Annotated in this window: 57 protein-coding genes and 1 tRNA gene (2 of these 58 running past the window's edge); 21 read left to right on the plus strand and 37 right to left on the minus strand. The window is 67.9% G+C overall.

Features of this window, described 5'->3' with window-relative positions:
• The 5 genes from ACFXP5_RS04020 to ACFXP5_RS04040 all read right to left on the minus strand — a co-directional run.
• Positions 1–329 carry the 5' portion of a hypothetical protein gene (locus tag ACFXP5_RS04020; RefSeq protein WP_394543595.1) on the minus strand. Its footprint begins 151 nt before the window's first position, so only the first 329 of its 480 coding nucleotides appear in the window; its start codon is at positions 327–329; its stop codon lies off the left edge, out of view.
• Positions 326–1,588, minus strand: coding sequence for a WXG100 family type VII secretion target (locus ACFXP5_RS04025; RefSeq protein WP_394543596.1), 1,263 nt, complete (start codon positions 1,586–1,588; stop codon positions 326–328). Before ACFXP5_RS04025 ends, ACFXP5_RS04020 begins: the two co-directional genes overlap by 4 nt.
• Complete coding sequence (locus ACFXP5_RS04030; protein ID WP_394543597.1) at positions 1,588–1,866, minus strand: hypothetical protein; 279 nt, start codon at positions 1,864–1,866, stop codon at positions 1,588–1,590. The genes ACFXP5_RS04025 and ACFXP5_RS04030 overlap by 1 nt, the downstream gene beginning before the upstream one ends.
• A gap of 174 nt (positions 1,867–2,040) precedes the next feature.
• Positions 2,041–2,361 carry a hypothetical protein gene (locus ACFXP5_RS04035; RefSeq protein WP_394543598.1) on the minus strand — a complete coding sequence of 107 codons (321 nt, stop codon included), beginning with the start codon at positions 2,359–2,361 and terminating at the stop codon, positions 2,041–2,043.
• A 73-nt stretch (positions 2,362–2,434) separates the two neighbouring features.
• Positions 2,435–3,673, minus strand: coding sequence for a tyrosine-type recombinase/integrase (locus tag ACFXP5_RS04040; RefSeq protein WP_394543599.1), 1,239 nt, complete (start codon positions 3,671–3,673; stop codon positions 2,435–2,437).
• A 297-nt stretch (positions 3,674–3,970) separates the two neighbouring features.
• Between ACFXP5_RS04040 and ACFXP5_RS04045 the strand changes: the two genes are divergently transcribed.
• The 3 genes from ACFXP5_RS04045 to ACFXP5_RS04055 all read left to right on the plus strand — a co-directional run bounded on the left by ACFXP5_RS04045 (position 3,971) and on the right by ACFXP5_RS04055 (position 7,166).
• Positions 3,971–4,714 carry a DUF4145 domain-containing protein gene (locus ACFXP5_RS04045; RefSeq protein ID WP_394543600.1) on the plus strand — a complete coding sequence of 248 codons (744 nt, stop codon included), beginning with the start codon at positions 3,971–3,973 and terminating at the stop codon, positions 4,712–4,714.
• A 251-nt stretch (positions 4,715–4,965) separates the two neighbouring features.
• Positions 4,966–6,348, plus strand: coding sequence for a hypothetical protein (locus ACFXP5_RS04050; protein ID WP_394543601.1), 1,383 nt, complete (start codon positions 4,966–4,968; stop codon positions 6,346–6,348).
• A gap of 167 nt (positions 6,349–6,515) precedes the next feature.
• Positions 6,516–7,166, plus strand: coding sequence for a hypothetical protein (locus ACFXP5_RS04055; protein WP_394543602.1), 651 nt, complete (start codon positions 6,516–6,518; stop codon positions 7,164–7,166).
• A 364-nt stretch (positions 7,167–7,530) separates the two neighbouring features.
• Here the strand turns inward: ACFXP5_RS04055 and ACFXP5_RS04060 are convergent, their stop codons facing one another.
• The 15 genes from ACFXP5_RS04060 to murI form a co-directional block, all read right to left on the minus strand.
• Positions 7,531–7,977, minus strand: a complete 447-nt coding sequence (locus ACFXP5_RS04060) for a recombinase family protein (protein ID WP_394544175.1) — start codon at positions 7,975–7,977, stop codon at positions 7,531–7,533.
• 1,395 nt (positions 7,978–9,372) lie between these two features.
• Complete coding sequence (locus ACFXP5_RS04065) at positions 9,373–9,951, minus strand: recombinase family protein (protein WP_394543603.1); 579 nt, start codon at positions 9,949–9,951, stop codon at positions 9,373–9,375.
• Positions 9,952–10,102: 151 nt separating this feature from the next.
• Positions 10,103–10,372 (minus strand): helix-turn-helix domain-containing protein, encoded by a 270-nt coding sequence (locus ACFXP5_RS04070; protein WP_394543604.1) that lies wholly within the window; start codon positions 10,370–10,372, stop codon positions 10,103–10,105.
• Between the two features lie 56 nt (positions 10,373–10,428).
• Entirely contained in the window at positions 10,429–10,644 is a 216-nt protein-coding gene (locus tag ACFXP5_RS04075; RefSeq protein ID WP_394543605.1) for a hypothetical protein, read from the minus strand.
• Complete coding sequence (locus ACFXP5_RS04080) at positions 10,641–10,970, minus strand: hypothetical protein (RefSeq protein WP_394543606.1); 330 nt, start codon at positions 10,968–10,970, stop codon at positions 10,641–10,643. Before ACFXP5_RS04080 ends, ACFXP5_RS04075 begins: the two co-directional genes overlap by 4 nt.
• 98 nt (positions 10,971–11,068) lie before the next feature.
• Positions 11,069–11,467 (minus strand): hypothetical protein, encoded by a 399-nt coding sequence (locus ACFXP5_RS04085; RefSeq protein WP_394543607.1) that lies wholly within the window; start codon positions 11,465–11,467, stop codon positions 11,069–11,071.
• Positions 11,467–12,090: a hypothetical protein gene (locus ACFXP5_RS04090; RefSeq protein WP_394543608.1), complete on the minus strand. Its 624-nt coding sequence runs from the start codon at positions 12,088–12,090 to the stop codon at positions 11,467–11,469. The genes ACFXP5_RS04085 and ACFXP5_RS04090 overlap by 1 nt, the downstream gene beginning before the upstream one ends.
• Positions 12,087–12,473, minus strand: coding sequence for a hypothetical protein (locus ACFXP5_RS04095; protein WP_394543609.1), 387 nt, complete (start codon positions 12,471–12,473; stop codon positions 12,087–12,089). Before ACFXP5_RS04095 ends, ACFXP5_RS04090 begins: the two co-directional genes overlap by 4 nt.
• 316 nt (positions 12,474–12,789) lie before the next feature.
• On the minus strand, positions 12,790–13,500 hold the full coding sequence (locus ACFXP5_RS04100; protein ID WP_394543610.1) for a hypothetical protein: 711 nt from the start codon (positions 13,498–13,500) through the stop codon (positions 12,790–12,792).
• A 58-nt stretch (positions 13,501–13,558) separates the two neighbouring features.
• Positions 13,559–14,074 (minus strand): helix-turn-helix domain-containing protein, encoded by a 516-nt coding sequence (locus ACFXP5_RS04105; protein ID WP_394543612.1) that lies wholly within the window; start codon positions 14,072–14,074, stop codon positions 13,559–13,561.
• A 455-nt stretch (positions 14,075–14,529) separates the two neighbouring features.
• Positions 14,530–14,994: a hypothetical protein gene (locus ACFXP5_RS04110; RefSeq protein ID WP_394543613.1), complete on the minus strand. Its 465-nt coding sequence runs from the start codon at positions 14,992–14,994 to the stop codon at positions 14,530–14,532.
• A 187-nt stretch (positions 14,995–15,181) separates the two neighbouring features.
• On the minus strand, positions 15,182–16,057 hold the full coding sequence (locus tag ACFXP5_RS04115; protein ID WP_394527128.1) for a glycosyltransferase family 2 protein: 876 nt from the start codon (positions 16,055–16,057) through the stop codon (positions 15,182–15,184).
• A gap of 41 nt (positions 16,058–16,098) precedes the next feature.
• Positions 16,099–16,698, minus strand: coding sequence for an RdgB/HAM1 family non-canonical purine NTP pyrophosphatase (gene rdgB / locus ACFXP5_RS04120; protein WP_394543614.1), 600 nt, complete (start codon positions 16,696–16,698; stop codon positions 16,099–16,101).
• Position 16,699: 1 nt separating this feature from the next.
• Positions 16,700–17,458 carry a ribonuclease PH gene (rph, locus tag ACFXP5_RS04125; RefSeq protein ID WP_394527131.1) on the minus strand — a complete coding sequence of 253 codons (759 nt, stop codon included), beginning with the start codon at positions 17,456–17,458 and terminating at the stop codon, positions 16,700–16,702.
• A gap of 39 nt (positions 17,459–17,497) precedes the next feature.
• Positions 17,498–18,316: a glutamate racemase gene (murI, locus tag ACFXP5_RS04130; protein WP_394543615.1), complete on the minus strand. Its 819-nt coding sequence runs from the start codon at positions 18,314–18,316 to the stop codon at positions 17,498–17,500.
• Positions 18,317–18,406: 90 nt separating this feature from the next.
• Here murI and ACFXP5_RS04135 point away from each other — a divergent pair, with 90 nt between their 5' ends.
• The gene (locus ACFXP5_RS04135) at positions 18,407–19,735 is read left to right on the plus strand and encodes a nicotinate phosphoribosyltransferase (RefSeq protein WP_394543616.1); all 1,329 of its coding nucleotides are present in this window, start codon (positions 18,407–18,409) and stop codon (positions 19,733–19,735) included.
• 4 nt (positions 19,736–19,739) lie between these two features.
• On the opposite strand, the gene ACFXP5_RS04140 is transcribed toward ACFXP5_RS04135, so the two are convergent.
• From ACFXP5_RS04140 to ACFXP5_RS04150, 3 genes are read right to left on the minus strand one after another with little or no spacing between them, the layout of a single operon-like run.
• Positions 19,740–20,006 carry a DUF3039 domain-containing protein gene (locus tag ACFXP5_RS04140; protein ID WP_394527136.1) on the minus strand — a complete coding sequence of 89 codons (267 nt, stop codon included), beginning with the start codon at positions 20,004–20,006 and terminating at the stop codon, positions 19,740–19,742.
• A 40-nt stretch (positions 20,007–20,046) separates the two neighbouring features.
• On the minus strand, positions 20,047–21,567 hold the full coding sequence (locus tag ACFXP5_RS04145; RefSeq protein ID WP_394543617.1) for a hypothetical protein: 1,521 nt from the start codon (positions 21,565–21,567) through the stop codon (positions 20,047–20,049).
• 11 nt (positions 21,568–21,578) lie between these two features.
• Positions 21,579–23,207 carry an ATP-binding cassette domain-containing protein gene (locus ACFXP5_RS04150; protein WP_394543619.1) on the minus strand — a complete coding sequence of 543 codons (1,629 nt, stop codon included), beginning with the start codon at positions 23,205–23,207 and terminating at the stop codon, positions 21,579–21,581.
• A gap of 113 nt (positions 23,208–23,320) precedes the next feature.
• Here ACFXP5_RS04150 and ACFXP5_RS04155 point away from each other — a divergent pair, with 113 nt between their 5' ends.
• Positions 23,321–24,292 carry a hypothetical protein gene (locus tag ACFXP5_RS04155; RefSeq protein ID WP_394527141.1) on the plus strand — a complete coding sequence of 324 codons (972 nt, stop codon included), beginning with the start codon at positions 23,321–23,323 and terminating at the stop codon, positions 24,290–24,292.
• 4 nt (positions 24,293–24,296) lie between these two features.
• Positions 24,297–25,643 carry a maltokinase N-terminal cap-like domain-containing protein gene (locus tag ACFXP5_RS04160; RefSeq protein WP_394543621.1) on the plus strand — a complete coding sequence of 449 codons (1,347 nt, stop codon included), beginning with the start codon at positions 24,297–24,299 and terminating at the stop codon, positions 25,641–25,643.
• Here the strand turns inward: ACFXP5_RS04160 and ACFXP5_RS04165 are convergent.
• Positions 25,630–27,069, minus strand: coding sequence for a CDP-glycerol glycerophosphotransferase family protein (locus ACFXP5_RS04165; RefSeq protein ID WP_394527143.1), 1,440 nt, complete (start codon positions 27,067–27,069; stop codon positions 25,630–25,632). The two genes, ACFXP5_RS04160 and ACFXP5_RS04165, sit on opposite strands and share 14 nt — an antisense overlap.
• An 82-nt stretch (positions 27,070–27,151) precedes the next feature.
• Positions 27,152–28,696, minus strand: coding sequence for a S1C family serine protease (locus tag ACFXP5_RS04170; protein ID WP_394527145.1), 1,545 nt, complete (start codon positions 28,694–28,696; stop codon positions 27,152–27,154).
• 98 nt (positions 28,697–28,794) lie between these two features.
• On the opposite strand from ACFXP5_RS04170, the gene ACFXP5_RS04175 reads away from it, so the two are divergent.
• The gene (locus ACFXP5_RS04175; RefSeq protein ID WP_394543622.1) at positions 28,795–29,997 is read left to right on the plus strand and encodes an aminotransferase class I/II-fold pyridoxal phosphate-dependent enzyme; all 1,203 of its coding nucleotides are present in this window, start codon (positions 28,795–28,797) and stop codon (positions 29,995–29,997) included.
• 7 nt (positions 29,998–30,004) lie between these two features.
• On the opposite strand, the gene ACFXP5_RS04180 is transcribed toward ACFXP5_RS04175, so the two are convergent.
• Positions 30,005–30,811, minus strand: a complete 807-nt coding sequence (locus ACFXP5_RS04180) for a carbon-nitrogen hydrolase family protein (protein WP_394543623.1) — start codon at positions 30,809–30,811, stop codon at positions 30,005–30,007.
• A gap of 124 nt (positions 30,812–30,935) precedes the next feature.
• Between ACFXP5_RS04180 and ACFXP5_RS04185 the strand changes: the two genes are divergently transcribed.
• Positions 30,936–31,012 (plus strand) — tRNA-Met (locus tag ACFXP5_RS04185).
• Between the two features lie 340 nt (positions 31,013–31,352).
• Positions 31,353–32,546 carry an amidohydrolase gene (locus ACFXP5_RS04190; RefSeq protein WP_394543624.1) on the plus strand — a complete coding sequence of 398 codons (1,194 nt, stop codon included), beginning with the start codon at positions 31,353–31,355 and terminating at the stop codon, positions 32,544–32,546.
• A gap of 59 nt (positions 32,547–32,605) precedes the next feature.
• On the opposite strand, the gene ACFXP5_RS04195 is transcribed toward ACFXP5_RS04190, so the two are convergent.
• Positions 32,606–33,268, minus strand: a complete 663-nt coding sequence (locus ACFXP5_RS04195; RefSeq protein WP_394543626.1) for a CGNR zinc finger domain-containing protein — start codon at positions 33,266–33,268, stop codon at positions 32,606–32,608.
• A gap of 53 nt (positions 33,269–33,321) precedes the next feature.
• Here ACFXP5_RS04195 and ACFXP5_RS04200 point away from each other — a divergent pair, with 53 nt between their 5' ends.
• Entirely contained in the window at positions 33,322–34,641 is a 1,320-nt protein-coding gene (locus ACFXP5_RS04200; protein ID WP_394543627.1) for an MFS transporter, read from the plus strand.
• A gap of 19 nt (positions 34,642–34,660) precedes the next feature.
• Here the strand turns inward: ACFXP5_RS04200 and ACFXP5_RS04205 are convergent, their stop codons facing one another.
• The 3 genes from ACFXP5_RS04205 to ACFXP5_RS04215 form a co-directional block, all read right to left on the minus strand.
• Positions 34,661–34,939 (minus strand): hypothetical protein, encoded by a 279-nt coding sequence (locus ACFXP5_RS04205; RefSeq protein ID WP_394543628.1) that lies wholly within the window; start codon positions 34,937–34,939, stop codon positions 34,661–34,663.
• A gap of 109 nt (positions 34,940–35,048) precedes the next feature.
• A complete protein-coding gene (locus ACFXP5_RS04210; RefSeq protein ID WP_394543629.1) occupies positions 35,049–35,513 on the minus strand; it encodes a hemerythrin domain-containing protein in 465 nt (154 codons plus the stop codon).
• A gap of 121 nt (positions 35,514–35,634) precedes the next feature.
• Positions 35,635–35,961 (minus strand): hypothetical protein, encoded by a 327-nt coding sequence (locus tag ACFXP5_RS04215; protein WP_394543631.1) that lies wholly within the window; start codon positions 35,959–35,961, stop codon positions 35,635–35,637.
• Between the two features lie 77 nt (positions 35,962–36,038).
• On the opposite strand from ACFXP5_RS04215, the gene ACFXP5_RS04220 reads away from it, so the two are divergent.
• Complete coding sequence (locus tag ACFXP5_RS04220; RefSeq protein ID WP_394543632.1) at positions 36,039–36,902, plus strand: patatin-like phospholipase family protein; 864 nt, start codon at positions 36,039–36,041, stop codon at positions 36,900–36,902.
• Between the two features lie 13 nt (positions 36,903–36,915).
• Here the strand turns inward: ACFXP5_RS04220 and ACFXP5_RS04225 are convergent, their stop codons facing one another.
• Positions 36,916–37,755, minus strand: coding sequence for a lysophospholipid acyltransferase family protein (locus ACFXP5_RS04225; protein ID WP_394544176.1), 840 nt, complete (start codon positions 37,753–37,755; stop codon positions 36,916–36,918).
• Positions 37,756–37,885: 130 nt separating this feature from the next.
• Entirely contained in the window at positions 37,886–38,269 is a 384-nt protein-coding gene (locus ACFXP5_RS04230; protein WP_394527156.1) for a cupin domain-containing protein, read from the minus strand.
• Between the two features lie 180 nt (positions 38,270–38,449).
• On the opposite strand from ACFXP5_RS04230, the gene ACFXP5_RS04235 reads away from it, so the two are divergent.
• Both ACFXP5_RS04235 and ACFXP5_RS04240 read left to right on the plus strand, forming a co-directional pair.
• Positions 38,450–39,205: an SDR family oxidoreductase gene (locus tag ACFXP5_RS04235; protein WP_394543633.1), complete on the plus strand. Its 756-nt coding sequence runs from the start codon at positions 38,450–38,452 to the stop codon at positions 39,203–39,205.
• 65 nt (positions 39,206–39,270) lie between these two features.
• Complete coding sequence (locus ACFXP5_RS04240) at positions 39,271–40,140, plus strand: helix-turn-helix transcriptional regulator (protein WP_394527159.1); 870 nt, start codon at positions 39,271–39,273, stop codon at positions 40,138–40,140.
• Positions 40,141–40,213: 73 nt separating this feature from the next.
• Here the strand turns inward: ACFXP5_RS04240 and ACFXP5_RS04245 are convergent, their stop codons facing one another.
• Together ACFXP5_RS04245 and ACFXP5_RS04250 are read right to left on the minus strand one after the other, a co-directional pair.
• Positions 40,214–42,448, minus strand: coding sequence for a helix-turn-helix domain-containing protein (locus ACFXP5_RS04245; protein WP_394543635.1), 2,235 nt, complete (start codon positions 42,446–42,448; stop codon positions 40,214–40,216).
• A gap of 160 nt (positions 42,449–42,608) precedes the next feature.
• A complete protein-coding gene (locus tag ACFXP5_RS04250) occupies positions 42,609–43,049 on the minus strand; it encodes a MarR family winged helix-turn-helix transcriptional regulator (protein WP_394527162.1) in 441 nt (146 codons plus the stop codon).
• A gap of 68 nt (positions 43,050–43,117) precedes the next feature.
• Between ACFXP5_RS04250 and idi the strand changes: the two genes are divergently transcribed.
• Genes idi through ACFXP5_RS04285 form a run of 7 tightly spaced genes read left to right on the plus strand, consistent with a single transcriptional unit; the run spans position 43,118 to position 48,676 of the window.
• Positions 43,118–43,669 carry an isopentenyl-diphosphate Delta-isomerase gene (gene idi / locus ACFXP5_RS04255; RefSeq protein WP_394543636.1) on the plus strand — a complete coding sequence of 184 codons (552 nt, stop codon included), beginning with the start codon at positions 43,118–43,120 and terminating at the stop codon, positions 43,667–43,669.
• Positions 43,666–44,736, plus strand: coding sequence for a polyprenyl synthetase family protein (locus ACFXP5_RS04260; RefSeq protein ID WP_394543637.1), 1,071 nt, complete (start codon positions 43,666–43,668; stop codon positions 44,734–44,736). Before idi ends, ACFXP5_RS04260 begins: the two co-directional genes overlap by 4 nt.
• The gene (locus tag ACFXP5_RS04265; RefSeq protein ID WP_394543638.1) at positions 44,733–45,596 is read left to right on the plus strand and encodes a phytoene/squalene synthase family protein; all 864 of its coding nucleotides are present in this window, start codon (positions 44,733–44,735) and stop codon (positions 45,594–45,596) included. The genes ACFXP5_RS04260 and ACFXP5_RS04265 overlap by 4 nt, the downstream gene beginning before the upstream one ends.
• Positions 45,593–47,140, plus strand: a complete 1,548-nt coding sequence (gene crtI / locus ACFXP5_RS04270; protein ID WP_394543639.1) for a phytoene desaturase family protein — start codon at positions 45,593–45,595, stop codon at positions 47,138–47,140. The genes ACFXP5_RS04265 and crtI overlap by 4 nt, the downstream gene beginning before the upstream one ends.
• Positions 47,137–47,481 (plus strand): lycopene cyclase domain-containing protein, encoded by a 345-nt coding sequence (locus tag ACFXP5_RS04275; protein ID WP_394527171.1) that lies wholly within the window; start codon positions 47,137–47,139, stop codon positions 47,479–47,481. Before crtI ends, ACFXP5_RS04275 begins: the two co-directional genes overlap by 4 nt.
• Positions 47,478–47,783 carry a lycopene cyclase domain-containing protein gene (locus tag ACFXP5_RS04280; RefSeq protein ID WP_394543641.1) on the plus strand — a complete coding sequence of 102 codons (306 nt, stop codon included), beginning with the start codon at positions 47,478–47,480 and terminating at the stop codon, positions 47,781–47,783. Before ACFXP5_RS04275 ends, ACFXP5_RS04280 begins: the two co-directional genes overlap by 4 nt.
• Entirely contained in the window at positions 47,780–48,676 is an 897-nt protein-coding gene (locus ACFXP5_RS04285) for a prenyltransferase (RefSeq protein ID WP_394543642.1), read from the plus strand. Before ACFXP5_RS04280 ends, ACFXP5_RS04285 begins: the two co-directional genes overlap by 4 nt.
• A 392-nt stretch (positions 48,677–49,068) precedes the next feature.
• Here ACFXP5_RS04285 and ACFXP5_RS04290 read toward each other — a convergent pair whose 3' ends face one another.
• Together ACFXP5_RS04290 and ACFXP5_RS04295 are read right to left on the minus strand one after the other, a co-directional pair.
• Positions 49,069–51,996 (minus strand): UPF0182 family membrane protein, encoded by a 2,928-nt coding sequence (locus ACFXP5_RS04290; RefSeq protein WP_394543643.1) that lies wholly within the window; start codon positions 51,994–51,996, stop codon positions 49,069–49,071.
• Positions 51,997–52,046: 50 nt separating this feature from the next.
• The gene (locus ACFXP5_RS04295; protein ID WP_394543645.1) at positions 52,047–53,171 is read right to left on the minus strand and encodes a YlbL family protein; all 1,125 of its coding nucleotides are present in this window, start codon (positions 53,169–53,171) and stop codon (positions 52,047–52,049) included.
• A gap of 125 nt (positions 53,172–53,296) precedes the next feature.
• Between ACFXP5_RS04295 and ACFXP5_RS04300 the strand changes: the two genes are divergently transcribed.
• Positions 53,297–54,670: a zinc-dependent metalloprotease gene (locus ACFXP5_RS04300; RefSeq protein ID WP_394527180.1), complete on the plus strand. Its 1,374-nt coding sequence runs from the start codon at positions 53,297–53,299 to the stop codon at positions 54,668–54,670.
• Between the two features lie 762 nt (positions 54,671–55,432).
• Here the strand turns inward: ACFXP5_RS04300 and ACFXP5_RS04305 are convergent.
• Positions 55,433–56,378 carry the 3' portion of an ATP-dependent helicase gene (locus ACFXP5_RS04305; RefSeq protein WP_394543646.1) on the minus strand. Its footprint extends 815 nt past the window's final position, so the window shows 946 of its 1,761 coding nt (coding positions 816–1,761); the start codon falls outside the window, past its right edge — the gene reads right to left on this strand; it ends in the stop codon at positions 55,433–55,435.

Below are 56,378 nucleotides of genomic sequence, written 5' to 3' on the forward strand. Positions count from 1 at the left end.
AACGCGATCTCGACGGTTGGTGCACCACGACGTGAACCACCGTGCCCCAGGGTGTAGAGCCTCTCAACGCCGTCGTCGTCCACTCGACGCCATTCGATGGACATTGCCTCAGCAGTACCGGCGGCTTGCAAGAAAGTCGAGGGCATCGTCTCGGGGGTCACATCAAACAGGTGCTGCCCAGGGGCGAGACGCCACACGCTCAGCGTGGATCTCCCTGGCTGGCCGAGGAGAGTCGGAAGTCGGAAGGCGAGCGACTTCAAACGCGGCGACCCCGGAAGCATCGTGGTGCGGCCAGCCGCATCGAACTCGTACACGAACTCGCCGCTCATGGCACTTCCCTCAGGATCACTTCAACGATGCGGATCTTCTCACCGTTCACCGTCGCGGTGGCGGGAGTCCCGCCGTTAACAATGTCATCGAAGGTTCGCTGATTCTGATCTTTCACCGCCGAGCCGCTCTTCACCTCGACCGCCGTGTAGGTCCCATCTTCGTTCTTGATGAGTCCGTCGAAGTAGCGCCCGTTCGGGTTGCCTCCTTCGACGCGCGCAATAACCTTGTCGCGTATCACGGTCACTCCTTCCTCGGTCTCGATTTGCTTGATGCCCTGCGCCTCCTTATCGACCCAGGGCTTCGAATTCTGGGCGGGCGCGAAATGGCCAAGGTCGTCCCGCCCGTCGCCTCGATCAACGCCTCGCTGCTGCATGACTTCCACGCGGCTATCGAACGCCCCGTGGAGTCCCGCGGCGACGAGGCCTCCGCCTGCGAGAGCTGCCCCCGCACCCACCACGCCGATCCCGGACGCGGCCAGCGGTATCCCTGGTGCTGCCCCAGCTCCGGTCAGGGTCAATCCGCCGCCACCGACGGTCATGCCGCTGCCGCCCAGCATCATCCCTCCACCCGCGAGGATGGCGAGCAGGGTCTCGGGATGCTGAATGAGAGCGTTACCGAGGGATGCCGTGGCGTTCACGAGTAAGGCGAGTGAGTTGTACGCCTGGGTGATTTGAATCTCGACCAGCATCCCTGCGACGGTTCCTGCAACCAGCCACGGATCAGGTGGCGGGGGCGCGATGTCTCCAGCCGCCCTCACTGCGTCCGTGGCGGCAGCGCCAGCCGTCGCAACTTCTTCCCGTGCGTAAGCGAGAAGGGCTTGCGCCTCAACCCGTAGGCCAGCTCCCGCATCCACCACGGGGGGAATGATGTCGGTAGGTTTCGCGAGGCGCTCCTGCATTTTCGCGAGATTCAGCGAATCGAGGGTCTGCGCCTGCGCGCTCTGCCACATCGAGATCGCATCGCCTGCCTTCTGCTGCGCCCATCCCAGCGTTTGCGCGTACGCGTCTGCCGCGTCCGCTCCTGAGCGCAGCGTGCCAGCCAGCTCGTCCCATGCCGTGGCGGCAGCGTCTCGTCGTCCAGCGAACGCAGTTGCTGCGTCGCCCGTCCACCCCTCAGGGGACGCGATACCACGAATGCCCTCCGCGGTCGCCGTCGCCGTGTCGGCTCCACCGCGCCATGTCGTCGCGGACGAGTAAACGTGCGATGGAGATCCGGGTACCAGGGCAACGGGGTCGGTCGTCTGGCCAAGTTCGGCCATCAATCAGCCTCAGTCACTTGCGGAACTGACTCGCGGTCGGCTCGCTCGTAGAGGTCTGCTGTGGACCGAAGCCGCGAGACGATCTCGTCCAACTCTTCGGTACGAGCTGCCCACGTCTCGTTCATCTTTGCCGTCAGTGCGGATGTCGCCTGTGCCAGCGCCGCGTTACCCCAATCCCCGCCCTCTGGGTCGTCGGCCTTCGTTGCACCGTCGCGGACGCCCTGCATCTTGTCCGCTGTACTTCGCAAGGTCTCCGCATCGACTGAGTATGCGACCATTGCAGCCCCCCGCTAGTCGTTATTCCCGTCCGAACGGCAACGATACGAGGCCGAAATGGTCGTGTCTGTCCTCCCTTCGGCGGACAACGCGTCACAACAGGCTGCATTGCAGTTCGTTTGTCACGGGAACAGTCGGGGGTCAGTACCGTACGGACACAGCTACCCCGATCCTTACTAGCGGGGTTTGCCTGTTCGCGGGTCGAGCCCAGCGGCCCACCTTTCGCGCTGCATGTCCGGGGTGATGGCACTGCCGTACCCGTCGCGGATCGGAGCGTCCAGGTTCGGGGTCTCGATCTGCTCCCGGCACCACGCCTCAGCCTCGACATAGGTCTCAACCCAGGCGAGCGGGCATCTGTGGTCCCTCTCCAGGGCGTGCTGATCAATCCGGTAGAGCATGTGCGTCTCGCCCGTCTCGCGGTGGACAGCAGCGCTGTAGACGACGAGGTACCGCGGCTGAAAGGTCTCCCCCAGCACCAACCATGAGCGGGTCGCCACCTGAATCACTCGCACCTCGACCGGTCCCTCTCTCCGGCCAGGTGGACAGCTTAGGTCCAGGGTCTGACGTGCACTAGAGAGGTTCGGGTATCGCTAAAGAGCGCAGTTTGCTGATGAGCGCCCGCGTCTCCTTCACTACGGCCTCGGCGTCAGCATCGCTGATCTTGTCGAACCATCCGTGCGCTGCGTCATTGCGCTGAATGCCGACGCCCGTCAACGTGTTTAGCTCCTCATTCGAGATCACCCCACGCTCTCGCAGTTTGCTCACGTAGATCCCGATGCCCGGCTCTCTCACCGTGATTGCGATCTCCAGCGCCTCGCAGGTCTCGCGGAGCACGCGCTCCAGCGCCGCGCCTGCCACCATCACCACCGTGGCCGGATGCTGTGAGCGGTCAGCGAGGAGGGTGCGTGCCTGCAACAACATTTGCTCATCCTCTGAGGTACGAACGGAGAGCATGCGCCCCAGCCTCATCGATGCGTGCTCCTCGGGAGGTATGTCCACATTGCGCAGAAGGGCCATCTTCGATGACGGCGTGCCGCGGGATGCCGAGCGCATCACGCTCAAGTAGCTGAATCGATACTCCAGCGCGAGTGACAACAGCGAGCTAGTCAGGCTGGACGACGTTAGGCGGGTCTTGATGCCCGCGCGCTCCGTCACACGGTTCACGAGCTTGTTGAAGAAGGTTAGAGAGGCTTCTTTCGCCGTGCTCCGGTGTGGCTTTACGAGCATCCCGGTACGTCTGCCCTTGAGGTAATTCTCGATCTCCGTCACCAGCACCTCGGGCAATGCCACGTAGCCAAGGTGCTGAGGGCCGGAACGCTTGCCGACAGACAAGACCGTTACCCCGGCGCGCTGGTGTACATCTGCGGCGCGGGCCGTGCGCACCTCATTGCGCGTTAGCCCACACAGCGCCAGGAGTCCGACCACGACTCGCTCAATGCCCTCGCTGACGTCCCAGACTCTAGCTAGCTCCTCGAACGAGAGGACGTCTCTATCGGGCGACACCGCCTCTACGATCTTCATCGCGGCGACGGGATTGAAGCTGAGACGGCCTACGCGCATCAGGTACGCGTAAGCGGTCCGCAAGACCTTCAGGCGGGTCGTAACCGTGGCCTCTTTCAGCCTGCTCCGCAAAGCCCCTTGATAGTTGGCGATGTCCGCCTCGGTCGCTGTCTCGGGATCGACGCCCGACGCCTCGCACCAGTCGATGAATGTTCGGAGCGCCGTTCCGTACGTCTCGATTGTGGTCTCGCCATAGATGCGATGGTGGAGGAACTGTTTCGACAGCGCCTCCCATTCACCCCGGTTCATCCGGTCAGGGTATCGACGGTCCTATCCCAGGCGTGCCGCGCCGCACTGTGCGCATGCCCAATAAGGCCGTTCCGGGGTGCCCGCGACCTCCATTTCCACGCTGCACGTGCGGCAAAGCGGACGGTCCAGCGGGTCAGGGTCACCCGGAGCCGCGTCGGGCACGTTGGTGTCGAGCGGGGGTAAGAACATGCGGCGACTCTAGCCCCATCCGGAACGGCCGAGACCGCTCTCCACACGTCGAGGAAACACGAGCCCGCGGGCCGATGTCTAGCCGCACCGCACCGCTATGGTCATGGTGTGAGCGACGGATCAACACCCGACAGCCGCGTGCCGGTTCAGGGGAACGACGGGTTTGATTGCCCGCGATGCGGAGCCTTCGCGAACCAGTGGTGGGCTAGTCTCTATGGGCCGATGGAAGAAGGCCGTGGTCTCGTGCCGTTCTCCGACTCGGAGTTCGCAGACGGGAGATGGACCGCTGCGACGTGTGCGCGCTGCGGTGAAGCTTCGGTGTGGCGCGGGGACCGGATGGTCTTCCCCGCCTCGGGGGCTGCGCCGATTCCACATCCGAGCATGCCGCCTGAGGCTAAGGCTCTGTACGAGGAAGCGCGAGAGGTCGTCGGAATCTCGCGGAGAGCGGGGGCGGCGCTTGCGCGTGCTGCTCTCGAACGGGTTCTTCGCACGCTCGATCCCGATGCAGGAAACGTGAGTCTCGCTCTTCGGATCGAGCGCATCATCCCTGAGGTACCGGACCCCGTGGGTCAGATGTTGACCATTGTTCGTATCGCTGGAAACGCTTCCCTGCACGTCGGCGACGACGAGCCCGACGACGTGCTCGTCTTGGTCTTGGACCCAGGCGAGACCGAGATAGTGGAGCTGATCTTCGAGGCGATCAACGATCTTGTGGAAGCCAAGATTGCGAAACCGAATAAGGTCGCGAATCTCTACAGCAAGATCCCGGAGTCCCTGCGCGAGAAGGTTGACAAGGTCTTTCAGGCTAAGGGTGAGGGCGCGCCGCGACCGTCTGATGGTCAGCCGGGCTAGGCGCGACCACACCCCGATCACAGATTCGAGAGCACCTCGGCATCAGGCGCTGGGCCTGTCACGCGCAAGCCCTGAACGTAGGAGCGCACCTTCACGCTCTACTGACGGCGGTGCTGCTGAACGGCGCTTCGGCTTCAGTTGCGCCATGATGTGAGCAACGACCGCAGTAGACCGGGGGGCTGAACGTGCGGGTATCAGAGCACTACAACCTTGGGGCGACGCAGCCGTCACTTGAGTTCGTAGACGTTGATGTGACGGGCGACACCAAAGTGTTCGTAGACCCTCACGCGTTTACGACGATGGAGAGCGATTGGGCGCGTGAATGCGTCAGCCTGCTTCAAGACTTCTACGGCGAAGTGCTGGCTGCGGTTAGAGCCAGTGACCGCCAGCGAGGGATGTATCTCCTCGGACGCCTTGGCGAATCGAACGAAGCGCACCTTGGCCTGTCGAGCGCGCAAGCTCGCGGCAGCGGTGTGGCGACTGGACTCGCAACCGACATCTACGACGCTCTCGGTCTGAGCACGGCCGTTATCTCGGGAATCCTGAGCGAGGTACAGGAGACGGTGCTGTTCGTGGAAGGCATCGGCCACGATCGCGTTTCGGACATGACCATCAACATCATTCGCCGACAGTTGATTCGGTTCACGCAGGATGTCTGCAACTTCTACGGCATTCCGATGGTGCAGCAACTCGACTCAGGCTGGATGTGGGACCGCCACACTCAGACATGGGTGACGGAGCACGTGGAACTTCCAATGCCGAACGGCAAGCTACTGCTGGTTCCGCTCGCTGTTGCGCGAAAAACACCAACGTTTGACCCCGGCGACTACCTCTCACACTTCGTACTGCCGTACCTCCAAGAGGTTGAGCTCGACAGCGCTCACTCGACCTTGGTACGCCGCCGAACGTCCAGGCGGCATCGCGGCGAGAAGTACGTCACCAAGAAGTCCATTCTGGAACGAGACCCCAAGCCGCGTAAGCACTGGAACAACGAGGCGACAGACCAAAAGCCGGAGCTACTGGAGGATTATCGCCAGGCGAAAGCCGGAGTGACCGAACCTCCAGGACATGATGATGTTGCCTCGGCCATTGGTACTCCGCCGCCCGACTGGGACGCGCTTCTCGCTGCTGTGCTCGCCGTGCCTCCCGGAAGAGAGTACGCCGACGATTACCACCGCGCGGTTCAGCACCTGCTCAACGCCCTCTTCTACCCCTGGCTGGACATGCCCAAGCGCGAGTCGAAAATCCACGGTGGTCGCAAACGAATCGACATCGTGTACGTGAACCTAGCGCAACACGGGTTCTTCCAGTGGCTGCACACGGCTGGTGGTGTGCCAGCAGGCCAAGTCGTCATCGAATGCAAGAACTACAGCAAGGCGTTGAAGAACGAGGAGTTCGACCAGCTAACCGGCCGCTTCTCGCCCTTCAGGGGGCAATTCGGTTTCCTCTGCTATCGGGGAGATGCTGACGACAAAGCGACGGTAATTGCGAGATGCCGAGACGCCGCGCTCGACCACAGAGGCTTCGTCATCGCGCTTGACGACCACGACCTCGTGACGCTTGTAGAAGCTCGCAAAGCCGAGGGGCCTCAGTTGTTCGAATACCTTCTCGACAGGTTCCAGGAGTTGATTTGAGCGACGCTAGAAATTGGCAGCGCCTTTCTGTTCGAGACGGGCGGCGAGCCGCTCCTTCGTTGACGGAAGCGTTCAGCCCCGCTGCGACGCGGGCGCTCGTGTATTGGTTGGAGGGACAGTTCGGCTACCGCAGTGCAGGGAGACGGACTGACTTCAAGGACCTGATGATGTCTGTCGCGTTGGTGTGCGACATACGGATCAACCCATCCCTGAACGTCATGCAACAGATTCTTGAAGCTGTGGGCCGGGATGACGAACTCATGCTGGATGTCCTCGACGCAACTCTCCTGCGGAGGGTGCTGAACGAAGGTTGGAAGCTTCAGGAAGCGCTGCGCGACGCGTACTCCGCCTGGACAGTTCGTGACGACGGGCGCGGCCTGGTTCGGCGCGTGGACCCGACCGCTGATGCCGCTTATCGGAATGCCATCAGCCCAGGCGACGAGGCGAGCCTTGAGCTTTCTGAGGCATGGTCAGCGATGTTCGGCAAAGCGCCAAACTACTCAGACGCCTGGGACCACGCCATCAAAGCTATGGAGACGGTACTGGTGCCCGTCGTTGCGCCCAACAACCCTCGCGCGACACTTGGTACGGTGACCACAGAATTGGAGAAGGGTGTCAAATTCGTCGCCTTCGTTCTCGGTCCCGTCGAGACTTTGGGAGCTATGACGCGTCTGGCGTGGCCGAATCCCGACCGGCACGGCGGCGCGCAGAGTCGTCCCCCGGAGGAAGCAGAAACGAGCGCAGTGGTCCACCTCGCGGTGACTGTCGTTCAATGGATGCGCAACGGCGTGATTGAGCGAGTCATCGCCAGCGACTGAAGCGGGGACACAGAAGCATCTCGGCTCCGTCGCGGACGCCTTGCACATTGTCAGCCGCAATTCGCAATTCCGCATCGATCTGTTCGCGGTACCACGCCTCAGCCTCGGCGTAGGTCTCCAGCCACGCGAGGGGACGTCGGTGCCCCCTCTCCAGCGCATGCTGATCGATCCGATACAGCACGTGCGTCTCCCCCGTCTCGCGGCGAACGGCGGCGCTGTAGACGACGAGATAGTGCGGTCTGAATCCGTCGCCCAGCACGAGCCACGAGCTCCGGCGCGGCCCGCTCTGATGGAGTCGATATCGTGACGCGCATGGGGGAACGTTGGCCCGTCTGTGCTGTGATCCTGGTGGCCGTCTAGAAGGTCAGGCGTCCGCGAGCGCACGATGGACCAACGCCCGCGAGATCCCCGTCAGCTTCACGATCTCGGCCACGGTGCGGCCCTTGCCCTTCAAGTGGCGCACCTTCCGAATGTTCTTGGTGGTCATGGTGGTGATCGGTCGCCCCGCTACCTGCTCGCCTGCCTCGGCGCGTGCGGCCTTGGCTGCGCGTGCCTCTGCTTCGCGCTCTTGATTCATTGACCGCTCCAGCTCAGCGACCAGGATCAGCACGTCGCGGAGGAACTTGCCCGTAGCACCGGAGAACTGCTGCTCGGTGCCCTTCATGCTGTAGACGGTGACGCCCTTATCCTTTAGCTCGGCGAGGGTCTGGAAGCCGTGCAAGGCGGTGCGGCCCAGCCGGTCAAAGCTGTGCACTGTGATCGAGTCCCCCGGGCGCACGCGGGAGAGTAGGTCATCGAGGCCAGGCCGCAGCCGCCGCCTCGGTGGCCATCATTTGGCGTCGCCCGGGCGGCGACACGTAGCCCTCCCTGCGCTAGTGAATGAAGCGGAGGTGTCGGCAGAGCTGGAGAGCTATTCGGAGCTGTCGGAGGGAATGCGGGCGGCTCTGGCCCACGCGCTCAGTCCTAGCTGAACTTCGAAAACCGCGCCTGACCTGGGGAAAATACTTCACGACCCGGGCGGGGAACTAGGCTCCGGGGTTCCGCATAGCGCAGTGTCTACTGCCCCGGAGCCTAGTTCCCCGCCCGGGTCAGCGGTACACGACTCGCCGCCTGCAACATGATCGTTGCAGGCGGCGAGTGTGAGGCACGAGTAAGCGCCCCCAGAGCCGGGGCGCGCTGGGCTCTAAGAGGTCTTGGCGAGTGCCTTAATCCACTTGGGCGTCTCGACCTTGCGACCCGCGTTGGCCTTCACCACGACTCGGGCGGCGATTCGACGCTCCGCGTCGGAAGGGGCGCGACGACCGACGCGCTTTTCAAGCTCTGTCCTGGTCATGCGGGGCCTCCATTCGTATCGCGTTACGCAAGGTTTCCGTTCTTGCTACGCGAGACCAGTATCCGCCATTTCTCGACTAAATGTCTACCGTGCGCGGAACTGTGGCGTGATCGGCGGCGGAGTGGACGGCACTGATGGCTCTGATGGCTCTGATGGCTCTGATGGCTCTGATGGCTCTGATGGCTCTGATGGCTCTGATGGCTCTGGATCTTCGCCATCTCCGCCACTCCAATCGTCCCGCTCGGGACCGTCGCCGAGCGGATCCAACGTGACTGCCAGCATGACCTCCGCGAGAAAGGTCTTCTCGTCATTCCGGGCGAGCCGACTCATCGAGAGGTACTCAAGCGCCGCCGCACCTGCGCGCCGCTCAAGCTCCACCGCATCCGGTTTGACGTACAGTCCAAGCGCCCATTCGACGCGCTGCCACCACGCGTTCAGTCGGGCCTGATGCCTCGCTCCGGCAAGCGCAAGCGCCGCAGCGAACACGGCTGCAAGACCACCGAAGCCCGGGCTGGTGAGCCAACCGCTAGCCCAGGGCCAACCGTCGTTGAGCCACCAGCGCGGGAGAGTGCTCCACCATCCAGCAATGTCAATGACGTCACCGTCGTTGAGGGCGAGAACAACCAATGAGACTGTCCCGATCACGATGATGCTCAGGGCAGCGCCAACGTCGCGCGAGTCATGAGCTCGGGTCTCATCGCCCTCGCTCGCATCACCACTTCGAGCTATGTCAGCGCCATCGGACAAGAAGCGTCTCCTTCGTTCAGTTCGAAGGTACCGGCGCATCACGGAGGGGCACCAATCAAAGGGCCTTTGCGGCTATGCGTCATGAGGCACTCGAAGGTCCCCTGAGCGTAGAAGGTGGATTAGTCGCTACTGGGCCAGCGCTCTGTATACGGATGCGCGGGATACGCCGGTCAGCTTCACGATCTCGGCCACGGTGCGCCCCTTGGCCTTGTGCCCGCGGATCTTGTTGATGTTCTCGGCGGTCATGGCCGTGATCGGTCGGCCCGCGATCTGCTCGCCATCCTTGGCGCGAGCTGCCTTCGCGGCGCGAGCCTCGGCTACGCGCTCGGCGTTCATCGCGCGCTCCCACTCGGCTACGTGGGTCATGACGGCGCGCACGAGCTTGCCGGTCGCGCCGCTGAAGTCTTCGCCCGGCTTCAGGCTCTTGACGAGGATGCCGCGCTCTTCGAGGTCGGCAAGAGTGCCCAGCACATGCAGTGCAGACCTGCCCAACCGATCCATGCTGCCGACGGTGATCGAGTCACCGGCTCGCACCCGCGAGAGGAGGTCATCCAGGCCGGGGCGAGACTGACGGGCACCGGAGATCTTGTCCGTGAAGATGTCAGCCGGGTCGATGCCCGCGCCGGTCAGCGCATCGAGCTGGCGGTCGTTCGTCTGCGAGGTAGTCGAGACCCGTGCGTATCCGAAGCTCTTCGAGTTGGTCATGTCTCAACTGTAACCCGTACGAAAGTTCTGAGACAAGTAGCAGAGACAACTTTCGGTCAGAGAATAAGGTCCATCTGAGCCTCGAACCAGCATGAGTCGGGGTCGTCTCAGATCCTTGGATTTGAGACACGATGCAGCATCGTGTCTTGGCTCATTCCTCGCTCATACCTGCGGCCCATCGGATCGCGGCGTACACGGTGTCCCGGCCAATCCCGAAGCGTTCCGCGATGGCAGCGACCGTCCAACCCTCACTGCGAAGCGCGCGAACCTCGGCTTCTTGACCGGCGGTAAGACGGCGGCGACCACGATTTGTCTCGATGCCCTCACGACGGAAGACGGCATGCAAGGTTCGCGGAGCCACCCCGAACAGGTCCGAGATCGCCGCGACGCCGTAGCCCGCACGCCGCAACGTCGCTGCCATGCCCTCCCGCTCCGGCGTTAGCGCGCGAGGCTTTCCCGGTCCGCGGGTCGGCGTGGTCATCCGTCACGCTCCCCGAAAAGAGAATTCGCGTGATGGAACTCCAGGTTGCTCATCGGAGGTTCGAGAACTCGACCGGCGCGCTCCACGAGGCGGATGATGCGCCCGGTGCTCTCGCGCACGAGCGTCACGCCGTCGAGCACGAGCACGTCACTGTCGAGCGCGACCTGACTCGTCATGCTGCCGCCGACGCTGACAATCCGAATACCGCTCATCGTGTCCGCCTCGGCAGGTAGGTGATTTCAAGATCTCGGAGAAGATCTTTGGGAAGGCCGAGGACGGCACGGACATCGCCGTCAGCGGTCACCGTGAGCACGTGCATGTGGCCGCTGCTTTCCCTTATGTAGAGCAGGTCGCCGTGCGGTGAGTGACTGACTGCGGCGCTCCAGCCGTTGGGCACGCGAATCGGCGCGCCGGAGAGAAAGATGATCGCCGCGGGAGCGTCTCGGGGTACCCGAGGCTGGTCACCCAGCGTGACCCCGTGCGCGGCGTCCAGGCGAGACCTGAGAGCCCGCGTGCGATGGGAGCTGCCGAGATCCACGGTGGTGCCTACGTCGCTCTGAGGGGCGTATCCCGGTGTCGGGCGCGGATTGTGTCCCGACAGTCGGAAGGGATGGATCACTCGTGCATGTGGGCTGGTCATCGACTAACTCCCTCGGCTGCGCGAACTAGCTTCGCGAAATGAGCCAAGCTCATGACTGCGTAGCTCTGGTCGATCCCGACGTCCGCACGCCATTGAACGAGGGCACCGACAGGTGCACCGGTCAGCACCGCGGTACGGGTCGCGGCGTCGAGGTCATCGGAGAGCCGGTGCCGGAGTCTCGACGTCACGGTGACGGCGACGCCGGGGATCGCGATGTCGGGTGCGAGCGTGTCGAGATCGACGTCGAGAGCCTCGGAGATCTTGATCGGTGCGACCCGTGACGGTCGAGGCGCGACGGTGGCGAAGATCTCCTCCTGCTCGAAGAAAGCGCCGACGAGATCCACAACGGCGCGATGAACGCTGCGGTTCTTGTTCTGCCATGCGGGGCCGCTCATCATGCCCCCGCTCGGGAGGGTCCGATGTTCGAAACGCCCGTTGCCGCGCTCTCGGAGATCCGCGCCTGCTGTTCCTCGAACGCACGGTCAGCCTTGATGACCGAGGTGATAACCGAGGTCACCGGACCTGCGCCGTACACCTCCTGCACTCGACGGAGAGCATGGGCACGGCGCTCAGGGTTGGGCTCTGCCCATGCCGCCTTGCGAGCGATCTCGCGCGCTTCGACCCACAGGGTGGACCCGTGTACCCACGGCGCGAGATCACGAGGTGCCCGGCCTGCGCGGAGTCGCACCGATCCCCACTTCTCAATTTGCCCGTTCGCATCGCCCACGAGTGCGGGCCACGTGAGGTTCCCGAAGCGATCCTTTGACGCGTCGAGCATCGCTTGGTCCACCTGGATCTCGTCGCCTCGGTAGAGAACGACCGATGCTGATCCGTAGATTGACGTCGAGCGCACAATCGAGATCCCACCCTCGTCCAGCGAGTGAATCCAATCCCCGGGCTGAATCGAATGGCCGCTCACCGTTTCAGTGTCCTGGGCCTGCATTATGGCCAGGCGTTCGCGCGCCTCCCGCAGACGGCGCTGGCCGAGGGGTTCGGTGATGTCGATGTCGGGGGTCATGAGGTTACCTCTCTCGTTTGCTTCTTCTCCGCAAAGAGGACTGCCGCCTCGCGGTATTGCTTGGCCCATGCCGTGCGATTTCGGGCGTCCAGTCCATCCGCCAGCACGAACAGCACTTCGGGGTGATCGTCAGCGACGAAGCGGATTGCCTGCAGGAGATCGACAGCGTCGTGGACGTTGGCGGCGGTCTCGGTCTTCGTCACCCCCAGCCGGTCGGCCAGAATGGTGAGCGCTTCGAGTTCGGCACGCCCTGCTGCGATGGCAGTGCGCCCATCAGATTCGGAATCGAGGCGCACGTCACGGGCGGACTCCGCGATGTCCATCACCCGCGTGGCCAACTCGACACCGATGGAGCCCGTCGCGTCGAGGATCTCGTCACGCATCGCGTGCTCGACATGCGCACGGACGTGTCGTCGTACGGCATCGCTGGAAAGGCTCCAACGGCGCGCTACGCCGCGAAAGGTCCCGCCCTGGAGAAGATCGCGTTCTACAGCATCACGGTCGTCAAACGTGCACACGCTGCACGGCCTACCGGTCGGTCTTGCGAGATTCCCCATAAGAGGGATATCGGTACAGCCGACGTCGGAAGAGCCTGAAAGTCGGTGAAATCAGCCGACCTCGAAGGAACCTCTAAGGTTGAGGCCGTTTTTCGTCGCCTTGCGGAACCCAAGTCCGGCTCGTGCCGTGTCCAAGGCTCCATCACCCGACCAGCTCTTTTAACCGTCGCCTTATCGAGGTGAGATCAATTCCTTGCGGGCTCGCTTCATGCTCTTCCAGAAGCCGATAACCGCCCTGCAATAGTTCCGTTGCCGACTCTTTGTCACGGTCGAGACTGAGTCTGTAGTCGTCCAGCTTCGAAAGGTAGGACTCCAAAATTGCGACACCCCTTTGCCTTTGGGTCGCACTTCCTGAGTCGGCCCTGCTGAGCATCCGCATCGTCTCGACATACCGGTCTGCCAGCTCAACGCGGCGCACAATGAACCTGGTGCGGCTAAGTCGCGCCGCGTATTCGAGTGCGTCCCTGAGCTCACGCGCCGCCCGTGCCGCTCGACGTTGTGACCGGTAGACGCGTGCCCGTGGGTAGACATCCGCAACGAGAGCGTGCACAAGGGGAATGAGCGGGTTTAAGACCACAAGCCCGACCGAGAACGCAAGGCTATTTACCGCCCACTCGGGTGACGCGCGGGACTCCTCGCCCGCCAGAAGCGCGCCTAAAGCGAAGGCGAAGGTGGTGACCAGGAGGGCAGCGCAGGTGACTGAGAGGATCACGAAGACGATGCGGTCCAGCAAGGAAGTCTCAAATCGCCCCTTCTTGGTCACCTGTCGTGCGAACGCACGTACCTCGATGACGAGGGCGAGCGCCAGGACGGGTACGACCTGAGCTACAACCGGCCAGAAGTCAGGGTTCACAAGTTCATGATGGTGGACGAGCGAGTGAGCTGCTTCCAAGGATGTTTGCGTGTGTGCGCTATCCGCGCGCTCGAAGCGCTCGGCGCATCCTGTCGATGGTGCTGTGCGAGACGCCCATGTGCTTGGCCTGCTCGGGGACGGTGAGGCCGTCGAGGAGGGCGAGCAAGTCGAGGTCGATGTCGGTCCAGGTCGGCTTTCGTTTCGAGATCTTGCCGCCCACGCTGCCGATGCGCTGCATCTCTCGGGTGTAGTCCGGCGTCCAGGTGTCTAGCGCGTAACGCGCACTAGACCGAGCGACGCTCTCGATGGCTGTCAGCCCAGAGCGCGACTCATCCAGATAGGTGCGGCGGAGGCGCTGGGGTGCCCGCTGCTCGCCGTAGTCGTGGTGGTACACAAGGTGCCAGCACTGCTCCCTGAGGTAGCCCTCCAGGGCGAGCACGAGCAGGTCGTGCTCCGGAGGCTCTAGACCGTCACGGCACCGATCATTCAGGACGCGACGGCAGAGGCGGCGGAGGTGGAGGCGAACGACGTCGAACAGGTCGTTCTGACCGCGACGACGGGAAGGTCTGCGCATCGCCTTGCGGTGTCCACGAGCCGCACGAACTGCGACGAGGTCAGCGACGAGCGCCTCGATCTCGTCATCCCCATACGCCCTGGACGGTCGTAGGTTATCTGACGTGATCCAGGGGTGCTGGTTCGCATTAACCGATGAGCGCTTAACTGACGTGCTCGCGCTAACGCTGCGCTGCATCTCGGCAAGGGTCAGCTTGCGAGGAGCTGGGGTGCGACGGTGGTCGTCGGCGGGTAGCATCGACATCGGAAATCACTTTCGTTGCCGCCTCACCTCTGCCAGGAGGGGGGCGGCATTTCCATGCGAGCTCCAGGGCGGTTCAGCGCCGAGAGTACCCCTCTCTGACACCGCTGTCTATTTCGTGCGAAGTTCGCTCTAACCTGGCTTTTACTTCTTGCGCGTCACCCGCTAAATGTCCCCAGCCCGTGGAAATCTGCGTACTTTCCGACCGGATGCAACTACACGAAACGGCCCAGCGCCTCGTTCGCCTCGAAGAGGTCCTGTGCAACAGCGTCAAACTCGCTCTCGTGGACGACGCGGCTGGCACCCTTACGGCTCCACAGCGCGACCAGCCCCTCCTCATCTGACCGCATGAGAGCACCGCCGATAGCGCTGTGGAGGATCTGGTTTCGACGGTCGAGTGCTGCCTTTGCCTGATTCAGCACCGCAGAAAGCCCCGGAGGCTCCTCCAGACCGGCTTCGAGCAAGCCTCGACACAACTCGATCAGCTGACCCGACGTTCGCCCCTTCGCGATTGCCGTGCGAGCCGGTCCGAGGTCTTTCAGGAGTTCAACCGTCACCCACGTGAGTGACGTCTCCACCCAGGCCGCCCAGTATGCGACTCGCCCAAGGGCTCTCTGCCCGTTTTCGGAGACGATGATGCTCTCAACAGTCCACGCCTCATCGACGCCGGTCTCCCCCATGCTCGGAGACTACCGGAGTTGGCAAAGGGGCTTCTATCGGAGGTGCAGTGACATCGCTTGTCAAACCTGGTCGTGTCCATTTCGTGTCCAAAGTCGTGGACACGAGCTACGCTGAGGCCGCAGGAGGACGGGCGTAATTCTGGAATTTGGATCGATCCCCAGCTAAAACCGGGAACGATCACGATTCTCACTCCGCGGTGGGGGTGCTCGCCTGGGCGTGGTGCTGCGCGCCGCTCTCGGGAAGCTGCACGCCCTTATGGCCGTGACGCGCCTGAAGGCGGCGCTCGGCGTGCAGCGCCGGGTAGCTGCCGAGCAGCACCGCCATCGGGGTGAGCAGCCGCACATCGTGGATGCCGTGCGCGCGGTAGGTGCGCTCGAACCGCTCGACGTAGAACGCGAAATCGCGGGGGCTGTCGTCGAGGCGACGGGCCGACATCCCGGCCACCATCGCCGACACGTACCCGATCTTCAGCCCCGCCTTGGCGAGGTGGACGGCCAGATCGAGGTCCTCGTGCATGAGATCCTCCCGGTCGGGGCACACGTCGCCGCGCACGCGCAGCCACGCCTCCTTCGTGAGGGCCATGTTGCTGCCGAAGAGGAAGACGTAGTCGCCCGCGAGTCTGACCTGCAGCTTGCGGAACGCGTCGTCGGCGCGGTGACCGAACGAGCGCAGCGGCATGTCGTAGTACTCCACCGGGCCGGAAGCGGCGACGAACTCCCCCGCGGCGAAGGCGTTCTTGACCTGCTCGACCCAGTCGGGGGCGATGATCGAGTCGGCGTCGATCCTGCCGATGACGTCGCTCGTCGCGGCATCGAAGCCGGCGTTGCGCGTCGGGGTGATCCCCTGCTCGGCGTCCTGGCTGATCAAGCGGATGTTCGCCTCCGGAAACGCCGCGATCATCGCCTCGACGACCGCTCGCGTGCCGTCGGTCGAGCGGTTGTCGACCACGATCAGCTCTTCGGCGGCGACGGTCTGCTCGATGGCCGCGATCAGGCAGGGCCGGATCGTCTCCTCCTCGTTGTACGCCGGGATCACGATCGACACGGTGGGAGTCGCAGTCATGCCTCGAACGTACCCCTCCGCTGCGGCCTTCGGCGAACGGTTCAGAGGGTCGCGAGCAGGGGGGCCAGCGCGACGAAGGCGCGGGCGCGATGCGAGGCCGCGTTCTTCTCCGCGGCGCTCCACTCCCCCACCGTGCGCTCGGCGCCCGAGGTCTGCCCGTCGGGCACGAAGGCGGGGTCGTAGCCGAAACCACCCGTACCCGAGGCCGCCCGAGCGAGGCGGCCCGGCCAGACCCCTTCGACCACGTGCTCGGCGCCACCCGGGACGACCAACGCGATCGTCGAGACGAACTGCGCGCTGCGATGCGGGTCGGCGACGTCGCTCAGCTGGTCGAGCAGCAACGCGAGGTTGGCGCCGGCATCCTTGGCATGTCCCGCCCAGTAGGCGGAGAAAACGCCGGGCGATCCGCCCAGCACGTCGACGCAGATGCCCGAATCGTCGGCGAGCGCCGGCAACCCGGTGTGCGCCGCTGCCGCACGCGCCTTGATCAATGCATTGGCCGCGAACGTGACGCCATCCTCGACCGGCTCGGGGCCGTCGTAGCCGACGACCTCGATGTCGGGACGGGTGGCCGCCACGATCGCGCCGAACTCCTCGACCTTGTGCGGGTTGTGCGTGGCGAGCACGACCTGCGCGGTCATGTCAGGCCTGCTCGTCGCCGGTCAGCGACACGGCGAGCGCAGCGGCCTGAGCATCGCGCAGGTCGCCGCAGCCGGCGATACCCAGCTCGAGCAGCTGGTCGAGTTCCCGCTTGTCGAACGGCGCGCCCTCGGCGGTGCCCTGCACCTCGACGAAGAGTCCGCGACCGGTGACGACCACGTTCATGTCGGTCTCGGCACGCACGTCCTCGACGTAGGCGAGGTCGAGCATGGGGGTGCCGTCGATGATCCCCACCGAAACGGCCGAGACCGAGTCGATCAGCACCTCCGAGCGCTGCCCGATGAACTTCTTCCGACGGCCGTAGGCGATCGCGTCGGCCAGCGCGACGTACGCGCCCGTGATGGCCGCGGTGCGCGTGCCGCCGTCGGCCTGCAGCACGTCGCAGTCGATCACGATCGTGTTCTCACCGAGCGCCTTCGTATCGACCACGGCGCGCAGCGAGCGCCCGATGAGGCGGGAGATCTCGTGCGTGCGCCCGCCGACCTTGCCCTTGATGCTCTCGCGGTCGTTGCGCTCGTTCGTGGCGCGGGGCAGCATCGCGTACTCCGCGGTCACCCACCCCTTGCCCTTGCCCGCGAGCCAGCGCGGCACCCCGTTCGTGAACGTCGCGGTGCACAACACCTTGGTGTTGCCGAAGCTGATCAGCGCCGAGCCCTCGGCGTGCGCCGACCAGCCGCGCTCGATCGTGACGGGGCGCAGCTGATCGACCGTACGGCCGTCCTTGCGGGTGATGTCGGTCATTCGTTCTCCAGTGCTCGGAAGGGCGAGGGATGCTGCGCTTCAGCGCGGCAGGTCGATGGCGCCCGTGTGCACGAGCTGCACCTCGCGCACCTCGCGGCCCATGAGGCGGTGGGCGAGGCGCAGGAAGTCGTCGGCGGAATCGCCGGTGGCCTCGTACACGTGGGTGGGGGAAGCATCCGCACCCGCGAGCAGGTCACGGCTGACGAGCTGGCGGTAGACGTCCTTGGCCGTCTCGGTGTCACTGGAGACGAGGCTCACGTCGGGGCCCATCACATAGCTGATCGCGCCCTCCAGGAACGGGTAGTGCGTGCACCCGAGCACGAGGGTGTCGACACCCGCGTGGCGGAGAGGGGCGAGGTACCGCTCCGCCGTCGCCAGCACCTCGGGCGAGTCGGTGATGCCCGCCTCGACGAACTCCACGAATCGCGGACAGGCCTGCGCGAAGACGGTCAGGCGCTCGTTGACCTCGAGCATGTCCTGATAGGCGCCGGAGCCGATGGTGCCCTCCGTGCCGATGACGCCGATGCGTCCGTTGCGGCTCGTGGACATCGCGGTGCGGACGGCGGGGCCGATGACTTCGACCACCGGAACGTCGTAGCGTTCGCGAGCGTCGCGGAGCACGGCCGCCGAGGCGGTGTTGCAGGCGATGACGAGCATCTTCACGCCCTCCTCGACGAGCGCGTCGAGCACCTCGAGCGAGTAGCGGCGGACGTCGGCGATGGGCTTGGGACCGTAGGGCGAGCGGGCGGTGTCGCCGATGTAGCGGATCGATTCGCGCGGCAGTTGCGCGGAGATCGCCCGGGCGACGGTGAGTCCCCCGACTCCGGAGTCGAAGATCCCGATCGGTGCGTCGTCCACGAGATCCCACCCTACCCGCGGGTCCGTGGGACGCGGACTCGGTGGCCCGGGCGGCGCCGCGGCGCGAGAGGGCCCGGGTATCGTTGCGGCATGAGCGCGAGCACGGCCCTGCACACCGACCGCTACGAGCTCACGATGCTCGACGCCGCCCTGCAGGACGGCACCGCCGAACGGCGGTGCGTCTTCGAGGTGTTCGCGCGGCGGCTCTCGGGAGCCCGACGATTCGGGGTCGTGGCGGGCACCGGCCGTCTGCTCTCCCTCATCCGCGACTTCCGCTTCGGCGACGAGGAGTTGCGCTTCCTTCGCGAGCAGCGCGTGGTGGGCGACGCCACCCTCGACTTCCTCGCCGACTACCGCTTCACGGGCTCGATCCACGGCTACCGCGAGGGCGAGCTGTACTTCCCCGGCTCGCCGATCCTCACCGTGGAGGGGACGTTCGCCGAGGCGGTCATCCTCGAAACGCTCGCACTGTCGGTGCTCAACTACGACTCCGCGGTCGCGACCGCAGCATCCCGCATGAGCATCGCCGCCGGCGACCGCCCGCTCGCCGAGATGGGCTCACGTCGCGCGAGCGAGCAGGCCGCCTTGGCCGCGGCCCGCGCCGCCTACATCGCGGGCTTCAGCGCCACCAGCAACCTCGCCGCCGGTCTGCAGTGGGGCATCCCCACGATGGGCACCGCCGCGCACGCGTGGACCCTGCTGCACGACACCGAGGAAGACGCGTTCCGCTCGCAGGTCGCCGCGCTCGGAGCGGGCACCACTCTCCTCGTCGACACCTACGACATCCGTGCCGGGGTCGAGACCGCCGTGCGGGTCGCCGGGCCCGAGCTCGGGGGCGTCCGGATCGACTCGGGCGATCTGCCCACCGTCGCCGCCGAGGTGCGCGCCCTGCTCGATGAGCTCGGGGCGACCGCGACACGCATCACGGTGACGAGCGACCTCGACGAGTTCGCCATCGCCGCTCTCGCCGCCTCCCCCGTCGACGCCTACGGGGTCGGCACCTCCGTGGTCACCGGGTCGGGGTCACCGACCGCGGGCATGGTCTACAAGCTCGTGGCGCGCCAGGACGCGGACGGCGGATGGGTTCCGGTGGCGAAGCGATCCGTCGACAAGACCAGCGCCGGCGGCCGCAAGTCCGCCTTCCGCACGCTCGATCAGGGCGTCGCGACGAGCGAACTGGTCGTGGTCTCGGACGGTTTCGAGGAGTTGGCGGATGCTGCCGCTCACCCCGAGGCGCGAGCGCTGCAGGTGCCGCTGATCGTCGACGGGGTCATCGACACCGCGGCCGAGGGGCCGGCGGGCGTCACGGCCGCGCGGGAGCATCACGCGCGTGTCCGTGAGGAACTCCCGGTGCGCGGGCTCGCGCTCAGCCGATCGGAGCCGGCGCTGCCCACGGTGTTCGCGGACGCTCCGGCCTGACCGACTACTTCTGCAGGGCCTCGTAGATCTCTTTGCAGGTCGGGCAGACGGGGAACTTCTCGGGATCGCGTCCCGGCGTCCACTTCTTGCCGCAGAGCGCCCGAACCGGCTTGCCGGTCAACGCCGACTCGAGGATCTTGTCCTTCTTGACGTAATGCGAGAACCGCTCATGGTCACCGGGTTCGACGTTCTCTTCCCGGATCAGCTCTTCGAGCTCACGGTCGAGGGTCGCGAGGCCCCCCTGGTCTGGACGGTCAAGAGGGGTGCTCATAGGGTGCCAGTGTAGCCGCGGTGGGGGGCCTCTGGCCGGGTCATGACGATTCGGCGAACTCCATCAGGCGGCTTCCGCGGCGCTGGAACACGGCCGAGCCGATCGCGATACCGACCACCAGAACGACGACGCCCGCAGCGATGCCCGCCCACAGGGACGCGGAGGCGTACGAGACGTCCCGCGTCAGGGCGAGCCATCCCCACCACAGGGCTGGCGCGCTCGCCGCGATCGCGCCGAGCAGCACGAGGCTCTGTGCCATCACCCCCGAGCTGGTGCGCTGCGGCTGCTGGAACGGGCTGTCACCGGGGCCCGACACGGCATACGGCGCGAGGGCGGAGGAGATGCTCGAGAGGCCGAGGCCCGCCAGGAAGAGGGCGGCGCACACCCCCACCAGCGCGGGCAGCATCGACCATCGCCCATGGAAGGCGATGGCGACGGGGACCGCGACAGCGAGCATCGGAATGCCGATCAACAGGATCGGGACGAGCCGCCCGACCCGGTCGGAGGCGCCGCGTACGGCGCTGGCGATGTGCATCCACACCGCGGTGGAGTCGTACGCGAGGTCGTTGTGCGGCATCCACCCCAGCATCAGGGCGATGAGCGGCGCCGGAAGAAGCGCGACGTACTCGACGGGCACACCCGCGACGACGAGCGGAACGACCGTGAGGAGGGCGGCGATCGGAACGACCACGATGTTCACCAGGTAGCGCCGATCCCGCAGCCAGTACACGAGACTGCGCGCCGCGATCGCTCCCCCGGGCGTGCCGGGGGCCACCGCGAACCACCCGAGTCCCCCGCGCTCGCGCACCGCGACCGGACGCTCGGTCGTGTTGAGGAGGCGGTGGACGAGCGCGAACCACACGACCCCGAGAACGACGACGGTGCCGACGGCGACGACCGGGGTCAGCGCCGATGCGCCGGCAGCTCCCGCCGCGAGCGCCCACGCCGCACCGAGCGGAGTGACGGCGAGCACTCCGACCGCCTCGACGAGCTGGACCGGCACCTGACCGCGCCACTCGAGCGAGGCCAGGAAGACCCCGACCGGCACGACCACGACCAGCAGCGCAACGAGGAAGACCCCGGTGAGTTCGCGCGAACGCCGCTCACGCAGCGCGAGGGAGGCGACGGCCATGCTCACCCGCGCCAACAGGATGCACGTGACGACACCGAGCACGCTCGACAACGCGGCCAGCACGGGGCTCGCGCCGCGCTCGACCCAGAGAGCCCCGGCGCACGCGGACAGCACGATCAGCACCAGGCTCGGAACACTCAGGATCCCGGCCGCGGCGAGCACCGCGGCGAGCGGGCGCGGCGATAGCCCGAGCACACCGAAACGACGGGGGTCGAGCGGATCCGTCGCGCCCGTCACCAGGGGCGCCGCGGCGAATCCGAGCGTCACCGCCGACCCTGCGAAGACGACGACCGTCGCCGCGGTGGCATCCGAAGCATCCGTCAGACTCAGCACCGCGGCGGCGGCTGCCACCGTGGCCGCGACCAGCAGCACGAGTCCGATCACCATCCGTACGACGTGCGCCCGATCGCCCCGGAGGGCGCCGAGCATGACGGCGAGCCTCAGTCGGAGAACGTGTGCAACCACTCCAGGCCCTCCAGGTCGCCCAGACCGCCGGCCAGTTCGATGAAGCGCTGCTCGAGTGTCGAGGCGCCGCGCACGTCTTCGACCGTGCCCTCGGCGAGCACCTGGCCCGCGACGATGACGGCCACCCGTGAGCAGACGCGTTCGACCAGCTCCATGCCGTGGCTGGAGAGGATGACGGTGCCGCCGTGGTCGACGTAGGTGCCGAGGATGTCGAGGATGACAGCGCTGGAGACCGGGTCGACCGCCTCGAACGGCTCGTCGAGCACCAGTACGCGCGGAGAGTGGATCATCGCGCCCGCGAGCATGACCTTCTTCGTCATGCCCGCCGAGTAGTCCGACACCGGACGCCCGAGCGCACCGACGAGGTCGAAAGCGCGGGCGAGGTCGGCCGTGCGGCTCTCGACGACCGAAGCCGACAGGCCGCGCAGCACGCCGTAGTAGTAGAGCAACTGACGCCCGGTGAGCCGGTCGAAGGTACGGAGGCGATCGGGCAGCACACCCATCTGGCGCTTGGCGGCCCGGGCGTTGCGGGCGGCGTCGAGGCCGCCGACGGTGATCGTGCCGGCGTCAGGTCGCAGCAGACCCGCGATCATCGACAGGGTCGTCGTCTTGCCCGCGCCGTTCGGACCCACGAGGCCGTAGAACGATCCTGTCGGCACGGTGAGGTCGATGCCGTCGACCGCGCGGGTCTGCCCGAACACCTTCGTGACGCCTCGCAGCGACAGCGCGAGCGGGGCGGCGTCTTCCGCCGGCGCTTCCGCGTCGCGATCCGGGTCCCCATCCCGCTCGACCACGACCGCGAAGACCGGAGGATCGGATGCTTCCGCCTCGGTTTCCGCATCGGTTTCGGTTGCTGTCGATTCTGCTTCGGGGACGGCCTCGAGCTCCACGACCTCGACGATCTCGGGCTCGGGCTCGACGAACACGACGGGTTCGGGCTCCGGCTCGGGTTCGACGAACGCGACCGGCTCAGGCCCAGGCTCCGGCTCCGGCTCGGGTCCAACGAACGCGACCGGCTCGGGCTCGACGTGCTCGGGCTCGATTTCCGGCTCGACGAACGCGACGGGCTCCGGCTCGAGCGGCTCCGGATCCACGATCTCCGGCTCGACGATCTCCGGCTCGACCGAGGCGACGGGCTCGGGTTCCTGAGCGACGGCCTGGGGTTCCAGCTCGACGCGCTCCGGCTCGACCGGCTCGGCGGCAGGTGCCTCGACGACGGGTTCCGCGACAGGTGCGTCCGGAAGGGGAGCCGCGCGGACGTCCGCCGGAAGGGGCGGCAACGGCGGAAGAGGAGGAAGCGGCGGGATGACGAACCCCGGAGGGAGCGGCGGCGGTGGCCCGGGCACGGCCGGGGTCGGGATCGCGGCGGCCTTCGGGGCTGCGGGCTTGCGGACAGCGGGTTTCGCCGGGGTGGTGCGCGCGGCCGATGCAGCGCTCTTCGCCCGAGGTGGGCGCTGCGCTTTCTCGCCCGAACCAGCGGTTTTCCGCGGCGCGGCCGGGCGTCGCGGAACACGGGCGATGGGGGTGTCGCTGACCGCGCGCGCCGAAGAGTCCCCGGGCTCATCGGCCGAGGGGTCGGAGGGGTGCGGCAGCGAGGCTGTCATCGTCCCAAACTATCAAGACGACCGACTCCGGCCCGCCGCGAATGTCATGGGAAGGCACTCCGACACGGCGCAAGCCCCCTCTTCCGCCGGGTCGAGCTTCGTAGGATCGGAACGTGAATGAGAAGGTCCATCGCATCCATTCGCTCCCCTCAGATGCACCGTGGGTGGGCGGGCTCCCCCCGACCGGTTCGCCGGAACACCCGAGGTCGATCCGCGCGCTCGATCGCGTGATGGCGATCCAGCGTCCTGCCGTCCTGGCCCACCTCCGCAGTATCCGGTTGCGCCACCCCCATGCGTCGAGCGCGGAGATCGTTCGTATCCTCGAGCGCCGTTACCTCGCCGCTGTGACCACCGGGGGCGCGGCCGTCGGCGCCACAGCGGTGGTCCCCGGCATCGGCACGGGGGTGACACTCGCCCTCAGTGGTGTCGAGACGGTGGGGTTCCTCGAATCGACCAGCCTGTTCGCGCAATCGATCGCCGAGGTGCACGGCATCGCCGTCGACGATCCCGATCGCGCGCGAGCCCTCGTGATGACCCTGATGCTCGGCACCGAAGGCGTGGACCTGCTGCGTCAGCTCGCCGGCCAGGCCGCCGGGCGCGGACCGGATCGCACGGGCTACTGGGGTCAGCTGGTCACCAAGACATTGCCGCGGGCCGCGGTCGGCCCGGTGCTCGACCGATTGAAGACCGCGTTCGTGCACCAGTTCGCCGTTCGGGGCGGCGCCTCCGTGCTCGGTAAGGCGCTGCCGTTCGGGGTGGGCGCGGTCGTCGGCGGGGCGGGCAACCACATTCTGGGCCGACGAGTCCTCGTCGGCTCGCGGCGCGCCTTCGGGCCGCCTCCGGTGATGCTGCCCGCCGATATCGAGCCACGGCCCGGTGCGCGGCGTGTCGAGCAGTCGGCCGCAGCGGGCGTTTCCCGCCTGGGTGGCGTGATCGCCGGAGCGACCGGTTCGACGGTGCGCGGCATCGGCTCCGCCGGCAAGCGGGCGGGGCGGCTGGGCCGCAAGGCGCTCCCCGCCGGGCGCACGGACAAGACGGACGAATCGGCGGCGGACTCGCCCGCCGAAAACAGTGGACGGGATTGACTCGATGGAAACGACCGTGGACGCCACCCTGGCGGCCTTGAGCACCTGGATGCCCTCCCAGCGCTGGTATGCCTCGAAGGGAAGCATCCCGCAGTTGCGCCTGGTCGCGGACTGGGAAACGGCTGTGGAGGGGGCGAAAGCGCGTCTCCTCCTCGTCGCCGACGAAGGATCCGGCGCGCCCGTGCTCTACCAGGTGCCCGTCGTCGAGCGTGCTGAGTCCGGGGCGACCGGACTCATCGGGCTGCTTCCCGACGGCACGGCGCTCGTGGACGGGGTCATCGACCCGGCCTTCACCCGGTGGCTCTACGAGACCGTCACCCGGGGCGGCCGCGTGGACGGCGACGGCGGCGGTGTCGAGGGGTTCGCGGCCGCACACGGTCCGCAGACCGCCGCGACGGCCACGAGCACCGTGTTCGCCGCTGAGCAGTCCAACACCTCTGTCATCTTCCGCCCGAACGGCGACGGCGTGGCGATCATCTGCAAGCTCTTCCGCCAGGTGCACCCCGGCCTGAACCCCGATATCGAGCTGCAGACCGCGCTCGCCGAAGCCGGTTCCACCTCGGTACCCGCCGCCGTCGGGTCGCTCGAGGGCACCTGGCGTGACCCCGCCGGGAGTGGCGACGTCGTCACCGGATCCCTGGCCTTCGCTCAGGAGTTCCTGCCCGACGTGGAAGACGCGTGGCGCGTCGCATTGGGCGCTGCCGAAAGCGGCCAGGACTTCACCGCTCAGGCCGACGCGCTGGGCCGCGCCGTGGCCGATGTGCACCTCTCCCTCGGCCGCGTCTTCGACACCGTCGACGTCAGCGACGCGGACAAGGCGCGCGTCGCCGCGGTCTGGGACCACCGCCTCGAAACCGCCATCGCGCACGTCCCGGCGCTCGCCGACGTCGCACCGGCGATCCGAGCCACCTACACCGCCGCGCTCTCCGTGCCGTGGCCCGCGCTGCAGCGCATCCACGGCGACCTCCATCTCGGGCAGGTGCTCGAGGTCGGCGGACGCGGGTGGGTCGTGCTCGACTTCGAGGGCGAGCCGCTGCGCCCGATGGTCGAGCGCCGTGCGGCCGACATGGCCGCGCGGGATGTGGCGGGGATGCTGCGATCCTTCGACTACGTCGCCGGCACCGTCGAACGCTCACGCCCGGAGGACTCGGCGGCGCGTGACTGGTCGACCGCCGCGAAGACCGCCTTCCTGAGCGGCTATGCCGACGCGGGCGGCGCCGAGGGCGAGGATGCTCTGCTGCGCGCCTTCGAACTCGACAAAGCGGTCTACGAGACGATCTACGAGGTGCGGAACCGCCCGGATTGGCTGTCGATCCCGCTCGATGCCATCGCTCGACTCACGGCGAGCTGAGCAGCCCCTCGTCGATCAGCCGGGCCACGACGCGCTCCGCAGCGTGACCGTCATCCTTCGCATTGAAGGTCGCGCGCCACTCTTCGTAGGCGAGCGCGTGCGCTGACGGGTCGTCCTCCAGGATCGCGCGCTCGAGGGCGTCCTGGGTGCGCACCACCGGACCGGGCGCGCTGGCGGCCAGATCGATCGAGAAGCCCCCGAGGGTTCCCCTCCGGTGCTCGAGGTCGGGGACGAAGAAGTACATCGGCTTGCCGGTCACGCTGAAGTCGAACATCGCCGGCGCGAAATCCGTCACGAGCGCGTCGGCCGCCCCCAGCAGCTGCGTCGTGTCGGGAAACCCGGCCACATCCACGACCCGAGGGCCGGCCGAGGGCGCGGGCCGTGGGATCGGGACCGGCTCGCGCGTCAGGACGACCGCACCCGCGGCGCGCGCGAGACGCTCGGCGTCCAGCACACCAGGAGCGGGCTCATCGCGGCGTCGACGAGCCGGGGCGTACAGCAGCACCCGCTCGGTCGCGCCGATCCCGAGCAGCCCGCGCACGTTCGGACCGGTGCCGTTCACGAGCGCGTCGTTGCGGGGTGAGCCTTCCACCCAGATGGGGCGTCGGCGGAAGGGGTGGGAGGAGCGCAGCACCTCTTCGGCGTACGGACTCTGGGCGAGCAGCACGTTCCATCGGCGCGACTCGTCGATGATGGCGACCCACCGGCGCCAGTCCAAGCCGGGGCGGCGCAGACCGACCTGCTCGATCGGGGTGCCGTGCCAGGTCTGCAGCACGTGCTGACCATCACGACGCGCGAAACGCCGCCGCAGCCAATCGTCGACGATCAGCAGCCGCGAGACGCCGCGAGCGCGCCACCACTGCGGGCTGCCCTCGACGATCGCGATCGCGCCCTCGGGCACCGCGACGGAGAGGTCTCGCACGCTCCAATACCGCACGGTGCTCGGTCGACGGTGGGCGATCTCCCGATCGATCGCGAGGGGGTCGCCGCCGACGCGTCGCCCGGCCGAGCTCTCGAAGAACACGGCGTCCTCGAGCTGTTCGCGGCGGGCCGTGTAGCGCCGCTCCAGGGCTTCCTGCCCTTCGCCGGAGTCGTACGCCGGATCGATGGGCGGGCCGATCTCGACGGCACCATCATGAAGGCCGGCGCGCAGCATCCCATACTGCGTGATCGGCTGCTCACCGGCGACGGTTCCCGCCCCCTCGACGGTCACCGCGTATCGACCGCTCGGCAGCGGCAGAGACGCCCCACCCCAGCGGGAGGCGCGCAGGGGCAGACGCGCCTGCCACGACCCGGATTCACCGCTGGGTTGCGCTGTGACCGTCACGCGCGGTCCGACGAGACGCACCCATTCCGGCGCGGATCCTGTGCCGGTGACCTCGAGGATCGGGCCGTCCGCTTCACGAACGAGGCGGAGATCAACCATGGGATTTCACCGCGAACGACGACACCCCGCGAGCTTATCGCGGGGTGTCGTCGTGGCTCGGCCCACTCGGGGCTCCGCGGGGTTACGAGGTGAAGGCGTCGAGGGTGACGTCCGCCGTGCGAGTCTGGCCGTCGCGAACGTAGGTCACCGTCGTGGTGGCGCCGGCCGGCAGCGCCCGCACCTGCGCGGTCAGATCGACCGAGCTGGTGATGGGGAGGCCGTTGAACGACGTCACGATATCGCCCTTCTCCAGGCCGGCCTTCTCCGCCGGGCCGCCCTGCGAGACGTCGGCGATGTAGGCGCCGACGATCGAGGAGTCCTCGAGGGTCGAGGTCGACTGCACCGAGGCGCCGAGCAGGCCGTGCGTAGCCTCCCCGTTGTCGATGATCTCGTTCGCGACGCGCTGCGCCACGTCGGAGGGGATGGCGAAGCCGACACCGATCGAGCCGGACTGGCCACCGCCCGAGGAGCTTCCCGCCGAGGCGATCGCGACGTTGATCCCGATCAATCGGCCCTGGTCATCGACCAGTGCGCCACCGGAGTTGCCGGGGTTGATCGCAGCATCCGTCTGGATGACCGCGATCTTGATGGTCTCGGTCGCGGCCTGACCGCCCTGCTCGCCCTGACCGAAGTCGAAGCGGAACGGGCTCTCGCCGGAGCCGCCCTGATCCTGGCCCTCGCTCGGCTGGTCGTCGTCAGGAGCCGCCGAGGAGGCGACCTCGATCGAACGGTTCAGCGCGCTGACGATGCCGGTGGTGACGGTGTTGGACAGGCCGAGAGGGGCGCCGATGGCGACCGTCTCGTCTCCGACGTTGAGGTCGCTCGAGTCGGCGAAGTCGATCGGGGTGAGCCCGGAGGCATCCTTCAACTTGATGACGGCGAGGTCGTAGGTGGGGTCGGTGCCGACGATCTCGGCGTCGTAGACGCGACCGTCGGAGGTGGTCGCGCGGATCGTCGCGTCACCGGTGGCGCCGTCGAGGGTCACGACGTGGGTGTTCGTGACGACGTAGCCGTCCTCGCTGAGGATGACACCGGATCCGGTGCCGCCGCTGTTGCCACCGGAAGCGCTGATGGTCACCACGCTGGGCACCACCTTCGCGGCGATGGCGGTCGTGGCGTTCACGTTGTCGGGGTCGTTGACCGTGACCGTCGAGGGTGCGGCCGCGGGTGAGGAAGCCGATCCACCCCAGGACTGCACGCCGACGTAGGCGCCGCCGAGGCCGGCGAAACCGCCGACGAGGGCTGCGGCCACGATCAGGCTCGCGACCTTGCCGGCGTTCGACTTCTTGCGGGGGGCCGCCTCGTCACGGGGAGCGAGGGGCACGGTCGGCTGCGTGTGCTGCCCACCGACGCCGAAGCTCTGACCCGCGTACGCACCCTGGGGGTGCTGGCCGTAGGGCTGAGTTGGCGCGGTCGCGTAGGCGCCCTGGGGGTAGGACGGCTGCGCGGGGCGTTGCGGAGCCCAGGCGGGCACACCCTGCGCGGGCATCGCCGGCGCGGGCGGGATGTTCGCGTCGCTGCGGGCTGCCGGGGCGGCAGCAGGCGCAGCGGATGAGCTGTCGGGCGTGGTCTGCGGGTCGGATCCCGCGGTGGGTTCTTCGGGGCGGTCGCCCTGGTTCTCAACCATGATTGCTCCTTCTGCCAAGCTTTCTACAGCCTGAGCCCGCTTGCTGTGCGTTCTCTATGGGGCCGATGGGACGCGTCTATGGGACTAGCGTGAACGGGATGCGAGACATTCCCGGCGCGTGGCGTCGAACCGCCGAGGGCGCGGGGCTGTTGGCGTCCGACGGCGCTGTCGGTACGACCATCTTCGCCGAGATGAGTGGCCTCGCGGCGACGACCGGTGCGATCAACCTCGGCCAGGGCTTCCCCGATGAAGACGGTCCGGATGCGGTGCTGGATGCTGCACGCCGAGCCATCGCGGACGGCGCAAACCAGTACGCACCCGGTCGAGGCGTCCCCGATCTGCTCGCCGCGGTGGCCGAGCACCAGGAGCGCTTCTACGACGTGCGCCTCGACCCTGCGACGCAGGTGCTCGTGACGGCGGGTGCGACCGAAGCGCTGGCGGCGACCTTGCTCGCCCTGCTCGACGGACCCGACGACGAGGTCGTCGTGTTCGAGCCCTTCTACGACGCGTACGCGGCGGCCGTCGCTTTGGCGGGCGCTCGGTTGGTCACTGTGCCGCTGCACTGGCCCGACTTCCAGCCCGATGTCGACGAACTCGCCAACGCGGTCACCGACCGCACACGGGTGATCCTGGTGAACGACCCGCACAACCCGACCGGCGCGGTCTTCACCGCCGAGGTGCGCGAACAGATCGTGCGTTCCGCGATCGAGCACGATGCGATCATCGTCACCGATGAGGTGTACGAGCATCTGGTCTTCGCCGAGGCGCATGTCCCCCTGGCCACCCTGCCGGGGGCGGCCGAGCGCACCCTGTCGATCTCTTCTGCCGGCAAGACGTTCTCCGTGACCGGATGGAAGATCGGCTGGGTCACGGGCCCCGCCGATCTCGTCTCGGCCGTCCTCACGGTGAAGCAGTTCCTGACCTACGTGAACGGCACCCCCTTCCAGCCCGCGATCGCGGTGGGCCTCCGCCTGCCCGACGCCTTCTTCCGCGGGATCGCCGCCACGCTGCATGCGAAGAGCGAGCTGCTCGGCGAAGGTCTGCGCGCAGCGGGGTTCGGCGTCTCCCCGCCCCGCGGCTCGTACTTCACGGTGGCCGATGCCGCGCCGGTCGGGGCAACGGAAGCTGCGCAGTTCTGTCGCGAACTCCCGGCGCGCGCCGGGGTGGTCGGGATCCCGCTGACGGCTTTCGTGACGCCGCCGCACCGGCACCGCTACGGCACGCTGGTGCGTTTCGCGGCCTGCAAGCGCACCGACGTGCTGGCCGAAGCATCCCGCCGCCTCGCTCTGCTGCAGCGCTGAGCGCGTCTCAGATCGGTACGACCCGGAACCGCCGCAGCTCGAGGGCGGGGTTCACGCGACGCACGCGCGCGACGGCCTCGACATCGAGGTGCGCCACGGCGACGTCCGTGGTGGTTCCGACCGTGGCCAGCACGACGCCCTGCGGGTCGGCGATGAGCGAGTGCCCGACGCCGAGCGGCGGCGGGTGATCGGCGCCGGCCACGAAGACCGTGTTCTCGATCGCCCGGGCCTGCAACAGGGTCTGCCAGTGGTGCTCTTTCAGCGGACCGCGCACCCACTCCGCCGCCACCAGCACGACGTCGGCGCCCGCGTCGGCGAGGGTGCGGGCGACCTCGGGGAAGCGCAGGTCGTAACAGGTCATCAGCGCGAAACGCATCCCGCCGACCTCGAAAGTCTGGGGCGGTTGGATCTCGCCCGCCTCCACCCAGTCGGATTCGCGCTGGCCGAAGGCGTCGTAGAGGTGCAGTTTGCGGTAGACCGCCAGCATCCCGTCGCCGTTCACTGCCACGACCGTGTTGCGCACCCGTTTGCCGTCATCGCCCTTCTCGAGCAACCCGGCGACGAGAGTGGTGCCGGTGTCAGCGGCGATCTGCGCGAGCGAAGCGACGAAGGCGCCGTCTATCGATTCGGCGTGATCGGCGAGCGACTCGTCGAACGGGTCGACGAAGTAGCTGGAGTACTCGGGGTAGAGCACCACGTCGGCGCCGCGCGATCGCGCCGTCATAGCGAGGTCGCGGATCGTGTCGAGATTCGCGGCGACGGATGCCACCGGCGCGAACTGCGCCACACCCACGCCGACCGAGCGATCACTCACGCTGCACTCCCCTCGCGCCGGCCACGCCGGCTGCTCCCCCAGCGTACGAGGCGCCAGGCCGAGAGGCCTGTATCCGGGCCGATGTGCGCACCCCGGAAACGCGTGCTAGGCTAACTTCTTGTGCCGCGGGGTGGAGCAGTTCGGTAGCTCGCTGGGCTCATAACCCAGAGGTCGCAGGTTCAAATCCTGTCCCCGCAACCAACGCAGTGCAGATCAGAAGCCGTTCCCGGAGAAATCCGGGAGCGGCTTCTGTCATTGTCGGCCCTCTGACGACGCCCCTTGCGGCCGGAGTTACCCGTGGTAGGCCCCGCCCGCAACCACCCGCACATTTCCCTCACCCACGCGCATGCGTTGTCAGGATGGGAATCACCCCCGTGCCTGAGTAGCGCCACCGTGCCAGCTCAATACGATCTCGGTATGTCCGTCCAGCACGCGGAAGCGGAAAGCCCGCCGGCGATGAGGCTCCGTGTTCCTCTCAATGGCACTGTCCCTTTCGACCCCGCGGTTTCGGGTCGTCGTTCCAGATCGAGGATGTGAGTACATGACCGATCCCTCTTCGCCCATCGCCGAGCTTTATCGCGACCTCCATAGACACCCTGAACTGGCGTTCGAGGAGATCCGCACCGCCGGCATCGCGGCAGCCCGAATGCAGGCCGCCGGCTATGAGGTCATCGAAGGGATCGGGCGCACGGGCGTCGTCGGGGTACTCCGAAACGGAGATGGTCCGACCGTGCTCCTCCGTGCGGACATGGATGCGCTCCCCGTGGTCGAAGACACCGGCCTGCCCTACGCCAGCACGAGAGAAGGGCTTATGCACGCCTGCGGGCACGACGTGCACGTAGCCGCCTTGATCGGAGCCGCCGATCAACTGGCCGAGACCCGTGACGAGTGGGCGGGGACCGTCATCGCCCTCTTCCAACCGGCAGAAGAAGGCGGGGCCGGTGCCCGGGCGATGATCGACGACGGTTTATACGCGCGGGTGCCGGTTCCCGACGTGGTGCTCGGCCAGCACGTCGGGCCTGCGCCCGCCGGCCTGGTCGGCGCCCATCCGGGCGCGGCGTTCGCTGGCGCGAACAGCATCGACATCACAGTTCGCGGCCGGGGCGGGCACGGATCACGCCCGGAAACGACCGTCGACCCGATCGTGCTGGCCGCCGTCATCGTGATCCGGCTTCAGACCATCATCGCCCGAGAGGTAGCACCGCAGGAGACTGCAGTCGTGACCGTCGGACGCATCTCCGCCGGCACGACGAACAACATCATCCCCGACACAGCGACTCTCGGGCTCACCCTGCGCGCTTTCAGTGAGCCTGTCCGCATCCGCATCATCGAAGCAATCGAACGCATCGTGCGAGGCGAAGCCGCCGTGTCCGGCGCGCCCGAGCCGTACATTCACCACGCCCAGTCGTTCCCCGTGCTGGTCAACGACCCCAGCGCCACTGAGCGCACCCACGCCGCATTCCGTGCCGCTTTCGGCGATTCCAGCGTGCTCGACCCAGGACAAGTCAGCGGCAGTGAAGACGTCGGCATCCTTGCCACGGCAGCCGGAGCGCCCCTCGTCTACTGGATACTCGGCGGAACCGAACCCTCCTCCTACCTCGCGGCCGCCCAGGCCGGCACGCTGGACCGCGACGTCCCCTCCAACCACTCGCCGCACTTCGCCCCGATCATCGAACCGACATTGACGCGCGGCGTCGAAGCCCTCGTCACGGCGGCGCGCGCCTGGCTCGCCTGACACGGACGCCGACGGGGATGACAGCAGGCCCGAGATGAACGAAGGGAAAGCGGCGACCTTCATTCGGCAGGTCGGCGGCGGGCGCGCTCGTTATACCGACGCACCCGGTTCCGATTGCCGCAGTCGGCGGCGACACACCAACGCCGATTGTGACGCGGGGAGGTGTCGATGAAGACCCAGCCGCACTGGTCATCGGCGCACTGGCCGAGCGCATCCGCGGTGACCCCGGTGAGAAGGTCGACGGCCATCAGCGCGATGCGGCGTCGGGGAAGGGCGAGGTCGGCGTCGAACTGCCAGTGCCACCCCGTGCCCGGGGTTTCGGACTCGTCGTGAAGATGTCCCGCGGCTACAGCCTCGCTGTACTCCGCAGCGACAAGTTCGGCGCCCACCCCTGAAACCGCCGTCTTCCGAGACGAACCCGACGAGTGCGACGCATCGGCCCGAGGGTAGGCCGCGACGTACAGACCCTCCCGTAATGCGCGTACCCGTTCCAGCTCGCGGACCGCCAGAGCGGGATGGGCCTCGGCCAGTCGACCCAGTCGTGCCGCCATCTGTTCGTCGACGAGCTCGAACTGCCTCACCCACGACACCACGTCATCGAAACTCTCGACTCGGTCCTCCCACCGGCTCGGGCTCAGCCGCCAGCCCACGGTGTTGACGAAATCGAGCGCTGGGTGCCCGGCGATGGCCGAGTAGAGCTGCGGCACGACAGGACTGTTCACGAATCGATACTAACGCCCATTGCGGACTTGACCCATTAGCTATCGTGTAATTTGTGAAACGTCGATCACCCATTAGCCAAGCGTGGCGCAGCGACTTCCGCCGCTTCTGGCTGGCCCAGGCGACGTCGCTCACCGGGGAGCAGATCCGCGAACTCGCGGTGCCCCTCGTCGCCATCACGGTTCTCGGCGCTTCGGCCGCCGAGTTGGGGCTGATCGGGCTTGCCCAATGGGCGCCGTTCCTTCTGCTCGCCCTGCCGCTCGGGGTGCTGGCTGACCGTCATCGCCGCCGCCGTCTCATCGCGTTGAGTCAATGGTCACGGGGGGCGCTGATGCTCGGGGTGGTTGTGGCGGCTGCGCTGGGCGCCCTCAGCCTGCCGCTGCTGCTCGTCGCCGTCACCGCACTGGGAATCTTCGCCGTCCTCTACGAGGTCTGCTACCAGTCCGTCGTGCCGTCCTTGGTGCCCCCGGCGGCCTTGGAGGGGGCCAATGCGCGCTTGCAGGCGACGGCGTCAGGCGCCGAGGTCGGCGGCCCGGGGCTCGGCGGACTGTTGGCCCAGTGGCTCGGGGCGCCGATCGCCTTGCTCGCCCCCACGATCGGCTACGTGGTATCGGGCGTTGCCGTGGCGAGTGTGCGTGCCCCCGAGCCGTTGCCTCAGCGGCCGGAGCGCGTCGAGGACGGACGGGGCGTGTTCTTCCGAGAGATGCGCGACGGCATCAGCCATGTGCTGCACGACCGCTACCTGGTCGCCAACGTCGGATTCTCGGCGCTCTACAACCCCTTCGCGCAGTGGATCACCGTGCTCTTCACCTTGCACAGCATCCGGGTGCTCGGGCTCGGCGCCGGCCAGATCGGGCTGGTGTTCTCACTCGGTGCTGTCGGCGCGCTGGTAGCCGCGGCCCTCACGCCGGTTCTCACCCGTCGGTTTCAGGCAGGCCATCTCCTCCTGGCCTGCGCGGCGATCGAGTGCGGGGTGCTCGCAGTCATCCCGATGGTCGAAGCAGGGTGGGGTGCGCCTCTGATGATTGCGGTGCTCTCCGGCGTCTGGGCGCTCAATGGCGCCGGAACGGGTATCTCCAGCGTGCTGCTGGTCACCATCCGGCAGATCCGCACCCCGCAGAGGCTCCTCGGCCGAGTGAATGCATCGATGCGAACAGTCACCTACGGCACCGTCTCGCTCGGCGCACTCGCAGGTGGGCTCGCCGGCGACTGGTGGGGAACCCGCGCGGCCCTGGGGCTCGGCGCGGGGCTGTGTCTCGTGACGGTGGCGTGGGTCGCGCTGTCACCACTCGCCCGCATCCGTCGCCTCGAAGACCTCACGATGACGCCGAAGCCCGCAACCTCCGTCGGCGAGTCCACAGCCCAGCCGCGGTGAAGCGATCGAGTCTCCCCGGTCAGAGGAGTTCGTCCTGGGCCGCCGAGGCGAATCTGCCGCTCGAGTCTTCCACCGCGCGGCCGGATTGCAGGCTCCCGAGCAGCATGAGCGAGAAGTGATGCTCCCCCACCTCGGCGACGAGCCGGAGTATCTGCTCCTGGGTCTGCTCGCGAAAGCGCTGAACCTGACCGGCGTCGTGTCCCGACCAGTCGGCTCCCTTGTCGTTGTATCCCGCGATCATGCCGAGAACGTCCACGAGCTGCTGCCTACGACGCCTGCCGCGAAAGATTGCGCTCATCTCGTGCCGAGCATCGCACTGATCCCCGAAGCATCCAAGCCGCACCCCTTCACAGGTCGGCGGGGACTGCCGGTATCCGGTCGGTCGTGGGCGCAGCGACCTTGGTCGTTCAGAGCGGGCCGAAGACGGCGCTGGGGTCGGCGTCGAGCTGGAGCCGGTCGAGGACAGGCTCCAGCTGGCGTTCTTCGAACCGGAAGTGCGACTCCATGATCGCTGCGAAACCCTGGAGATGCAGCGCGAGGGTCGCCGGTGACTCGGCCGACCGCACCGCTGCGTCGAACCGGGCCAACAAAGTGGCCATCATCTCGTGGTCTTGCGTGAGCTTGCTCACCACACCGGCCAGCTCGGGAAACTGCGCGACGAGCGGCGGAAAGAGAAGCGCGTCCTCACCCCGGTGGTGTCCATCGAGGCCGACGCAGAACCCGTGACAGAAGAGGAGGAGATCGCGCGAGACGTCCGGGAGGTGAGTGCCGCTTTCGGCTGCGTCCTGCGCCACCGAAAGCGCTGAACGCAGGCGCGTGTGCGCCTCGAGAAGCTGTCGCCGCCATGCGATCAGCCGGGGAATGTCGCTCACGCGACGGTATCGGTACGAGCCTTCATCAGTATCCGCCATGGTCGAGCGCCATCCCGGCCATGGGACCGGGGAGCGCGCCACCAAGCATAAGTCTCGGAAGCAAGGGGTTCGGCGCCCGAAGCTAGAACACGGGCCGGCTCGCCGTCGACACCACGACGGCGGCGACCACGGCGATGATCGACGCCACGACAGCCGCCACCCAGATCCAGCGCGACACCGACCGCCGCGCGACCACCAGCAGGTGTACGAGGAGCGCTGACACGGTGAGCGCGACCACGACAGTGCCGATGACCGCCGGCTCGAACACGGCGACCTGCCTCGTGGCGAAGCCGGTGTCGTCGGGTGCGCGGTACCAGGTCATGGTGATCTGGCTCACGATCACGATGAGAGCGAACACCGTGATGAGGAGCAGGCCGGACGCGAAGACGATGCGCTGGACGCGAGACATGCTCCCAGTATGGAGACCTCGATATCGTGAGCGAGCGGGGCTCGCCCCGTGTTGGTCGGACGACGGTTGGGAGCATTGTGGCAAGCGGAGCACTCGTACTGGCAGGCGGCGGCAGCGTCGGGATCGCCTGGGAACTCGGGTATCTGGCCGGACTCAAGACCGGCAACGCCGACGCGCTGGCGAAGATCCGCGAACCCGACACGACCTACGTCGGCACATCCGCGGGATCGGTCGTCGCGGCGATGCTCGCCAGTGGTGCCCCTCTCGAGCAGTTGCTCCAACCGGAGCTGGAGGCCGAGACGACCGCATCGGCGAGCGCGGGCCGATCCTTCTGGAGCATCGCGAAGATCGCGGCCGTGATGGCGTCCTCTCGGATAGGAACCAGGTCGCCCGAGGCGGCCCGGCGGCGGATAGGCGCGTTCGCCACCGCAGCGAGAACGGGATCGGAGGATGCCTGGGTCGCGAGCATCGCTCGTCGACTGCCGCAATCTGAGTGGCCCGATCGCCGCCTCCTCATCACCGCGGTCGACGTGGCCTCCGGAGAGTTCCGGGTATTCGATAAGGAGAGTGGCGTCGATCTGGCCGCCGCAGTGGCGGCGAGTTGTTCCGTTCCCGGCGTTTTCCCGCCCGTTTCGATCGAGGGCCGGCGGTATATGGATGGCGGGATGCGCTCGGTCGCGAACGCCGACCTCGCAGCGGGGTGCGATCCAGTGCTCATCCTGGTCCCGATGCGGGAGGGCGGGCCCGGTATCGGCAGCGTCTCGCGTGATGAGCTCGACACGTTGAAGCACACCCGGAGCCACGTCGCTTACGCCGATACCGAGTCGGTGCGCGCGTTCGGGCGCAACCCGCTCAACACGACGACCCGAGCGGCGTCGGCCCGAGCCGGGTACCGGCAGGGGCAGCTGGCCGGCCCCGTCGTCCAGGGCCTCTGGTCGTGAACCCGCGTCGAGATCAGTCGCTGGTCGTTTGCTCGCGGGCAGCCAGCCTTCGCGCCTGACGCTCCGCCTCGGCGACTGCTGCGGCGGCAGGAGTCGGTGCTGAGCCGCCGAGATGGGCGGGTTGCCACCACTTGCCCGCTCCCGACAGCGGATACGTCTTCTGGGCGTCATCGAGCAGTGCCTGCAGGTGCGAACGCAGCTCGGCTGTCTTCTCTGCCGGATCATCCGACCGCCCCACCTCGATGGGGGTGCCGACCGAGACGCGGACCGGCGCTCGGAAAGCTTCCCGCACCTGCGCTCGGTGGTTCTTGGTTCGCAGGAGCTGACCACCCCAGACCACGACAGGGATCACGGGCACCCCTGCGGCAGCGGCCATACGCACCGCGCCGGTCTTGAGCTCCCGCACGGTGAACGAGGCGCTCACCCCCGCCTCGGGGAACACTCCGACGAGCTCGCCGTCCTGCAGGGCACTCACCGCGTGTTCATACGCATCGCGGCCGGCACCGATCTCGACGGGGATGTGCCGCATCCGGCCCAGAAGCCAGCCGACCACGGGCTTATCGGCTGCCCGCCGGGTCACCATGAAGCGGATCCGACGCCGCGTCCGCAGCCAGGCGACCCACTCGACCAGCGCGAAGTCCATGTAGCCGAAATGCGTGATCGCCACCACAGCTGCACCCGACGAGGGGATCCGCTCTGCCCCTGAAACAGTCGGCCGGAGTTGGAGAAGTCCGCCGAAGAAGAACCGTCCGAGAGCGACGGCGCTCGAGTAGACCGGCTCAAGACGGCGCCTCACGCCCGGCACGCGTCCCGTCGGCGGAGCGTTACGCGTCCCCCTCGAAAGGGGCGGCACCCCGTGCCGCTCTGATGAAGTGACGGAAGCGTCTGCGTCCTCGGTCGTGCCCATGCGTCATCCCTACCGCCCTGAGCTGGAGTTCTCCTTGACCTTCCGGAAGCGCCTTCCATGGGCTAGGCCGCACGGATCACCGGAAGTCGCCGACCTGCTTCTCGACGGGCACAGTGCCCTCGACGATGACATCGCCGGTATGGGCGGTGGTGACCGTCTCGATGAGGACGATCTCCACCTCCTCGTCGGCGATGGGGTTGTGCTGAACGCCCCGGGGCACGGTGTAGAACTGCCCCGGTGACAGCACCACCTCCTGGTCGTCGGGAAGCTGGATGCGGAGCCTGCCTGAAACGACGAGGAACATCTCGTCCTCGGCATCGTGGGAGTGCCACACCAGCTCGCCGAGCAGCTTCGCGACTTTCACGTACTGGTCGTTCACCCGGCCGATGACCCGCGGACTCCAGTACGCCTCGACCTGGCGAAGTTCGGCTGCGACGTCGATTCCCTGGATTACGGTCATGAACCCATCCTGGGCCAGGGTCCGCGCACACGGCCGCGCGAAGTCGCCAGTGAAGACGGCTCACCGTTGTCGGTGCTCGATGTGAGGCCGCTGCTGCGGTGCGAAGTGTGACACCCGGATTCGCGATCCGGGGTTGAGCGGGGTGTGGTTCGGATGGGGAAGCCGACCAACCATGGAGACATGAACCTCTCTGACGCCAACACCATTTTCATTCCGGGCGCGACTTCGGGTATCGGCCTCGACCTCGCCCTCCGGCTGCAATCGGAAGGCAACACCGTCATCGTGGGCGGACGCCGGACGGAACTCCTCGCACGGATCGCCTCCGAGCATCCCGGCATCGACACCATTCAGATCGACACCGCCGACTCGAACTCCATCGCGGCCGCCGCGTCTCAGCTCGCCGAGAGTCACCCGGCGCTGAACGCGCTCATCACCATGGCGGGCATCATGGAGCCGGAGGACCTCCGCGACCCGGCGTCGATCGAGGTGGCCGAGCGCACCATCGCGGTCAATCTCCTCGGCCCGATCCGCCTCGTCAACGCCTTCCTCCCCGGGCTCCTCGCGCAGCCGAAGGCCACCATCATGACTGTGAGCTCCGGGCTGGCGTTCGTGCCCCTCGCGGCGACCCCGACGTACAACGCGACGAAGGCCGGCATCCATTCGTTCACCGAGTCGCTGCGCGTGCAGCTCACCAAGAGCGCCGTGCAGGTCGTCGAACTCGTTCCGCCGGCAACCCAGACCACCCTCATGGGCCTGCAGGACAACCCCACGGCGATGCCGTTGGGAGACTTCATCGACGAGGTCATCGCCCTGCTCAAAAGACACCCCGAGGCGGACGAGATTCTCGTCGAACGAGTCAAGTGGCAGCGCAACGCCGAAGCTGAAGGACGCTACCCGGAGGTCCTCGAAGCGCTCAGCAGCGGGTACCGCGACTGATCCAAACCGGGTCGTGCGACGCACCTCGCGCCGCACGACCCGCCGTCCTGAAACAATGAAGACAGATGCCTCGATTCCAGCAACAGCAGCTCGGCGAATTCCTCCGCGCCCGCCGCGATCAGCTGCTCCCCCGTGACGTCGGCCTGACCACCGGCCCACGCCGCCGAACACCGGGACTGCGCCGCGACGAGGTCGCCCTGCTGGCGAACATGTCGACGGACTACTACGAACGCATCGAACAGGGCCGGGGCCCGCAGCCCTCCCCGACCATGCTCGGCGCGATCGCTCGGGCGCTGCGCTTGACCCTCGCGGAACGCGACCACATGTACGTGCTCGCCGGACACCCTTCCCCGGAGTCGCACGTCAGCCTGGGCTATGCCGACCCGGGTCTGATGACCGTTCTCGACGCCCTCGCGGCAAGCGTGCCCGCGCTGATCGCCGACGACCTCCACAACGTCGTCGGACAGAACCCGCTGAACGTCGCCCTCCTCGGGCAACTCGTCGGTGAACCCGGTCTGGGATCGAACTTCCTCTGGCACTGGTTCCTGGACCCCGGCTACGAGCTGCTCTACGAGCCGAACGACCGGGAACAGCTGGGCCGCACCTACGCCGCAGAGCTCCGCGCCGCAGCCAGCCGCCGCCCCGACGACGCCGCCGTCCTTGAACTCATCGACGAACTGCGCACGCGGAGCGCCGATTTCGCACGCATGTGGGATCTGAACGAAGTCGCCACCACGACCAAAACCCGCAAGCTCCTCCAGCATCCGCTGGTGGGGTTGCTCGACTGCGAATGTGATGTCGTCATCAGCCCGCCGTCACAACAACGACTCGTTCTGTTCCGTGGCACACCGGGCACCGACACCGGCGAGCGATTCAGGATGCTGCAGGTCCTCGGCACCCAACAGCTCGAGCCCGGCCCGACGCCACCGAGGTAGCGGTGGACACGCCCACCACCCGGCAGGTTCCCCACACACCCGGCCTCGGCCTCGGCAGAGATCCTGCTGCCGGTCACGGGTGTTCGAGAGAGTCCAGCGCTTCCTGAATCTCCGCGGCCCACCAGTCCGGACGCTCGTGTTCTTCCACCAGGTCGAGAGCTCGGCGAAGGTCACTGCGCGCCTTCTCGTGCTCGCCCAGTCCGAGGTACGCGAATCCCCGATGGCGGTAGGCGCGGGCGAGGAAGTCCGGCTCGTGCGGGAAGAATTGGGCGTCGTCCACGATGCGATTGGCCACGCTCACGGCGTCGGCGTAACGCTCGAGACGGAGCAGCGCTTTGGCCGCGATGGCGGTCGTCAGATTGTTCGCGGTGTTCCATTCCCGCAGCGAGAGCTCGGTCTCGTGCTCGTCGAGCGTCTTTCGCATCTCCCCAGCCTCGTGAAGGGCGCCTTCCGGGTCGTCCCGCATGAGCGCCGTGGCGATCCAGTAACGGCTCTGCACCTCGGCCTCTGCGAAGCTTCCACGTCGGGCCTCATCGAGGGCCTGCCTCGCCGCTCGCAACGCCGCATCGATCCGACCGAGGAGCATCTCGCTCCAGGCGACCGAGATGAGCGCCCACGTTGCGGGGCCGGCTGCTTCCGCTGCTTCCGCGGTCGCTCGAGCGCGGAGGGCGACCTCGAGCGCGACCTCCGGGTCCCCATCCACGAGGCCCAGTTCGAGCATGGCCGACATCTGCAGCTGCTCGGCCACGCTGGTTCGATCCCCCAGTCTCTCCGCTGCCGACACCGCGATCCGCGCAACCGCCCGCCACTCCGGGAAGCTGAGCCATCGTTCGGCGAATCGGACGAGCGCGCTCGCACTCTCCAGGACCGCGGCCTGGGAGTCCGTCGGAGTGGTGGCGGCCACCGTGAGGGCTGCGAGCCAGGAATGGGCTTCCGTCGTCAACCACTCCCTGGCGGACTCCAGGGTGATATCCCCCGGCTTGGCGGCGGCGTCGTGCTCTTCGTCGACCGATGCCATTGTGCGAGCAGTATCGAGCGTCCAACGCCGGAGCCTGTCACGCTGCGCATCGATCTCCTGCGGTCCCTCGGTCATCGACAGGCGCTCCTCGGCGAAGATCCGAAGAAGGTCGTGCATCCGGTACCTGTCCCCGCTCAAGGGCTCCAGCAGGGCGAGGTCGGTCATCTCATCGAGGATCTCCCGGGTCACCTCGCCGTCGAACCCGTGGATGGACGCGGCCATGTCCGCTCGGAACGAGGAACCGACAAGGAGGGGGATGCTCCGAAAGACCTGTTGGGACCTCGGCGTGAGGGCCTCGTAGGACAGCGAGAAGGTCGACTCGACGCGCAGATCCCCTGCGACGAGATGCCGAAGGCGGGTGGCGTGGGCGCGCAGCCGCTTCACGAAATCTTCGACGGTCCAGGCGGGACGTGACGAGATCTGATTCCCCGCGATCCGCAGTGCCAGCGGGAGGTCAGCGCACAGTTCAGCCAGTTCCTCGAGGTCGCCGCGCGCTCGCTGTGAGGCGGGGATGATCCGCGAGAGGAACTCGATGCTAGCGGACCGCGCGAGTGAACCGAGCGCCACGCGTTGACAGCCCTCGAGGCCCGCCAACGATCGACGCGAGGTCAGCACGACCCGGACGGGGCGCGTTGTGGCCAGCACGGGCCGCACCTGCTCCTCGCTCGCCACGTTGTCGAGGAGGACGGCGAGAGATCCCGTGGCGCTCGCCCGCCGCCACGCCACAACCGCCTCGTCCATCGTTGCCGCTTCTGCGTCTGATCCAGCCTGGCGGAGCAGCGCTTGCAGAACCTGAAGCGGGGAGAGCGGAAGAGCGTCGGGGCTGTGGAGGTTGGCGAACAGGATGTCGGTGTCGTCCGGTGAGGCGCGGTGGATCGCCTCGAGAGCGACAGCTGTCTTCCCCACGCCCGCCGTGCCGGTCACCAGAATCGCGCTCGACGCTGTGCTGACGGACGGGGAGAGCAACGAAGCGAGAACCTCCATCTCGCTCTCGCGCCCGGTGAAATCGGGCAACCGGAACGGACGGATGGAAACGGGCGAGTTCTCGACCGCAGCTTTCCGCCTCCCGGGGCGAGCTGCGCTGAGGAACGCGGAACGCTCGTGATCGGCCAGTTCGAGCGCGTCAGCGAGCGCGATGACGGTGCGGCGCCGTGGGCCGACGCTCACCCCACGTTCGATGTCGCTGATCGTCCTGACACTCACGTCGGACCGCTCCGAGAGTCGCTCGATGGTGAGGTCGGCATACTGGCGGCGGCGGCGCAGTAGCTCTCCGAACGGGTGTTGCGGCACGGGGGGGCGTCTCCTTGCAACGGGGACGTCGGAAGCGGGGGGCCTTGTGGGGATGTGCTCGTCCGTTGTCCCACTCGCCAGAATCGCAGATCCGTGGAATCTCGGCAAAGCCGAAGCGGAGTAGGTTCGCGCGCCCGACGCGACCCGACCAGCGCGCGAGTCAGCGCGGGTCCAGCGCCTCACCCAGATCGTCGAGGAACCGAGTGATGGTGACGAGGTCGGCCGCCGAGTACGACTCGGCGACGTCGCGCATGGTGCCGAGATGCTCGCCGAAGTACTGGATGAACTCGTGGCGGGAAGCATCCGTCAACGTCACCACCCGTGCGCGACGATCGTGCGGGTGCGGCCCTCGTTCGATATGACCGGATGCTTCCAGCCGGTCGAGCAGCTTCGTGGTGGATGCCGTCGAGATCCGCAGGTGGCGGGCGAGGTCGTGGGGGCTCACGGATTCGCCGCGGTGCTCCCGCACGATCAACATGCGCAGCGCCGCCAGGTCGCTCGCGTTCATGTCCATGGCGTCTTTCATTCCGCCGTGCATGCGGTCGAGCGAATCGCTGAGGGCGCGGACGGCCTTCAGTACGTCTCCCACGGGGTCCGTCACCTGGACACCCCTCCCGCTCGCTTGTATGCTTCTACATTAGCTAGTTAAACTAGCAAAATGGAGAAACGATGACCGCGACCGAATACGTCGTTCTGCTGGACGACGAGGGTCGACAGATCGGAAGAGCCCCGAAGGACAGCGTCCACGGAACGGACACCGCCCTGCACCTCGCCTTCTCGTGCCATGTCGTCAACGATGACGGAGACGTCCTCGTGACTCGGCGCGCGCTCGACAAGAAGACCTGGCCGGGTGTCTGGACGAACTCGTTCTGCGGACATCCGGGACCCGACGAGACGATCACCGATGCCGTCCACCGGCGCGCCCAGTACGAACTCGGGATCACCGTGAGCGACCTCGAGATCTCGCTGCCCTCGTTCCGCTACCGAGCGGTCGATGCGAGCGGCATCGTGGAGAACGAGATCTGCCCGGTCTACATCGCCCGCACCACCGACCTCCTTCAGCCGCACCCGAGCGAGGTCGTCGACACGCGCTGGGTCGCCCCGCACGATCTCGCCGCCGCGCTCACGGCCACACCGTGGGCCTTCAGCCCGTGGCTGGTGCTGCAGGCCGAGCAGCTCGCCCTCTTCGCCGAAGCGCGCGAGGAGCTGCACGCGTCGTGATCACCCTGCCCCCCACCTCGGCGACGCGCAGCGGCATCGACGCCGCCATCGACGAGATCTTCGCGCGACTCGGAATGCGAGCGGCCGCGATCGACACGTCGGTGCACGCCCTGGTCTCAGCGCTGGAACGTGCCGCAGCCGGCGGCAAGCGCTTCCGCCCCGCTCTCGTGGTGGCCGCGTTCGAGACGCTCGGCGGACGCATCGACCGCTCTCCCGCGCTGTACCCCGTTGCTGCGGCGTTCGAGCTGCTGCACACCGCCTTCGTAGTCCACGACGACGTGATCGACCACGACACGCACCGCCGCGGGGTGCCCAACGTCGCCGGCGAGTTCCGCAGCCGCGGGCTCGCCCGCGGGGCCCGCCCCGCCGGCGCGACCCTGCTGGGCGAGGCGGCCGGCATCCTCGCCGGCGATCTCCTGATGCATGAGGCCGAGCGCACGATCGCCCTGGCCGACGTCGACGTCGAGACGCGCAGCCTGCTGCTCGCCCTCTTCGACGACGCCGTACTCGTGTCGGTCGCCGGCGAACTCGCCGATGTCGAACACGCGGTGATCGAGGGAGACGGGCCTGACCCCGACGCGATCCTGCTGGCGACGCGCAACAAGACCGCCGTGTACTCCTTCTCCGCACCGCTCGAAGCCGGGGCCGCGCTCGCGGGAGCGAGCACCGACGCGCGCGAAGCCCTGCACGGCTTCGGCGAGCGCCTCGGACTCGCCTACCAGCTGGTCGATGACCTCATCGGCGCGTTCGGAACGCCCGAGATCGCCGGCCGCCGCGAGGGCGGTGACCTCCACGAGGCCAAGCAGACACCGCTGATCGCCCTGGCGCGCCAGAGCGAGCAGTGGCCGGAGGTGGCGAACGCTCTCGCCGCCGCCCACACCGGCCCGGTCGCGATCCGGGCGGCCCAGCGTGCCCTCGCCGCCTCGGGAGCCCGCTCCCGCATGGAAGGCCTCGTGACCGAGACGCTGGAGTCCGCCCGCGAGGTGGTCGCAGCATCCGCGCTTCCCGAGGCCACGTGCACCATGCTGCTCGACCTCGTCGACGCGGTGCAGGAGCGCGTTCCGTGAGTCACGCCCCCACCGGACTCGCCCTGTACGACCGCACCGCCGACGCCGCAGCAGCCGCCGTGATCTCCAGCTACTCGACGTCGTTCGGCCTGGCCGCGCGCCTGCTCGGGCCGCGCGTTCGCACCCACGTGCGAAACGTCTACGCCCTCGTTCGCGTCGCCGACGAGGTCGTCGACGGTCCCGCCGCCGCCGCCGGCCTCGGTCCGGAGCGGGAGCGCGCGGTGCTCGACGACCTCGAGCGCGACACGCTCGCCGCCCTCGAGGTCGGCTTCAGCGCGAACCTCGTGGTGCACGCGTTCGCCCGAACCGCTCGGGCCGCCGGGATCAGCGCCGACCTGATCACGCCCTTCTTCGCCTCGATGCGCACCGACATCGACACCGCGGCGCACGATGACGCCTCGCACGACGCCTACGTCTACGGCTCGGCCGAGGTGGTGGGGCTCATGTGCCTGCAGATCTTCGTCGCGGCGGATGCTGCACGCCCCACCCGTCCCGACGACGCGCTCGTCGAGGGGGCCCGGCGCCTCGGGCGCGCGTTCCAGGACGTCAATTTCCTCCGCGACCTCGATGATGACGCCGGTCGGCTCGGGCGCGACTACCTCGACGGTGCCGGCAGCGCCGATCGTCGGGAGAACGTGCTCGACGGCATCGACGGCGACCTCGCGGCGGCGGCCGCGGTCATCCCCCGCCTTCCCGCCGACTGTCGGCGCGCGGTGTGGACCGCGCACGACCTGTTCGCGGAATTGTCCCGGCGTCTGCGCGACGCCCCCGCGGGCTCCCCGCGGGTGCGTGTGCCCGATCCCGTGAAAGTCGCTCTTGCGGCACGCTCGCTGTACAAGGCCAGGGAGGCCGCCGAATGACCCGAACAAGCGTGATCATCGGCGGCGGCATCGCCGGTCTCGCCACCGCCGCTCTCCTCGCCGAGGAAGGCGACGACGTCACCGTGCTCGAGGCGCTCCCCGCCACGGGCGGGCGCGCCGGATCCTGGGAGCACGACGGCTTCCGCTTCGACACCGGCCCGAGCTGGTACCTGATGCCCGAGGTGTTCGAGCACTTCTTCCAGCTGCTCGGCACGTCGGCCGCGGCCGAACTCGACCTCGTGCGTCTCGACCCGGCCTACCGGGTCTACAGCGCCGACGCGGCGCCGCTCGACGTCGTGTCGGGCCGTGCCGAAGCGATCGCCCTGTTCGAATCGGTCGAGCCTGGGGCGGGCGCACGCGTCGACGCCTACCTCGACTCGGCCGCCGATGCTTACGAACTGGCCGTCACCAAGTTCCTTTACGACCCGTATTCGAGCACAGAGGGCCTGCGCGACCCCGAACTGGTGCGCCGACTCCCCCAGCTCGCGCCGTTGCTGCTGCGCCCCCTGTCCTCGCTGATCGACAGCAAGTTCACCGATCGCCGCTTGCGGCAGATCCTCGGCTACCCGGGCGTGTTCCTCGGCGGATCGCCCTACGGCATGCCGAGCCTGTACCACCTGATGAGCCACCTCGACCTCGACGACGGCGTGCTGTACCCGCGCGGCGGGATCACCGAGGTCATCGCCGCCATCCAGCGTCTGGCCGAGGCGCGGGGCGTGCGCGTCGAAACCGGGGCGCGGGTCACCCGCATCCTCACCCAAGCGGGCAAGGCGACGGGCGTGCGCCTTCAGGACGGCCGCATCCTGCGCGCCGACCATGTCGTGTCGACCGCCGATCTGCACCACACCGAGATGGAGTTGCTCGACGAGAGCGAGCGCACCCACTCCGAAGGCTGGTGGAAGCGCCGTACCCCGAGCTTCGGCGCGATGCTGCTGCTCCTCGGCGTGCGCGGCGAGCTTCCGCAACTCGCCCACCACACCCTCGTGTTCACCGAGGACTGGAAGGCGAACTTCGACGCCATCTTCGGTAAGAACCCGCACGTGCCCGACCCGGCGTCGATCTACGTCTGCCGCCCCAGCGCGACGGACGACACGGTGGCACCCGAGGGGTTCGAGAATCTCTTCGTACTCGTCCCCGTCCCCGCCGACCCCGACTCCGGTCGCGGCGGTGTCGACGGCGCGGGTGCCCCGGCCATCGAGGCCGCCGCCGATCGGGTGATCGCCCAGATCGCCGAGACCTGCGGCATCCCCGACCTCGCCGAGCGCATCGTGGTGCGCCGCACCATCTCGCCCGAAGATTTCGCGGTCGATCTCAGCTCGTGGCGCGGCAACGCCCTCGGCCTGGCGCACACCCTCACCCAGAGCGCCGTCTTCCGCACCCGCAACGCCTCGCGTCGCGTGAGCGGTCTGTCCTACGCGGGCGGCTCGGTGCTTCCCGGCGTCGGACTGCCGATGTGCCTGATCTCCGCGGAGCTCGTCGTCAAGCGCCTCCGCGGCGACTCGACCCCGGGGCCCCTCGCCGAGCCCGTCCGCGCGGCGGGGTGACCGGAGTGCCCGGCCTCTACCTCCTCGCACTGCTCATCTCAGCCTTCGGCATCATCACGCTCGACGTGCGCTGGCGCCTCGTCGTGCGCGACGCACCCTGGCGCACCCTCTTCGCCGTTCTCATCGGTACGGCGTTCTTCCTCGTCTGGGATCTCGTCAATATCGCCCTGAACGTCTTCACCAAGGGCGACAGCCCTTATCTGCTGGGCATCGACCTGGCACCGCACCTGCCGCTGGAGGAGCCGTTCTTCCTGGCCTTCCTCTGCTACCTGTCGCTCGTCGCGTGGGCGGCGACCGAGCGCGTGCTGCAGCGTCGTTCGCAGCCGGAGGACGCCGCATGACGTACGGCCTCCTGATCATCCCCTTCGCCGTGCTCACCCTGGTGATCACGACGCTCAGCGCGCGACGGCCCGGGTTCCGCCGCCGCCTCAGGGCTTCGGCCATCGCGCTGATCCCGTTGCTCGTGCTCACCGCCGTGTTCGACAACGCCATGATTGCGATCGGTCTCGTCGTCTACCCGGCCGAGCAGTTCAGCGGTGTGCGCATCGGGCTCGCCCCGGTGGAGGACTTCTCCTACACGGTGTGTGCGGCGTTCCTCGTGCCCGCCGTGTTCGCCCTGCTGCCGCGGAAGGAGACCGCGTGAACGCCGACACGCTCACCCCCGGCCGCATCGTGCGCGAGCTCTTCGTCTCCTCGCGCCCGGTCAGCTGGATCAACACCGCCTTCCCCTTCGTCGCCGCCTACCTGCTGACCACGCGCCAGATCGACCTCGCACTGGTCGTCGGCGCGCTGTTCTTCCTCGTGCCGTACAACCTCGCGATGTACGGGGTCAACGACGTGTTCGACTACGAATCCGACCTGCGCAATCCGCGTAAGGGCGGGGCTCACGGCGCCGTCCTCGATCGGCGGATGCACCGGATCACCCTGTGGGCGGCCGCGGTGTCCTGCGTGCCGTTCGTGGTCTTCCTCGTCGTGGTCGGATCGCCCGCCTCGTGGGTGGTCTTGGCCATCAGCCTGTTCTTCGTCGTCTTCTACTCCGCGCCGCCGCTGCGACTCAAAGAGGTGCCGTTCGCCGATTCGGTGACCAGCAGCATCCATTTCTTCTCCCCCGCGGTCTACGGCTTCGTGCTCGCCGGCGCCACCTGGACGTGGCAACTCGTCGCCGTCATCGTCGCCTTCGCGCTGTGGGGGGTCGCCTCCCACGCCTTCGGGGCCGTGCAGGACGTCGAGGCCGACCGCTCGGCCGACATCTCCTCGATCGCGACGGCACGCGGCGCGCGCTGGACGGTGCGATTCGCGATCGGATGCTACGCCGCCGCCGGACTGATCATGCTGCCCACCGCGTGGCCCGGTCCGCTGGGGGCGATCCTCGTGCTGCCCTACCTCGCCGTGGTCTGGCCCTTCCGCTCGGTCACCGATGAGAGCGCCGCCACCGCAACGCTCGGCTGGCGCCGGTTCCTCTGGGTGAACCAGCTGGCCGGCTTCGGTACCACCCTGCTGCTCATCTGGTGGGCCCTGCTCACTCCGCCGGCCTGACCCGCCCGCCGCTCGCGGCGCCCGCGAGACCCGCCGCTCGCGCAGCGCTCGAGACCCGCTCTCGGTGGCGAGACCCTGACATTCTGCAAGGGTCTCGCCATTCAACACGGGTCTCATTCGCGCGGAGCACGGGTCTCACGCGCGGGGCACGGCGCCACTCTGACATTCTGCAGGGGTCTCGCCGCGCCGCGCGCCGCTCGCGCACCTCCCGCCCCTCGCGCCACGTGTGAGACCCGTTCTCGGCGGCGAGACCCCGACATTCTGCAGGGGTTTCGCCGCGGAGCACGGGTCTCAGGCGCGCGGCTCGCGGCTCGCGGCTCGCGGCGGGCGCCGTACAAACGAAGACCCCGCCGGGTGTCTCGTTGAGGCACCCGGCGGGGTCTTCGTCTCGATCAGCCCTGGTCGCCCAGCTCGATGAGCCGCTCGACTGCGTCCTGCAGCTGCTCGTCGGCCGCGGCGAACGCGGCGAGATCGCCGGCCTGCAGCGCCGCCTGGCGAGCGGTGATCGCCTCCTGCGCATCCTGCAGTGCTGCCTCGTAGTCCGAACCCGGCTCGGCGGGAGTCGTCGGCTCGGGCGTCGGCTCAGCGGTCGAACCCGGCGTCGGAGTCGGAGTGGGCGTCGGCGTGGAGCCGTCGGTGGGCGTCACTTCCTCGTCGCCCGTGGCAGCACCGGAGTCGCCGCCGAAGAGCACGTCGAGCGCTTCGCTGAGGGTGTCCTCGAACGCGATCTGGTCACCGAACGCGACGAGCACGCGCCGCAGCTGCGGCAACTGCGTGCCGCCCGAGGACTGCACGTAGACCGGCTGAACGTAGAGCAGACCGCCGCCGACCGGGAGGGTCAGCAGGTTACCGCTGAGCACCTCGGATTGGCCTTGCGACAGGATGTTGATCTGCGAGGAGACCGCCGTGTCGGAGTCGAAGGTGTTCTGCACCTGACCGGGACCTGGCACGGTCGTGGCCGAGTCGATCTCCAGCAGCCGCAGCTTGCCGTAGTCCTCCGACTTGACTCCGGCCACGTTGCCCGCGTTCGCGTCGACACCGAGGTAGCCGGTGAGCACGTTGCGCGCGTTGCCCTCGGACGCAGGGATGAACGTCGAGAACATCGAGAACGTCGGCTGATCCTGACCGGGCATCTGCATCGTGAGGTAGTACGGCGGCTGGAAGCGGTTCGGGTTCTGCGGGTCGTCGGGGGTCGCCCACCGGTTGTCCTGCTGGTAGAACGAGCCGGCGTCGTCGACGTGGTAGACGCCGAGCTTCTCGCGCTGAACCTTGAACAGGTCGGTCGGGTAACGCACGTGGCTCATCAGGTCGGCCGACATGTCGGCGATCGGCTTCACGGTCGAGGGGTAGATCTTCTGCCAGGTCTGCAGCAGCGGATCCTCTTCGTCCCACGCGTACAGCGTGACGCTGCCGTCGTAGGCGTCGACGGTCGCCTTCACCGAGTTGCGGATGTAGTTGATGTTGTCCAGCGCGTACCGCGGCTGCTGGTTGTTGCTGTCCGCGATCGCCTGCGACAGGCTCACGCCGGTCGAGTAGGGGTAGTTCGCGCTCGTCGTGTACGCGTCGACGACCCACTTGATGCGGCCGTCCACGACGGTCGGGTACGGGTCGCTGTCGAGCGTGAGGTACGGCGCGACCTTCGCGACGCGCTGGCGCGGGTCGCGGTCGTACAGGATCTGCGAGTCCTCGTTGACGGAGTCGGAGAAGAGGATCTGCTCGGACTGGAACTTCAGCGCGTAGATGAGTCGGTTGAAGACGCTGCCGACGCTCGGGCCACCGTTGCCGTCGAAGGTGGTGCGGGTGACGTTCCCGCTCTCGGTGCCGATCGGGTAGTCGAGCTCGATCGGGTCGGTCTCCTCGGGCGCGCCCACGATCGAGTACTCCGGCGAGGACTCACCGAAGTACACGCGCGGCTGGAAGTCCTCTTCGTCGCTGAGGAAGCCGGAGGCCGGGATCCCCTGCTCGAGGAAGACGGGGTCGCCGTCGGTGGTGCGCTCGTTTCCGGCCGCGGCCACCATTCCGTAGCCGTGCGTGTATACGAGGGTGGAGTTCTGCCACGATGCCGCGTCGCCGAGCTGCGAGAGGTCGAGCTCGCGCACACCCACGACCGTGTCCTGAGACTGCCCGTCGATCTCGTAGCGATCGACGTCGAGGACACCGGGGAACTGGTAGTAGGCGCGGTACTGCTCGAGCTGACGCACGGTGGGTCCGATGATCGCGGGGTCCATGATGCGGATCTGCGTGGTCGTCGCGGCGTCGTCCCTGAGCTGGAGAGGCTCGGCGGTGGTCTCGGTCGTGAAGTTCTGCTTCTCGAGCCCGTCGATGCCGTACGCCTGCTTGGTCATGTCGATATTGCGCTGGTAGTACTGCCCCTCGAGCGCGAGCTGGTTCGGGCGCACCTGCACGGTGTTGACGACCCACGGGTAGCCGACACCGACCACGATCGACGCAACGACGAGCAGCCCCGTCGCGATGAGGGGGTAGCGCCACCGACCGATGACGGCGGTGACGAAGAAGAGGATGGCGACGATCACGGCCGCGACGGCGAGAATCGTCTGCCCGGGGATCACGATCTGGGCGCCCACGTAGCCGGGGCCGGTGATGCGGTCGTTCGGCTCGGTCAGGCTGCGGTAGCGATCGAGCCACAGGCTCGCGGCCTGCACCAGCAGGTAGAGGCCCGCCAGCACGGCGAGCTGGATGCGGGCGGCCTTGGAGATGCGCAGCTCCCGCTGCCCCACACGGACGGAGCCGTAGAGGTAGGCGACGACCGCGGTCAGCAGCAAGCAGATGAGCAGGATGGCCGAGGCGAAACCGAGCACGGCGGCGTAGAACGGCACGCCGAACAGGTAGAAGCCGGTGTCGAGCCCGAACTGCGGGTCGGTCACCGAGGTGGAGACGCCGTTGACCCAGAGCCAGGTCGTCTCCCATTGGGCGGATGCTGCGAATCCGGCGAAGAAGCCGAAGAAGACCGGGATGCCCCACATCGCCAACCGCCGCAGCGGTTCGACGACCTCCTGGTAACGGTCGAGCTGCGAGCTGAGTCGCGCGTAGACCGGGCGGAGCCGGTAGGCGAGCTGGATGGAGACCCAGACGGGCAGCGCCATCGCCACGAAACCGATGACGAACATCAACACCCGGGCGAACCATTGGGTGGTGAGCACCGAGAGGAATCCGAGCTGGTCGAACCACATCCAGTCGGCGTAGAGGCTCGCGAAGACGAAGAACGCCACCACGATGGCCGCGATGATCGCAAGCGATATCGCGATGATGCGTCGGGAGCGGTTGGGCGTGGCCGTGTTGGGCGTCGGCGTCGAGGTCACCCCCTCATCCTAGGCGCGCGGTTCTGGGGGAAAGCCGTGGAAAGCCCGCCTTACGGGGCGGTGCAGGTCGGCAGCGCGTCGAGGTCTCCCCCGGTGCTGATCGCGTCCAGCGCGGCGAGGGAGTCGTCGAGATCGCTCACCGAGAACACCCGCAGTCCGTCGGGGACGTGCCCGACGACCTCGTTGCAGTTGTCGGCGGGTGCCAGGAAGTACTGCGCTCCCGCACCGAGCGCGCCGTACAGCTTCTGGCGGATGCCGCCGATCGGGCCGACCACGCCCTGCGCGTCGATCGTGCCGGTGCCGGCCACCTGCTGCCCGCCGTTCAGCTCGCCGGGCGTGAGCACGTCCATGATCCCGAGGGCGAACATCATGCCGGCGCTGGGGCCACCGACGTTGTTGAGTTGGATGCTGACGTCGATGGGGAATTCGTAATCGGCGATCAGGCTCACCCCCACCAACCAGCGCTCCTCGCCGTTCACCTCGCCCTGGCGCGGCGTCACCTCGACGCTCTGCTGCTCGCCGCCGCGGTCGACGGTGATCTCCACCGGTTCGCCCTCACTGTCGGCCACCGATTGCTGCACCTCGGCGGTCTGCGATACCGCCACCCCGTTCACCTCGAGGATGACATCGCCGACCTCGAGCAGGCCTTCGGCCGCCGAGCCCTCCGTCACGTCGTACACGGCGGGGTGCGGCTGCACGTCGTACCCGAGCTCGGTGAGCGCGGCGGCGGTCGCCTCGTTCTGCGAGTCGACCATCATCTGGCCGCTCTCCTCGTTGCGCTGCTCGGTGCTCTGACCGGCCGGGAAGATCGAGTCGATCGGAACCACGGCGCGCGAGGGGTCGAACCACGCCAGGGCGAGCTCGAACCAGGAGGGGGTGCGTTCGCGGTTGCCGACGACCTGCACGGTCAGCAGGTCGAGGGCACCGGCGGTGGGATAGGTGGGCGCCCCCTCGACGGAGATGAGCGGAACCTCGTCGCCGTCGGCGTTCTCGCTGGTGCCGAGCGTGTTGAACACGGGCCCCTTCTGCTGCACGACGTAGGCCGTCGGCAGGAACGTGATGATCAACAGCACGACGAGCGCCGTGGACAACGCCCACATGCCCCGCACGAACCGCTTGCTGCGGAGCCGCGGTGGTGCGGGCTCGACCGACACGTTCTCGTCGAACAGGGTCACGGGGAACTTCCTCTTGCTGGTCGTTCGCGACCGGCGTACAGGGGGAAGGCCGTGCCGGGGAGTGCGATGAATCCGTGGGACTAGCGTAGATCGCAAGCGCAAATCCCGGCTGAAAGGCGGCTGAAGTGGCAGACGACGATCGGAGCCCCGAAGAGGAGCTCCAGGAGATGTTGCGGCGTCTTCTCGCGGGCGAGGCGGGAGCCATCGACCCGGAGCAGCTGTCACGCCTGTCGGGCATGTCCCTCGACCCGGCGGCGATGCAGACCATGATGCAGCAGCTGCGCGGCGCCTTCGCGGCCGGCGGCGACGGGATCTCGTGGGATCTCGCCAAACGGCAAGCGCTGCACATCGCCAACCAGGGCGACCTCGGTGTGACCGACGGTCAGCGCACCGACGTCGAGCAGGCGTTCTCGCTCGCCGACCTGTGGCTGAGCGAGGCCACGACGATCTCGGACCTGTCCAGCCCCGGGCGCCCGATCTCCCGCGGTGCGTGGGTGGAGGCGACCCTGCCGGTCTGGCAGGAACTGGCCGAGCCGGTGGCGACCAGCATCGCCGATGCACTGACGGCCGCGCTGCGCGAGCAGGCGCCCGACGACATGCAGGGCCTCATCGCCGACGCCGGCAGACTGATGCGGGCGGTCGGCGGATCGTTGTTCGCCACCCAGCTCGGACAGGTCGTCGGCCGGCTCGCGACCGAGGTCGTGAGCGGCGGTGATGTCGGCATCCCGGTCATGCCCGCCGGAGAGGCTGCGATCCTGCCGCAGAACTTCGCCGACTTCGGGCGCGATCTCGAGATCCCCGACGACCAGCTGGCCCTGTATCTCGCGACGAGGGAGCTGGCCCACGCGCGCCTCTTCCGTCACGCGAAATGGCTGCGCCTGCACGTGATCTCCCAGGTGCGGGACTTCGCGCAGGGCATCCACGTCGACACCGCTGCGCTCGAGGACCTCGCTTCCCGCTTCGACCCCTCAGAACCCGACGAGTTGCGCCGGGCGCTCGAGAGCGGTGCCCTGCTTCCCGAACGGTCCGAGGCGCAGACGGCGGCGCTCGCTCGTCTGGAGAACCTGCTGGCGACCGTCGAGGGATGGGTCGATGTCGTGACCGACGATGCGACCGCGCGCCTGCCCTCCGCCGGGCGTATCGCCGAAGCCGTCCGACGCCGTCGCGCGGTGGGCGGACCCGCGGAAGAAGCCCTCAGCTCGCTGGTGGGCCTCGAACTGCGCCCTCGGCGCATGCGGGAGGCCGCCGCCATGTGGCGCGCTGTCACCGAAGCGGTCGGCATCGACGGCCGCGACGCCCTCTGGGACTACCCCGACCTCATGCCGACGGCGGCCGACATCGATGACCCCGCAGCGCTCATCGCGCGGCTGCAGGCTACGGCGCGCGGCGAAGTGCCGGCTCAGGATGCGATGGACGATGCCCTCGCTCAGCTGTTGGCCGAGGAGAGCGACCGCGGCGACGTGACCGACGAGGACCCGGAAGGCCCCCGCCCGGTCTGATTCCCCTCCTCCCCACCGGGGCGGAGGGGGCTCGTCGGCGCTCGTCCTGTGGACAGCGCCGACGCCGACGTCGCGGGTGCGAGCACAATCGGCACATGCTCCGACTCGACCCCGCGCACCCGCCCCTCTGGCGCAGCGCCACGTGTCTGCAGTTCGGAGTGGACGACGTCGCCCGCCTCGATGAGCCGGAACCCTGGGAGGAACGTCTCATCGGCGAGCTCGCCCGGGGGATGGCACCGGCCGGCATCGGAGCCTTCCTCCGCGCCCACGCGGTGCCGCCCGACCGCGCAGATGCGTTCTTCGCGGAACTGCAGCCGGTGCTGCGCGAGGACCCGCCCTTCCCGGCCCTGGTGGTGCAGACCGTCGACGACTTCGACGCGGCCGAGCTCCTCGCGATCACGGGGGCGATCGAACGGATGAGCCCCGATGCCGACGTGCAGCCGTGGGCGGGTCGGACCACGGCGCTCCCCGCTGCGGGTGCGACGGTGATCCTGCTCGCCGCCTACCGGGTCGATCCGCGCCGCACGACCGCGCTGATGCGGGAGGACCGCCGACACGTGCCGCTCGTGTACGACGCGGTCGGAGCCACGATCGGCCCGGTGGTCGAGCCCGGAACCACGGCATGCCTCGCGTGCCTCGACGCCCACGCCCGCGAGCGCGACGCCGCGTGGCCGATGATCGCCTCGCAGCTGCTCGGTCGCCGAGCACCCGCCCTCGGACCCGACGTGGCCGCCGAGGCCGCGCGCGTCGCCGTGCAGTTGGTCAGCGAGCCGAGCGGTTCGCGCTGGCAGTCGTCGGTGCGGGTGCGCGCCGACTCCCCCCACCGCCGCTGGCAGCAGCATCCGCCCCACGCAGGCTGCGGGTGCCGATCTCTCGGAGGAAGCGTGATCCCGATCGCTCACCACCGCGTGCCGATCCCCGCGCCCAGCTCAGCGAGAGAGTACGCGCGGCCCGCGTGACGCCGACGTAGGCCAGTCGCCTCTCCTCGTCGACCGCCTCGAACGTGGTCGCGTAGGAGATCGGAAGCAGCCCCTCGCTCATCCCGACGATGTGCACGTGGTCCCACTCCAGGCCCTTCGCGGCGTGCAGCGTCGCGAGCGTGACGGTGCGCGTGGCGGGCTCGTGCTGGTCCTTGGCCCGCGCGATGAGCTGATCGGTGAAGTCGCGCAGCGTGGTGTCCGCCGGGGCGTCCTCCGCGAGACGCAGCAGCGCCGCCCGCGCCTCCCACGCATCGCGCAGGGCGCCCCCCGCTTCCGGGGCCTGGTCGGTCAGACCGAGCGAGCGCAGCACGTCGCGCACGGTGGGGACGAAACCCGTCTCCAGCGGGGCGACCGAGGCTGCCCGCAGCGCCATGATCGCCTGACGCACTTCGGATTGGTCGAAGAAGCGCTTGCCACCGAGCACCGTGGCCGCAACGCCGTGGGCGGCGAGGGCCGCGATGATGGCCGCCGACTGCGCGTGCGAGCGGTACAGCACGGCGCAGGCGGTGGGTTCGATCCCCGATGCGATCGCCTGGGAGATCGAGCGCGCCACGCCGGTCGCCTCGGCTCCGTCGTCGTCGAACACGCGCACGGTGGGCATCGGCCCGTCCGCACCGGAGGCCGCGGCGAGGCGCAGCGCCCCCGGGCGGTCGCGCATGAGCTCGTTCGCGACGTCGAGGATCGGTTCGGAGGAACGGTAGTTGGTCTCCAGCCGCACCAGCCGGGCT

The sequence above is a fragment of the Microbacterium hanjuni genome (assembly GCF_043556395.1).
Classification (GTDB): Bacteria; Actinomycetota; Actinomycetes; order Actinomycetales; family Microbacteriaceae; genus Microbacterium.

Excerpts from the sequence above, each read along its gene's own strand:
- ACFXP5_RS04025 (WP_394543596.1), bottom strand. The coding sequence starts at position 1,588 with ATGGCCGAACTTGGCCAGACGACCGACCCCGTTGCCCTGGTACCCGGA.
- ACFXP5_RS04030 (WP_394543597.1), bottom strand. The coding sequence starts at position 1,866 with ATGGTCGCATACTCAGTCGATGCGGAGACCTTGCGAAGTACAGCGGAC.
- ACFXP5_RS04040 (WP_394543599.1), bottom strand. The coding sequence starts at position 3,673 with ATGAACCGGGGTGAATGGGAGGCGCTGTCGAAACAGTTCCTCCACCAT.
- ACFXP5_RS04055 (WP_394543602.1), top strand. The coding sequence starts at position 6,516 with ATGTCTGTCGCGTTGGTGTGCGACATACGGATCAACCCATCCCTGAAC.
- ACFXP5_RS04065 (WP_394543603.1), bottom strand. The coding sequence starts at position 9,951 with ATGACCAACTCGAAGAGCTTCGGATACGCACGGGTCTCGACTACCTCG.
- ACFXP5_RS04070 (WP_394543604.1), bottom strand. The coding sequence starts at position 10,372 with ATGGCAGCGACGTTGCGGCGTGCGGGCTACGGCGTCGCGGCGATCTCG.
- ACFXP5_RS04075 (WP_394543605.1), bottom strand. The coding sequence starts at position 10,644 with ATGAGCGGTATTCGGATTGTCAGCGTCGGCGGCAGCATGACGAGTCAG.
- ACFXP5_RS04085 (WP_394543607.1), bottom strand. The coding sequence starts at position 11,467 with ATGAGCGGCCCCGCATGGCAGAACAAGAACCGCAGCGTTCATCGCGCC.
- ACFXP5_RS04090 (WP_394543608.1), bottom strand. The coding sequence starts at position 12,090 with ATGACCCCCGACATCGACATCACCGAACCCCTCGGCCAGCGCCGTCTG.
- ACFXP5_RS04095 (WP_394543609.1), bottom strand. The coding sequence starts at position 12,473 with ATGCGTGACGAGATCCTCGACGCGACGGGCTCCATCGGTGTCGAGTTG.
- ACFXP5_RS04105 (WP_394543612.1), bottom strand. The coding sequence starts at position 14,074 with ATGCGCAGACCTTCCCGTCGTCGCGGTCAGAACGACCTGTTCGACGTC.
- ACFXP5_RS04110 (WP_394543613.1), bottom strand. The coding sequence starts at position 14,994 with ATGGGGGAGACCGGCGTCGATGAGGCGTGGACTGTTGAGAGCATCATC.
- ACFXP5_RS04115 (WP_394527128.1), bottom strand. The coding sequence starts at position 16,057 with ATGACTGCGACTCCCACCGTGTCGATCGTGATCCCGGCGTACAACGAG.
- rdgB (WP_394543614.1), bottom strand. The coding sequence starts at position 16,698 with ATGACCGCGCAGGTCGTGCTCGCCACGCACAACCCGCACAAGGTCGAG.
- rph (WP_394527131.1), bottom strand. The coding sequence starts at position 17,458 with ATGACCGACATCACCCGCAAGGACGGCCGTACGGTCGATCAGCTGCGC.
- ACFXP5_RS04135 (WP_394543616.1), top strand. The coding sequence starts at position 18,407 with ATGAGCGCGAGCACGGCCCTGCACACCGACCGCTACGAGCTCACGATG.
- ACFXP5_RS04140 (WP_394527136.1), bottom strand. The coding sequence starts at position 20,006 with ATGAGCACCCCTCTTGACCGTCCAGACCAGGGGGGCCTCGCGACCCTC.
- ACFXP5_RS04145 (WP_394543617.1), bottom strand. The coding sequence starts at position 21,567 with ATGCTCGGCGCCCTCCGGGGCGATCGGGCGCACGTCGTACGGATGGTG.
- ACFXP5_RS04150 (WP_394543619.1), bottom strand. The coding sequence starts at position 23,207 with ATGACAGCCTCGCTGCCGCACCCCTCCGACCCCTCGGCCGATGAGCCC.
- ACFXP5_RS04160 (WP_394543621.1), top strand. The coding sequence starts at position 24,297 with ATGGAAACGACCGTGGACGCCACCCTGGCGGCCTTGAGCACCTGGATG.
- ACFXP5_RS04165 (WP_394527143.1), bottom strand. The coding sequence starts at position 27,069 with ATGGTTGATCTCCGCCTCGTTCGTGAAGCGGACGGCCCGATCCTCGAG.
- ACFXP5_RS04170 (WP_394527145.1), bottom strand. The coding sequence starts at position 28,696 with ATGGTTGAGAACCAGGGCGACCGCCCCGAAGAACCCACCGCGGGATCC.
- ACFXP5_RS04175 (WP_394543622.1), top strand. The coding sequence starts at position 28,795 with ATGCGAGACATTCCCGGCGCGTGGCGTCGAACCGCCGAGGGCGCGGGG.
- ACFXP5_RS04190 (WP_394543624.1), top strand. The coding sequence starts at position 31,353 with ATGACCGATCCCTCTTCGCCCATCGCCGAGCTTTATCGCGACCTCCAT.
- ACFXP5_RS04205 (WP_394543628.1), bottom strand. The coding sequence starts at position 34,939 with ATGAGCGCAATCTTTCGCGGCAGGCGTCGTAGGCAGCAGCTCGTGGAC.
- ACFXP5_RS04215 (WP_394543631.1), bottom strand. The coding sequence starts at position 35,961 with ATGTCTCGCGTCCAGCGCATCGTCTTCGCGTCCGGCCTGCTCCTCATC.
- ACFXP5_RS04230 (WP_394527156.1), bottom strand. The coding sequence starts at position 38,269 with ATGACCGTAATCCAGGGAATCGACGTCGCAGCCGAACTTCGCCAGGTC.
- ACFXP5_RS04235 (WP_394543633.1), top strand. The coding sequence starts at position 38,450 with ATGAACCTCTCTGACGCCAACACCATTTTCATTCCGGGCGCGACTTCG.
- ACFXP5_RS04240 (WP_394527159.1), top strand. The coding sequence starts at position 39,271 with ATGCCTCGATTCCAGCAACAGCAGCTCGGCGAATTCCTCCGCGCCCGC.
- idi (WP_394543636.1), top strand. The coding sequence starts at position 43,118 with ATGACCGCGACCGAATACGTCGTTCTGCTGGACGACGAGGGTCGACAG.
- crtI (WP_394543639.1), top strand. The coding sequence starts at position 45,593 with ATGACCCGAACAAGCGTGATCATCGGCGGCGGCATCGCCGGTCTCGCC.
- ACFXP5_RS04280 (WP_394543641.1), top strand. The coding sequence starts at position 47,478 with ATGACGTACGGCCTCCTGATCATCCCCTTCGCCGTGCTCACCCTGGTG.